The sequence below is a fragment of the Bradyrhizobium nanningense genome (assembly GCF_004114535.1).
In the GTDB taxonomy this organism is placed as follows: Bacteria; Pseudomonadota; Alphaproteobacteria; order Rhizobiales; family Xanthobacteraceae; genus Bradyrhizobium; species Bradyrhizobium nanningense.
This window is the reverse complement of record NZ_LBJC01000030.1, coordinates 57,532-115,202: the sequence shown is the minus strand read 5'-3', so window position 1 is coordinate 115,202 and position 57,671 is coordinate 57,532. Positions and strand designations below refer to the sequence as shown.

At 64.2% G+C, this 57,671-nt stretch carries 45 protein-coding genes and 1 pseudogene (2 of these 46 only partly in view); 15 read left to right on the top strand and 31 right to left on the bottom strand.

Features of this window, described 5'->3' with window-relative positions:
* The 6 genes in view from treY to XH84_RS25425 are tightly spaced (at most 11 nt apart) and all read right to left on the bottom strand, a layout consistent with a single transcriptional unit that may run on beyond the window.
* Nucleotides 1-2,021: the 5' portion of a malto-oligosyltrehalose synthase gene (gene treY, locus XH84_RS25450; protein ID WP_128920151.1), read on the bottom strand. 766 nt of this gene lie to the left of the window's left edge; the window shows 2,021 of its 2,787 coding nt (coding positions 1-2,021); it begins with the start codon at nucleotides 2,019-2,021; the stop codon falls past the left edge of the window.
* Between the two features lies 1 nt (nucleotide 2,022).
* Nucleotides 2,023-3,774: a malto-oligosyltrehalose trehalohydrolase gene (gene treZ / locus XH84_RS25445; RefSeq protein WP_128920150.1), complete on the bottom strand. Its 1,752-nt coding sequence runs from the start codon at nucleotides 3,772-3,774 to the stop codon at nucleotides 2,023-2,025.
* Nucleotides 3,771-5,849, bottom strand: coding sequence for a glycogen debranching protein GlgX (gene glgX / locus XH84_RS25440; RefSeq protein ID WP_128920149.1), 2,079 nt, complete (start codon nucleotides 5,847-5,849; stop codon nucleotides 3,771-3,773). Before glgX ends, treZ begins: the two co-directional genes overlap by 4 nt.
* A gap of 3 nt (nucleotides 5,850-5,852) precedes the next feature.
* Nucleotides 5,853-8,000: a 1,4-alpha-glucan branching protein GlgB gene (gene glgB, locus XH84_RS25435; protein WP_128920148.1), complete on the bottom strand. Its 2,148-nt coding sequence runs from the start codon at nucleotides 7,998-8,000 to the stop codon at nucleotides 5,853-5,855.
* Nucleotides 7,993-11,286 (bottom strand): maltose alpha-D-glucosyltransferase, encoded by a 3,294-nt coding sequence (treS, locus tag XH84_RS25430; protein ID WP_128920147.1) that lies wholly within the window; start codon nucleotides 11,284-11,286, stop codon nucleotides 7,993-7,995. The genes glgB and treS overlap by 8 nt, the downstream gene beginning before the upstream one ends.
* A gap of 11 nt (nucleotides 11,287-11,297) precedes the next feature.
* Nucleotides 11,298-13,244 carry a maltotransferase domain-containing protein gene (locus tag XH84_RS25425; RefSeq protein WP_128920146.1) on the bottom strand — a complete coding sequence of 649 codons (1,947 nt, stop codon included), beginning with the start codon at nucleotides 13,242-13,244 and terminating at the stop codon, nucleotides 11,298-11,300.
* A gap of 205 nt (nucleotides 13,245-13,449) precedes the next feature.
* Between XH84_RS25425 and malQ the strand changes: the two genes are divergently transcribed.
* Together malQ and XH84_RS25415 are read left to right on the top strand one after the other, a co-directional pair.
* Complete coding sequence (gene malQ / locus XH84_RS25420) at nucleotides 13,450-15,411, top strand: 4-alpha-glucanotransferase (protein WP_128920145.1); 1,962 nt, start codon at nucleotides 13,450-13,452, stop codon at nucleotides 15,409-15,411.
* A 30-nt stretch (nucleotides 15,412-15,441) separates the two neighbouring features.
* A complete protein-coding gene (locus XH84_RS25415; RefSeq protein ID WP_128920144.1) occupies nucleotides 15,442-17,244 on the top strand; it encodes a glycoside hydrolase family 15 protein in 1,803 nt (600 codons plus the stop codon).
* 202 nt (nucleotides 17,245-17,446) lie between these two features.
* Here XH84_RS25415 and XH84_RS25405 read toward each other — a convergent pair whose 3' ends face one another.
* The 6 genes from XH84_RS25405 to XH84_RS25380 are packed head-to-tail and all read right to left on the bottom strand — an operon-like array spanning nucleotide 17,447 to nucleotide 24,947.
* Nucleotides 17,447-18,259: an HAD family hydrolase gene (locus XH84_RS25405; RefSeq protein WP_128920143.1), complete on the bottom strand. Its 813-nt coding sequence runs from the start codon at nucleotides 18,257-18,259 to the stop codon at nucleotides 17,447-17,449.
* Between the two features lie 22 nt (nucleotides 18,260-18,281).
* Nucleotides 18,282-18,812 (bottom strand): gluconokinase, encoded by a 531-nt coding sequence (locus XH84_RS25400; RefSeq protein WP_128920142.1) that lies wholly within the window; start codon nucleotides 18,810-18,812, stop codon nucleotides 18,282-18,284.
* Nucleotides 18,799-19,548 (bottom strand): 6-phosphogluconolactonase, encoded by a 750-nt coding sequence (pgl, locus tag XH84_RS25395; protein WP_164936366.1) that lies wholly within the window; start codon nucleotides 19,546-19,548, stop codon nucleotides 18,799-18,801. The genes XH84_RS25400 and pgl overlap by 14 nt, the downstream gene beginning before the upstream one ends.
* The gene (zwf, locus tag XH84_RS25390) at nucleotides 19,548-21,059 is read right to left on the bottom strand and encodes a glucose-6-phosphate dehydrogenase (protein WP_128920140.1); all 1,512 of its coding nucleotides are present in this window, start codon (nucleotides 21,057-21,059) and stop codon (nucleotides 19,548-19,550) included. Before zwf ends, pgl begins: the two co-directional genes overlap by 1 nt.
* Nucleotides 21,060-21,086: 27 nt before the next feature.
* On the bottom strand, nucleotides 21,087-22,085 hold the full coding sequence (gnd, locus tag XH84_RS25385) for a phosphogluconate dehydrogenase (NAD(+)-dependent, decarboxylating) (protein WP_128920139.1): 999 nt from the start codon (nucleotides 22,083-22,085) through the stop codon (nucleotides 21,087-21,089).
* Between the two features lie 12 nt (nucleotides 22,086-22,097).
* Nucleotides 22,098-24,947: a bifunctional transaldolase/phosoglucose isomerase gene (locus XH84_RS25380; protein ID WP_128920138.1), complete on the bottom strand. Its 2,850-nt coding sequence runs from the start codon at nucleotides 24,945-24,947 to the stop codon at nucleotides 22,098-22,100.
* Between the two features lie 217 nt (nucleotides 24,948-25,164).
* Here XH84_RS25380 and XH84_RS41940 point away from each other — a divergent pair.
* The 4 genes and pseudogenes from XH84_RS41940 to XH84_RS25360 form a co-directional block, all read left to right on the top strand.
* A pseudogene (locus tag XH84_RS41940) lies at nucleotides 25,165-25,426 on the top strand (hypothetical protein); the annotation flags it as partial.
* A gap of 296 nt (nucleotides 25,427-25,722) precedes the next feature.
* Nucleotides 25,723-27,666, top strand: a complete 1,944-nt coding sequence (locus XH84_RS25370; protein ID WP_128920137.1) for a PrkA family serine protein kinase — start codon at nucleotides 25,723-25,725, stop codon at nucleotides 27,664-27,666.
* A 30-nt stretch (nucleotides 27,667-27,696) separates the two neighbouring features.
* Nucleotides 27,697-28,974: a YeaH/YhbH family protein gene (locus XH84_RS25365; protein ID WP_206734143.1), complete on the top strand. Its 1,278-nt coding sequence runs from the start codon at nucleotides 27,697-27,699 to the stop codon at nucleotides 28,972-28,974.
* Complete coding sequence (locus XH84_RS25360) at nucleotides 28,971-30,509, top strand: SpoVR family protein (RefSeq protein WP_128920135.1); 1,539 nt, start codon at nucleotides 28,971-28,973, stop codon at nucleotides 30,507-30,509. The genes XH84_RS25365 and XH84_RS25360 overlap by 4 nt, the downstream gene beginning before the upstream one ends.
* Nucleotides 30,510-30,764: 255 nt before the next feature.
* Here XH84_RS25360 and XH84_RS25355 read toward each other — a convergent pair whose 3' ends face one another.
* From XH84_RS25355 to XH84_RS25330, 6 genes are all read right to left on the bottom strand, one after another.
* Nucleotides 30,765-31,208 carry a DUF1801 domain-containing protein gene (locus XH84_RS25355; RefSeq protein WP_128920134.1) on the bottom strand — a complete coding sequence of 148 codons (444 nt, stop codon included), beginning with the start codon at nucleotides 31,206-31,208 and terminating at the stop codon, nucleotides 30,765-30,767.
* Nucleotides 31,205-31,429 carry a hypothetical protein gene (locus XH84_RS25350; protein WP_164936349.1) on the bottom strand — a complete coding sequence of 75 codons (225 nt, stop codon included), beginning with the start codon at nucleotides 31,427-31,429 and terminating at the stop codon, nucleotides 31,205-31,207. The genes XH84_RS25355 and XH84_RS25350 overlap by 4 nt, the downstream gene beginning before the upstream one ends.
* Nucleotides 31,430-31,479: 50 nt before the next feature.
* A complete protein-coding gene (locus XH84_RS25345) occupies nucleotides 31,480-31,911 on the bottom strand; it encodes an SRPBCC family protein (RefSeq protein WP_128920133.1) in 432 nt (143 codons plus the stop codon).
* Nucleotides 31,908-32,231, bottom strand: coding sequence for an ArsR/SmtB family transcription factor (locus XH84_RS25340; protein ID WP_128920132.1), 324 nt, complete (start codon nucleotides 32,229-32,231; stop codon nucleotides 31,908-31,910). Before XH84_RS25340 ends, XH84_RS25345 begins: the two co-directional genes overlap by 4 nt.
* 253 nt (nucleotides 32,232-32,484) lie before the next feature.
* Nucleotides 32,485-32,934, bottom strand: a complete 450-nt coding sequence (locus XH84_RS25335; RefSeq protein WP_128920131.1) for a DsrE family protein — start codon at nucleotides 32,932-32,934, stop codon at nucleotides 32,485-32,487.
* A gap of 41 nt (nucleotides 32,935-32,975) precedes the next feature.
* On the bottom strand, nucleotides 32,976-33,599 hold the full coding sequence (locus XH84_RS25330; RefSeq protein ID WP_128920130.1) for a hypothetical protein: 624 nt from the start codon (nucleotides 33,597-33,599) through the stop codon (nucleotides 32,976-32,978).
* 201 nt (nucleotides 33,600-33,800) lie between these two features.
* Between XH84_RS25330 and XH84_RS25325 the strand changes: the two genes are divergently transcribed.
* Nucleotides 33,801-34,373 (top strand): STM3941 family protein, encoded by a 573-nt coding sequence (locus tag XH84_RS25325; protein WP_128920129.1) that lies wholly within the window; start codon nucleotides 33,801-33,803, stop codon nucleotides 34,371-34,373.
* Nucleotides 34,374-34,415: 42 nt separating this feature from the next.
* Here the strand turns inward: XH84_RS25325 and XH84_RS25320 are convergent, their stop codons facing one another.
* From XH84_RS25320 to pqqA, 10 genes are all read right to left on the bottom strand, one after another.
* A complete protein-coding gene (locus XH84_RS25320; RefSeq protein WP_128920128.1) occupies nucleotides 34,416-35,471 on the bottom strand; it encodes a 2-oxoacid:ferredoxin oxidoreductase subunit beta in 1,056 nt (351 codons plus the stop codon).
* Between the two features lie 127 nt (nucleotides 35,472-35,598).
* Nucleotides 35,599-37,446 carry a 2-oxoacid:acceptor oxidoreductase subunit alpha gene (locus XH84_RS25315; RefSeq protein WP_164936348.1) on the bottom strand — a complete coding sequence of 616 codons (1,848 nt, stop codon included), beginning with the start codon at nucleotides 37,444-37,446 and terminating at the stop codon, nucleotides 35,599-35,601.
* Nucleotides 37,416-39,215, bottom strand: a complete 1,800-nt coding sequence (locus XH84_RS25310) for an FAD-dependent oxidoreductase (protein ID WP_128920126.1) — start codon at nucleotides 39,213-39,215, stop codon at nucleotides 37,416-37,418. Before XH84_RS25310 ends, XH84_RS25315 begins: the two co-directional genes overlap by 31 nt.
* Nucleotides 39,216-39,451: 236 nt before the next feature.
* On the bottom strand, nucleotides 39,452-40,129 hold the full coding sequence (locus XH84_RS25305; protein ID WP_128920125.1) for a DUF4286 family protein: 678 nt from the start codon (nucleotides 40,127-40,129) through the stop codon (nucleotides 39,452-39,454).
* Between the two features lie 13 nt (nucleotides 40,130-40,142).
* Nucleotides 40,143-41,129, bottom strand: coding sequence for a prolyl aminopeptidase (gene pip, locus XH84_RS25300; RefSeq protein WP_128920124.1), 987 nt, complete (start codon nucleotides 41,127-41,129; stop codon nucleotides 40,143-40,145).
* The gene (pqqE, locus tag XH84_RS25295) at nucleotides 41,119-42,300 is read right to left on the bottom strand and encodes a pyrroloquinoline quinone biosynthesis protein PqqE (RefSeq protein ID WP_128920123.1); all 1,182 of its coding nucleotides are present in this window, start codon (nucleotides 42,298-42,300) and stop codon (nucleotides 41,119-41,121) included. Before pqqE ends, pip begins: the two co-directional genes overlap by 11 nt.
* The gene (gene pqqD, locus XH84_RS25290) at nucleotides 42,297-42,608 is read right to left on the bottom strand and encodes a pyrroloquinoline quinone biosynthesis peptide chaperone PqqD (protein ID WP_128920122.1); all 312 of its coding nucleotides are present in this window, start codon (nucleotides 42,606-42,608) and stop codon (nucleotides 42,297-42,299) included. The genes pqqE and pqqD overlap by 4 nt, the downstream gene beginning before the upstream one ends.
* 12 nt (nucleotides 42,609-42,620) lie before the next feature.
* Nucleotides 42,621-43,376, bottom strand: a complete 756-nt coding sequence (gene pqqC / locus XH84_RS25285) for a pyrroloquinoline-quinone synthase PqqC (RefSeq protein WP_430641959.1) — start codon at nucleotides 43,374-43,376, stop codon at nucleotides 42,621-42,623.
* A 20-nt stretch (nucleotides 43,377-43,396) separates the two neighbouring features.
* Nucleotides 43,397-44,326: a pyrroloquinoline quinone biosynthesis protein PqqB gene (pqqB, locus tag XH84_RS25280; RefSeq protein ID WP_128920120.1), complete on the bottom strand. Its 930-nt coding sequence runs from the start codon at nucleotides 44,324-44,326 to the stop codon at nucleotides 43,397-43,399.
* Nucleotides 44,327-44,457: 131 nt separating this feature from the next.
* Complete coding sequence (gene pqqA / locus XH84_RS25275; protein WP_007595659.1) at nucleotides 44,458-44,538, bottom strand: pyrroloquinoline quinone precursor peptide PqqA; 81 nt, start codon at nucleotides 44,536-44,538, stop codon at nucleotides 44,458-44,460.
* A gap of 278 nt (nucleotides 44,539-44,816) precedes the next feature.
* Here pqqA and XH84_RS25270 point away from each other — a divergent pair, with 278 nt between their 5' ends.
* The 5 genes from XH84_RS25270 to tarD all read left to right on the top strand — a co-directional run bounded on the left by XH84_RS25270 (nucleotide 44,817) and on the right by tarD (nucleotide 48,757).
* Nucleotides 44,817-45,074 (top strand): DUF6894 family protein, encoded by a 258-nt coding sequence (locus XH84_RS25270; RefSeq protein ID WP_128920119.1) that lies wholly within the window; start codon nucleotides 44,817-44,819, stop codon nucleotides 45,072-45,074.
* A 235-nt stretch (nucleotides 45,075-45,309) separates the two neighbouring features.
* On the top strand, nucleotides 45,310-46,710 hold the full coding sequence (locus tag XH84_RS25265) for an amidase family protein (protein WP_128920118.1): 1,401 nt from the start codon (nucleotides 45,310-45,312) through the stop codon (nucleotides 46,708-46,710).
* A gap of 2 nt (nucleotides 46,711-46,712) precedes the next feature.
* The gene (locus tag XH84_RS25260) at nucleotides 46,713-47,189 is read left to right on the top strand and encodes a glutathione peroxidase (RefSeq protein WP_128920117.1); all 477 of its coding nucleotides are present in this window, start codon (nucleotides 46,713-46,715) and stop codon (nucleotides 47,187-47,189) included.
* Between the two features lie 11 nt (nucleotides 47,190-47,200).
* Nucleotides 47,201-47,443 carry a DUF3297 family protein gene (locus XH84_RS25255; protein WP_164936347.1) on the top strand — a complete coding sequence of 81 codons (243 nt, stop codon included), beginning with the start codon at nucleotides 47,201-47,203 and terminating at the stop codon, nucleotides 47,441-47,443.
* Nucleotides 47,444-47,587: 144 nt separating this feature from the next.
* The gene (tarD, locus tag XH84_RS25250) at nucleotides 47,588-48,757 is read left to right on the top strand and encodes a D(-)-tartrate dehydratase (protein ID WP_128920115.1); all 1,170 of its coding nucleotides are present in this window, start codon (nucleotides 47,588-47,590) and stop codon (nucleotides 48,755-48,757) included.
* 135 nt (nucleotides 48,758-48,892) lie between these two features.
* Here the strand turns inward: tarD and XH84_RS25245 are convergent, their stop codons facing one another.
* Complete coding sequence (locus XH84_RS25245) at nucleotides 48,893-50,245, bottom strand: malonyl-CoA decarboxylase (RefSeq protein ID WP_128920114.1); 1,353 nt, start codon at nucleotides 50,243-50,245, stop codon at nucleotides 48,893-48,895.
* A gap of 51 nt (nucleotides 50,246-50,296) precedes the next feature.
* Here XH84_RS25245 and XH84_RS40025 point away from each other — a divergent pair, with 51 nt between their 5' ends.
* Entirely contained in the window at nucleotides 50,297-50,524 is a 228-nt protein-coding gene (locus XH84_RS40025) for a hypothetical protein (protein ID WP_164936346.1), read from the top strand.
* An 11-nt stretch (nucleotides 50,525-50,535) separates the two neighbouring features.
* Here the strand turns inward: XH84_RS40025 and XH84_RS25240 are convergent, their stop codons facing one another.
* Complete coding sequence (locus XH84_RS25240) at nucleotides 50,536-51,333, bottom strand: AraC family transcriptional regulator (protein WP_164936345.1); 798 nt, start codon at nucleotides 51,331-51,333, stop codon at nucleotides 50,536-50,538.
* Nucleotides 51,334-51,395: 62 nt separating this feature from the next.
* Between XH84_RS25240 and XH84_RS25235 the strand changes: the two genes are divergently transcribed.
* Nucleotides 51,396-52,568, top strand: a complete 1,173-nt coding sequence (locus XH84_RS25235) for an MFS transporter (protein ID WP_128920112.1) — start codon at nucleotides 51,396-51,398, stop codon at nucleotides 52,566-52,568.
* 405 nt (nucleotides 52,569-52,973) lie between these two features.
* On the top strand, nucleotides 52,974-55,235 hold the full coding sequence (locus XH84_RS25230) for a cation:proton antiporter domain-containing protein (RefSeq protein WP_128920111.1): 2,262 nt from the start codon (nucleotides 52,974-52,976) through the stop codon (nucleotides 55,233-55,235).
* Nucleotides 55,236-55,406: 171 nt separating this feature from the next.
* Here the strand turns inward: XH84_RS25230 and XH84_RS25225 are convergent, their stop codons facing one another.
* Nucleotides 55,407-57,671: the 3' portion of an efflux RND transporter permease subunit gene (locus XH84_RS25225; protein WP_128920110.1), read on the bottom strand. The gene runs 894 nt beyond the window's last position; the window shows 2,265 of its 3,159 coding nt (coding positions 895-3,159); its start codon lies off the right edge, out of view; the stop codon is at nucleotides 55,407-55,409.

Below are 57,671 nucleotides of genomic sequence, written 5' to 3'. Positions count from 1 at the left end.
ACGAAGCCGGCATCGATCGTCTCCACCAGCGGCCAGGCGCCGAGCAGCGCCTGATACAGCATGTATTCGAATGTCGCCGATGGCGCGCGGAAATTGCCCTGGAGCGTGAGGTGCGGCGCGTTCAATACCTTCCAGCGAGAAACCGCGCTGGTCCATTCGCCGGGAATCTCGCTGAGCGCCGCGATCCGCGCGCGGGCATCCTCGCCGCGCTTGGTGTCATGCGTGGCGGTTGCCGTCATTCCTTGCGGCCATTCCTTGGCCCGGGCCTGCATGGTCTCGTGGAAAGCGGGAACGGTGAGGCCGGTGCTGGCGGGATCGCCGCCGACCTCGTTCAGCGCGAGCAGTCGGTGGAATTGATAGAACGCGGTGTCCTCCAGCGACTTCGCCATCATCGGCCCGGTGAATTGTTGCACCTTCAGCGCAAAGCGGCGCACGCGCGGGGCGCTGTGCGGAGGGCGGCCGGGCTTGAGCAGATCCATGGTCAGGGCGTCGCGCAGGAAGTCGAAGATGCCGTCGTCCGCGGCGAACCATTCCGCGCGGGCTCGCGCGATGGTGTCGTCGATCAGCTTGCGGTCGGGGGCCGTCGGCCCGCTGTTGGTCAGATAAGTGCGGTACACCGGGAAATGCAGCACATAGAGCTCCAGCGCCTGCCGCAGGCTGTCGGCGGAGAAATCCCGGGTCGAGTAATGCCCGTTGGCGATGCGCGCGAGCAGGCGCGTCAGCACGGTGAATTCGCTGGTGAGCAGCGTCTCCAGCACGCGCCGCTTGGCGTCCTTGACGTAAGGCGCAAGCCGCGGCGGCCGGTTGCTGATCTGCCGCCAGGTCTCGTCCAGCGCCGCTAATCCCTTGGCGTCGACCAGCACCTGGGTGACGACGTTCATCCATTCATAGCCGGTGGTGCCCTGAACGCCGGCGAAGTGCGGCAGGCGTTCGTGCTCGCACAGGATCTTCTCGATCACCGTGTAGAACGGCTTGGTGTTGCCCTGCGCGTCGCGCACCAGGCGGCGCAGGCGCTGGCAATATTGCGCTGGATCGCGCAGGCCGTCGATGTGATCGAGCCGGATGCCCTGCAGCTTGCCGTTGGCGATGAGCTGCTTCACCAGTCGGTGCGTGGCCGCGAAGGTGCTCGCGTCCTCGACGCGCAGACCCGCAAGCCCGTTGACGTCGAAGAAGCGGCGATAGTTGATATCGCTGGAGGCGAGCCGCCAATGGCCGAGCTTGTAATTCTGCCGCTCGAGGAGATGATGGAGCGCCAGCGTCTGCGCGGGGCGATCCTTGTCGGCGCGATAAGCGGCAAGACCGCGTGCGATGATCTCAGCGCCACCTGCGATCTCCCTGAGCTCGGTCTTGAACGCGGGGGCTTCCTTGCGGCTGGGGCGGCGCAGTCCGGTGTAGCGCGCCACAAGCGAGAGCAGGCGTTGGCCGGCCTCCGTCTCGGCGGCATCGGCTTCCTTCACGGTCATGCGCAATATCTCGCCATAGCGCTCTGGCGCGATCGGCAAGCGATGCTCGAAATACCAGGCGGAGAAGCTGCCCTGATCCGGATCGTGGCGCAGCTCGATTTCTCCGTTCTCCAGTGCTTCGCCATAGGACTTGCCGAGGATCGGCAGCAGCACGCCGCCGCGGGCGCGGTAGGGCAGCAGGTCCCAGTCGATGTCGAAGGAGATCGCGTGCGGTGAGGCCTGGCCCCATTCGAGCACGTCGAGCCACCAGGGATTGTCGGCGAAATGCACGCCGACGTGGTTCGGCACGAAATCGATGATGAGGCCGAGATCGTGCGCCGCGAGCGAGTCGCTCAGCCGTGTGAAGCCGGCTTCGCCGCCGAGATCCGGATTGAACTGGCTGTGATCGACGGTGTCGTAGCCATGGGTCGAGCCCTTGCGCGCCTTCATCACCGGCGAAGCGTAGAGATGCGTGATCCCCAGCGCCTTGAGGTAAGGCACCACGGCGGCGGCCTTGTCGAAGTCGAAATCCGCGGTGAGCTGGAGCCGGTAGGTCGCGAGCGGAATGTCGGGAGGCATCCTAACCTCCGAGGCGCCAGACCACCGACCAGGGCGGAAGCCGGTCGCCGGTCTCGCCACCCCAGATTGGCGTCCCCGCGCTGACATTGGGCATGATCTCGTGGTCGGAGAGATTGGCGGTCAGGCGCAGCGCCGTGCCGTCGCCCAACCGCCAATGGGCGGTGAGCAGGCCGTTGTCGGCTGCCTCGGTCTCGCCGAAGCTCGCGCCCCTCAGCCGCGGCATGATCTCCTTGCGGCGGAGCGCGAGCAGTTCGCGCACCAGCGCGAGCCGTGCGTCCTGCAGCGGCGTGCGGCCGGTCCAATCGAGCACCGCTGATTGCAGCGTTGCGGGATCGAGCGGGTCGGGCACTTCATCGCCGTACTTCTCGTAGGCCCAGGCATATTCCTGCTTGCGTCCGTTGCGGACGGCGTCGGCGAGCCCGCCTTGGAAATCGCAGAAGAACGGGAAGGGCACCGTCGAGCCCCATTCCTCGCCCTGAAACAGCATAGGCACCATCGGCGCCAGCAGGGTCACCGCAAGTGCAGCTTCGATCTGCTGCGGCGATGCCAGGCTTTCGAGCCGGTCGCCGAGCGGACGGTTGCCGATCTGGTCGTGGTTTTGCAGGAAATTGACGAAGGTCGCCGGCGGCAACTGACCGCTCGGTTCGCCGCGCGGTTTCTTGCCCCAGAACTCCGAAACCTCGCCCTGGTAGACGAAGCCGGATGCCAGCGCGCGCGCTAGATCGAGGCGCGGCGTCTGATAATCCGCGTAGTATCCGGCGAGCTCGCCGGTCAGCATCACGTGCCAGACGTGGTGATAATCGTCGTTCCACTGTCCGCGGTATTTGCCGTTCGGCGGCTCCTGCGCGGCGTCGAGCAGGCTGGCGCGATTGTCGCCGTTCTCCAGCACCAGATGGACGTGGCGTCCTGTCGCCTTGGCGAGCTCGCCGGCGGCGACGCTGAGATCCTGCAGCATCGACTGCTCGCCGGGCACCGCCATGATGTGATTGGCGGCATCCAGCCGCAATCCGTCGAAACGATAGTCGCTGAGCCAGGACAGCGCATTCTCGACCGCGAACGCGCGCACCTGCGGCACGCGATAATCGATCGCGCTACCCCAGGGCGTGTGCGCATCGGTGAAGAAGGCCGGCGCATAACGGCCGAGGTAATTCCCCTCGGGGCCGAAATGATTGTAGACGACGTCGAGGAAGACCATCAGCCCGCGCAGATGCGCCTCGTCGATCAGGGTCTTCAGATCTTCCGGGCGGCCATAGGCGCTATCGGGCGCATACCACAGCACGCCGTCATAGCCCCAGCCGCGGCGTCCAGCGAAATCGGCCAGCGGCATCAGCTCCAGCGCGGTGATGCCGGTTGCGGCGAGATGATCGAGCTTGTCGATCATGGCGCGGTAAGTGCCCTTCGGCGTGAAGGTGCCGACATGGGTCTCGATCAGCACCGTCTCTTCCCAGGGGCGGCCGCGCCAATCGCGCGCCCGCCATGAAAAGGCGTCGTGATCGATCACCTCGCTCGGGCCGAACACATCCTCGGGCTGGAAAGCCGAAGCCGGATCCGGCACGTCGATCTCGTCGTCGATCCTGAACTTGTAGGGGCTGCCGGCGGAGAGGCCGGCAATGTCGGCCACATACCAGCCATCCTGCCGGCGCTGCATCGCGTGTCTTCGGTCGAGCAAGAGGTCGACACGGCGCGCGGCAGGCGCCCACAGGCGGAACGACACGCCGTCCTTCGTCGGCTTCGCCCCGAAGGATGGCCTCATAGCGCCCCCGCGAAGGCGAGCACGGAGCGCGGCGGCGCCTTGCTGTCGCTTCCGGGCGGGAAGTCGATCGTATTCAGCTTGGCATCCGTCGTGTTCAGGATCTGCTGCCAGCTCTTGTATTCGGTCATTTTGGGCAATTTGAATGCGATCTCTTCGGGGGCGGCGTTCAGTACGATAAAGATCGCGGCCCCACCCGGTTCCATCGGCCCCATCACATAGGAGAGGAATCTTCCCTCCGGGAATTTCCAGTCGTTCTCCGTCATCTCGTCGCCGGCAGGCGTCAGCCACAATGCGCCGTAGGACACACCGTCCGCGGGGCGACCGTCGAGCCAGCGATGGCTGCGAAGCTGCGAGAACCGGCGGCGGATGTCGGCGAGATGGGCGACGAAATCGACCATGTCGTCGCCCTCCTTGCCCAGGTTGTCCCAGCCGACCCAGCCAATCTCGTTGTCCTGGCAATAGGCGTTGTTGTTGCCCGACTGGGAGTTGCCGACCTCGTCGCCGGCGAGGATCAGCGGAACGCCCTGCGCCAGCATCAGGCAGGCCAGCACGTTCTTGCGAAGCTGGCGGCGCAGGCCAAGGATTTGAGGATCGTCGGTCGGCCCCTCCACACCGCAATTGTTGCTGTGGTTGTCGTTGGAGCCGTCGCGGTTGTCCTCGCCGTTGGCCTCGTTGTGCTTCTCGTTGTAGCTGAAGAGGTCGGCGAGCGTGAAGCCGTCGTGGACGGTGATGTGGTTGATGCTGGCGCGCGGCCGCCGTCCGTCGTGGTTGAACAGGTCGGACGACGCTGTCATCCGGCTGGAGATGTCGCCGATCAGGCTGCCTTCGCCGCTCCAGTAGCGGCGCATGGCGCTACGATAGCGATCATTCCATTCCGACCATTGCGAGGGGAATGCGCCGACCTGGTAGCCGCCGAGGCCGAGATCCCAGGGCTCGGCGACGAGCTTGACGGTCGCCAGCACCGGATCCTGCCGGATCGCCGTCAGGAACGAGATGCCGCGATCGAAGCCGTTGGGGCCGCGCGCCAGCGTGGTGGCGAGATCGAAGCGGAAGCCGTCGACATGGCAGACCTCGACCCAGTAGCGAAGTGAATCCATCACCATCTGCAGCACGCGCGGATGGGTCAGGTCCACCGACGAGCCGCAGCCGGTGAAGTCGTCGTAAAAGCGCGGGTTCTCGCGGTTCAGCCAGTAATAGGAGGCGTTGTCGATGCCGCGGTAGCACAGCGTCGGGCCGAGATGATTGCCCTCGGCGGTGTGATTGTAGACGACGTCCAGCATCACCTCGATGCCGGCATCGTGCAGGCGCGCCACCGTGGTGCGGAAGGAATCGAGCGCATTATCCTGGGCGTAGCGCGACTCGGGCGCGAAGAAGGATAGCGTGTTGTAGCCCCAGTAATTGGCGAGCTTCTTCTCCACCAGGATGCGGTCGTCGACGAAGCTGTGCACCGGCAGCAGCTCGACCGTGGTGACGCCAAGCTTCTTCAGATGCTCGATCACCGCCGGCGAGGACAGCCCGCCATAGGTGCCGCGCAAATTCGGCGGCACGTCGTCGCGCTTCTGCGTCAAACCCTTGACGTGAGCCTCGTAGATGATCGTGTCTTCCCATGGGATGTTGGGACGGATCTCGCGGCGGCCCCAGTTGAAGGTCTCGTCGACCACGACGGCCTTGGGCATGCCTCGCGCGTTGTCGCGCCGGTCAAAGGACAGATCCTCGCGCGGGCTCCCGGTGCGGTAGGCAAAGTGCGCATCGCTCCAGACCAGCCGTCCGGCGAGCCGCTTTGCATAGGGATCGAGCAGCAGCTTGTTGGCGTTGAAGCGATGGCCCTGCTCGGGCTCATACGGACCGTGCACGCGATAACCGTAGAGCTGCCCGGGCGAGACGTCGTTGAGATAGCCGTGCCAGACATCCTCGGTCTTTTCAGGCAGCTCGATGCGCTCGAGCTCGCGGCGGCCTTGCGCATCGAACAGGCAGAGCTCGACCTTCTGTGCGTTGGCGGAGAACAGCGCGAAATTGGTGCCGCGTCCGTCCCAGCTTGCGCCGAGGCGTGCGGGCGATCCAGCAGTCAGGCGCATGTGTCAGCTTTCCGGAACGAGGAAGATCGCGGCGAGCGGCGGAATGGTGAGGCGGAGCTCGGGCGCCTTGCCTTCAACGGCATGAACCTCGCCGATGTTCCCGACATTGCTGCCGCCATAATGGGCGGAGTCCGAATTGAACACTTCCTTCCACTTGCCGGCAAAGGGCACGCGAACGCGATAGTTGCGGTAGACGTTGGGAGAGAAGTTGATGATGACGAGACACCGCGCGTGCTCGTCAAATCCCTTGCGCAGCCAGGCGAACACGTTGCGGTTGGCGTCATCCGTGATCAGCCATTCGAAGCCGGCCTGGTCGCAGTCCATCTGGTGCAGCGCCGGCACCGCGCGATAGAGCCGGTTGAGGTCGCGGATCAGCGCCTGGATGCCGGAATGGGATTTGTATTCGAGCAGGTGCCAATCTAGCGACTGGTCGTGATTCCATTCGCTGCTCTGCGCGATTTCCGCGCCCATGAACAACAGCTTCTTGCCTGGATGGCCGAACATGAAGCTGTAATAGGCGCGCAAATTCGCAAAGCGCTGCCACTCGTCACCAGGCATGCGGCCGAGAATCGAGCGCTTGCCGTGCACGACCTCGTCATGGGACAGCGGCAGGATGAAGTTTTCCGAGAACGCGTAGTGCAAGCCGAACAGAATCTCGCCGTGATGGTATTTGCGGTGGATCGGATCCTTGCTGATGTAGTTCAGCGTGTCGTGCATCCAGCCCATGTTCCACTTGTAGCCGAAGCCGAGCCCGCCGAATTCGACCGGGCGCGAGACCTGCGGCCAGGCCGTGGACTCTTCGGCGGCCGTGGTCGCCTGCGGGAAGCGGGCGAACACCTCGGTGTTGAAGCGGCGCAGGAAGTTGATCGCCTCGATGTTTTCGCGGCCGCCATACTGGTTCGGGATCCACGCGCCGGGTGGCCGGCTGTAATCGAGATAGAGCATGGACGCGACGGCGTCGACACGCAGCCCGTCGATGGCATAGCGTTCCATCCAGAACAGCGCGTTCGACACTAGGAAGTTCGTCACTTCGGTGCGGCCGTAATTGTAGATCAGCGTGCCCCAGTCGAGGTGGCGGCCCTGGAGCGGGTTGGCGTGCTCGTACAGCGCGGTGCCGTCGAAGCTGCCGAGCCCGTGCGGATCGTCGGGGAAGTGACCCGGCACCCAATCGAGCAGCACGCCGACGCCCTCGCGGTGGCAGGCATCGACGAGGGCGGCGAAATCCTCAGGGGTCCCGAAGCGGCTGGTCGGCGCATAGAGGCCAGTCGGCTGATAACCCCACGAGCCATCGAAAGGATGCTCGCTCACGGGCAGGAATTCCAGATGGGTGAAGCCCATGTCGCGGGCGTAGGCCGGCAACTGCTCGGCCAGCTCGCGATAGGTCAGCCATTCATCGCCGTTCTTGCGCCGCCACGAGCCGAGATGGACCTCGTAGATCGACATCGGTGCCGACAGCGCGTTGATGCCATCTGGCGCCGGGTGCGGCCGCGGCAGGTGCGCCTCGTCGAACACGATCGAGGCCGTCTTCGGACGCATTTCGCTGGCGAAGGCCATCGGGTCGGATTTCAGCGGCAACAGATGGCCGTGCGGTCCAATGATCTCGAACTTATAGTGATCGCCAGCCTTGGCATGCGGGATGAACAATTCCCAATAACCGGCGCCGCGCACCCGCATGGGATGACGCCGCCCGTCCCAGAAATTGAAATCGCCGACCACGGAAACGCGCCGTGCATTCGGCGCCAGCACCACGAAGCCGATGCCGTCGATGCCCTCGAGCCGCATCGGATGGGCGCCGAGCTTGTCATAGAGCCGTTGGTGAGTGCCTTCGCCGAGCAGATAGAGGTCGAAATCGGTCAGGATCGGCGGAAAGCGGTAGGCGTCCTCGAATTCGACGACACTGTTGCCGAATTTCGCGCGCAACTGGTAGTGCTTCGAGCCGTTGGACAGGGCGCCGATGAACAGCCCGGCATCGTGCACGCGGTCGAGCGGCGCGACTTCGCCATGTTCGCCGACCGCCTCGACATTAGAGGCCTCGGGCAGAAACGCGCGCACCACGCTTTTACCACCCTCGGGATGCAGCCCGAGATAGTGGAAGGGGTCGGAATGGCGGCCCTCGATGATCGCATAGGCCTCGGCAGGCAGTTTAGGCATGGGCTTCGCTCTCGGTACTGGACAGAATGCGAAGCAGTCCGGTCAGCGGCGCATGCAGCCCCTCAGGCCGGTGGGACAGCTCGTACTCTACGTCATTGAAGGCTTGATCAAGCAGGAAGAACCGAAGCAGTCCCTTGTTGGATTGCCGATCTTCCGGCCACAGCCGCTGATCGGTCATGGCTTCGCGGTAGGCGGACAGGAAGGTTGCGGTGGCGCGCTCGCGCCATTCGCCGAGCGCGGTCGCGAGCCGGTCCTGCTCCTCGGAGGCACCCGTGAGTGCGCGATTGAGGGCGGCATTGACCGAAACATGAATCGAATGGATCAGGCCAGCGACATCACGGGCGGCAGGCGCCTTGCGCCGCTTGGCAGCCAAGGGCACACGCGGATCACCGTCGAAGTCGATGATGAAGATATCGTCCTTCACGATCAGAGTTTGCCCGAGCCGGAAGTCGCCATGATGACGGATGTTCAACCCACCAATCTCGGATGGCAAGAGCCCATTCAGATGGTCGGAGAGGAGCGCACGCGCCTCCGTGAGCCGATCGACCAGCGGCCGGTCCGCCTCCCGTAGGCCCTCGCGGCTGTCGGCCAGCCTTTCGAAAACCCGCTCGGCGCGCGCCTTGAGGTCGGATACAAGCCGCTTGACGTATGCGGAGTCGATCGGCTCCGGAGCGAGATCGGCCGGCTCTGCCGCGGCCAGAGCGACATGCAGTTCACCGAGCCGCCGGCCGATTTGCGCGACGAAGTGCAGATAAAGCGCTTGCTCCTGGGTCTCGCGCAGCGCTTCGTCGATCGGCACGACGCGTTGGTCGTCGATATAGCGATCGAGATAGCCCGTGGTCACGGTCCAGCCGTCGCCCTGGTTCTCGACATAGGCGTGCAGCACGCCGAGCGCGCTGCGCTGATCGCCCTCGACCAGCTCGACGCTGCCGAGCAGCGCCGGCGTGTTGGGGAAGCGCGCGACCTCGGTGAGATAATGGCCGATCTCGATCTCGGGGCTGACACCGCTTTCGAGACGGCGGTAGATCTTGGCGACGTACTGGTTGTCGACCAGAGCGGTGCTGTTCGACTGCTCGATCGCGCGGATGCGCTCGGGCTCCTTGATGGTGTAATCGGCGAACCGGCTGGTCGCGTTGAACTCGAGCCGCAGATTGTTCTCCTCCACGACCAAGTTCTGCGACAGGTTGCGCAGGAACAGGCCAATGAAGATCTGGTCGGTCGCGACGTCGAGCAGCGTGCCCTCGCGCGCGCCTTGGCGCACGGCGGCGAGCGCCTTCGGGTTGAAGCGCTCGCGGTCGAAGCGGACCCATTCGATCTGCATGGGCAGCACGTAGCGCGACGCGGCGTCCTGGTCCGTCCCCTCGAAGAACGCGATCCAGGGCCTGTTGTCGCCGATGTCGCAGAACGGCACGGCCGAAGTCAGCATGGTCTTGATCTGCTTGGGATTGTGCTCGGGATACCACCGCGTCCGTGACAGGAATCCCGGCAGCACGTCGCGCTCGAAGACGCCGCGCTCGCGGGCCAGCGACACCCAGTTGGAATTCACCGGCACCACCAGCGTCTCGAATTCCGGCACCGCGCGCGGCGTCACCGGCTCGGACTTGTCGCGCTCCTGAAGCTGGAACCAGTAGAAGCCGTAGGGCCCCAGCGTGATCATGTAGGGAAGTTCGCCGATCGCCGGGAAGCGGGTGCGGCCGAGCATCTCCTGCGGGATGCGGTCCTTCCAGGGCGACAAATCGAGCTCGGTGGCTTGCGCGGCGCGCGACAAATTGGCGACGCAGAGGATCACCTCGTCGCGATATTGCCGGACATAGGCGAGCACGGCGCGGTTGGCCGGGCGGATGAAGGTCATGGTGCCGCGGCCGAAGGCGAGCGTCGACTTGCGGACTGAGATCAGCCGCTTGGTGGCGCTGAGCAGCGACGACAGGCTGCGCGACTGCGCCTCCACGTTGACCGATTCGTAGCCGTAGACCGGGTCCATGATCAGCGGCGCGTAGAGCCGCGCCGGGTCGCAGCGCGAGAAGCCGCCGTTGCGGTCCGGGCTCCATTGCATCGGCGTGCGCACGCCGTTGCGGTCGCCGAGATAGATGTTGTCGCCCATCCCGATCTCGTCGCCGTAATAGATGATCGGTGTGCCGGGGAAGGACAGCAGCAGCGAGTTCATCAACTCGATCTTGCGCCGGTCATTGTCCATCAGCGGCGCAAGGCGCCTGCGGATGCCGACATTGATGCGGGCGCGGGGATCGTTGGCGTAGGTGGTCCAGAGATAGTCGCGTTCGACGTCGGTCACCATCTCCAGCGTCAGCTCGTCATGATTGCGCAGGAACAGCGCCCATTGGCAGCTCGCCGGAATGTCCGGCGTCTGACGCAAGATATCGGTGATCGGAAAGCGGTCCTCCTGTGCGATCGCCATGTAGATGCGCGGCATCAGCGGGAAGTGATAGGCCATGTGGCACTCGTCGCCACGGCCGAAATATTCCTGCACGTCCTCCGGCCATTGATTGGCCTCGGCCAGCAGCAGCTTGCCCTTGGAGTAGGAATCGAGCTCCTGGCGCAGCCGCTTGATGATCGCATGCGTCTCGGGAAGATTCTCGTTCGAGGTGCCCTCGCGTTCGCAGAGATAGGGAATGGCATCCAGCCGGAAGCCGTCGACGCCGGCGTCGAGCCAGCGCTTCATCACCTGGATGAGCGCACTAACCACACGCGGATTGTCGAAATTGAGGTCCGGCTGGTGCGAGAAGAACCGGTGCCAGTAGAACGCGCCGGCCTCGTGATCCCAGGTCCAGTTCGACTTTTCCGTGTCGGTGAAGATGATGCGCGTGCCCTGGTATCTCTGGTCGGTGTCGCTCCAGACATACCAGTTGCGGGCGCTCGAGCCGGGATGGCTGCGGCGCGCGCGCTTGAACCATTTGTGCTGGTCCGAGGTGTGGTTGACGACGAGCTCGGTGATGACGCGCAAGCCCCGCTTCTGCGCTTCCTGGATGAAGCGCTTGAAGTCCTTCATGGTCCCGAAATCGGGATTGACGGAGCCGTAGTCGGCGATGTCGTAGCCGTCGTCGCGGCCGGGCGAGGGATAGAACGGCAACAGCCACAGCGCGGTGACGCCGAGCTCCTGCAGATAGGGCAGCTTCTCGGTCAGTCCGGCGAAGTCGCCGATGCCGTCATTGTTGCTGTCGGCGAAAGCCTTGACGTGCAGCTGATAGATGATGGCGTCCTTGTACCAGAGCTCGTCCACGATCTCGGCAGCCTCGGCCTTCTTGGTGTCCACGGAAGATAGAACGTTCATGGCGTGCCCCTTTACGCCAGGCAGCGGAACAAGAGCGCCGGATCGCGGTCGGGGTCGATACGCAACCTGATCCCGCCCCATTCGATGCGGGACTGTTCGCCGGTGAGGAGATCTTCGAGTGTCGTCACATGGTGTCGCTGCCCGCCGGCGTCAACGGTGACGTCGCCGAGCGGCAGCCAGCATTCGCGCCACTTGCCCGAGACTGCGATCACGACGACAACGGTGTTGGCGGGCTCAGCCGCCTCCTTGACGAAGGCAATGGTCTCGCTGTCTTCGACACCCAGAAACCGCAAATTCGCCGTTTGCTGGAGCGCGGCATTGTCGTTGCGGATGCGGTTGAGTTCGGCAATGTAGGACTTGATGTTGCCGGGCTGGTCCCAGTCGCGCTGCTTGATCTGGTACTTCTCGGAATCGAGATATTCCTCGCGGCCGGGCACCGCCGCGTGTTCGAGTAGCTCGAACCCGCTGTAAACGCCGTAGCTGCCCGACAACGTCGCCGCCAGCGCAACGCGCGACTTGAACGCCCAGGCTTCTCCGCTCTGGAGATGATAGGGCAGCAGGTCGGGCGTGTTGACGAACAGGTTCGGACGATAGAAGTCGCGCTCGGGATAGCGCGTCAGCTCGCCGAGATATTGCTCCAGCTCCCATTTCGAGGTGCGCCAGGCGAAATAGGTGAAGGACTGCGCAAAGCCGAGCTTGGCGAGGCCCTTCATCAGCTTTGGCCGCGCAAACGTCTTGGAGAACAGAATCACTTGCGGATGCCGGCGGCGGATGTCGCGGATCAGCCAGTCCCAGAAGGCAAGCGGTGCGGTGTCGTGATTGTCGATGGCGAATATGGTGACGCCCTGATCGATCCAGAACAGCATGGCGTCGCGAAAGGCGTTCCACAGGCCGGTGCGGTCGACCGAGGCGAAATCGGGAATCACGATGTCCGAATAGGGGCCCTCCGCCGTCCGCACCGAGCGGTCCGGCCGCCATTTGAACCATTCCGGATGCTGCGTCAGCCAGGGATGGTCCGGCGAGCATTGCACGGCGAAGTCGAGCGCGAGCTCGAGGTCGTACTCGAGACAGGTCGCGACCAGGGCGCGAAAGTCCTCGATGGTGCCGAGCTCGGGATGCAGCGCATCGTGGCCGCCCTCGGCGGCTCCGATCGCGTAGGGCGAGCCGGGTTCGCCTTCGGTTGCCGCCGGCGCATTGTTGCGGCCTTTGCGGCGGCTGCGGCCGATCGGGTGGATCGGTGTGAAATAGAGCACGTCAAACCCCATCGCCGCGATGTCGGGCACGCGCGCGATGCAGTCGCGGAGCGTGCCGTGCCGGCCGGGGATCCGGCTCTGGCTGCGCGGCATCAACTGGTACCAGGCGCCAAACCGCGCTCTGTCGCGGTCGACGGTCAGCGGGAAGGATTGTGAGCGGGTCAGGTCGGGCCGGGACTGACTCTCGGCCATGGCATCGCCGAGCTCGGTCGCAAGCAGCGAGGTGACATCGCCGGTTTGAAGATAATCCTCGCATTGTCTGACAATGATTGCCGCGGCGGCCTGCCGCGCCCCATGCGCCTTGGTCAGGAGGCCGGCACCCTCGATGGCGTCGAGGCTGACATCGGCGCCGGTTCGCTGCTTGCGCGCGACCCCGTGGGACCAAGTGGCGAACTCGTCGGTCCAGGCCTCGATCGCATAGACATATTGGCCGGGCTCCGCGGGCGTGAAAGCGCCGGACCAGCGGTCATTGCTGTGATGGATCATCGGCTCACGCCGCCAGTCCCGGTCCTGCTCGGGACGCCAGAGCAGCGCGGCCCCGACCACGGCGTCGCCATCGCGGTAAACATCGGCCCACACCTCGACGCGGTCGCCTGCGATCCGCTTCACGGCGAAGCGGCCGCAATCGATCGCGGGATAGACGTCTTCGATGAGGAAAGCGCTGCCGGCTGCGGCACTTTCGACAGTTTGAATTGTCTTGTTCACGGTGATGCCATTGACAAGAAAGCAGGGGCCCGTTTCCCTTGTCGGGAACCTACGCTTGATACCTATATAGAAAGCCGTTTGTGTGTCATTAGTTCCCCCTGGGAACGGCAGGCAGGGTTTGTGAGTTGACCCAGACTAACGTCCTCCGCTGCCTCATTAAAATCGATGCCCCCGGCAAAAGGGTGGCCTGCAAGCTGCGTGCCGTATGGATCTCTTAGCCCAAGCCCGGATCAAGGGCGTTCAATCCGAATTCATTGACGCGCTCGGAAAGCTGCGGGTCACCGACCCCGTGGCCCTGAAGTCCATCCTCGACGCCCTGCCGGAGAAGCGGGTTTACCGCTTCGTCAACGGGCCGATTGTGGTTCGCGCGCTCGGACATCCGCGCACGGAATTGGCGGCCATCGGCGCGCCGCCGCTGCAATGGAAATTGATCGCAAACGGCAAAAGGATCGCCCAAGGCGAGACACGCGAGCCCGTGATCGCCTGGCCTGCCGGCCTGCCGCTCGGTTATCACCGGTTGACGCTGACCGATGCGGAAGGTGTGACGGAAGAGGTGCCGATGATCGTGGCGCCCGAGCGGGCCTTCGGCGGCGATTTCGACCGCGGCTGGCTGCTCGCGGTGCAGCTCTACAGCGTCCGTTCGGACCGCAATTGGGGCATCGGCGACTTCACCGACCTCGCCGATCTTGTCCGGCTCGCCAAGCAACTCGGGGCCGACGGCGTCGGGCTCAATCCGCTGCACGTTCTGTTCGACGATCACCCGTCCGATTGCAGTCCGTATTCGCCGAACAGCCGGCTGTTCCTCAATCCGCTCTATATCGACGTCGAGGCCATTCCCGAATTCTCGGCCGATCTCGTGCCCGACGCGGCCGCGACCGCCGCCCGTCTGCGGGAAGGAGATCGCGTGCATTACGCCGACATGGCGGCGTTGAAATGGCTGGCCTTGCGCGCCGCGTTCAACAGCTTCGTGAGGAGCGCGAGCGAAGCGCGCCGCAAGGCGTTCGACAGCTTCCGCGCCGCCCGCGCACCGTTGTTGTCGCGCTTTGCCTGCTTCGAGGTGCTGCGCCATCGCTTCGCCGCGCCGTGGTGGGAATGGCCGGCGGAATGGCGGCAACCGGACGAGGCCAAGTGCGCCGAGCTGCGCAATGGACCCAACAAGCGCGAGGTCGAATTCGTCGAATTCGCGCAATGGACGGCGGACAGCCAGCTGCATGCCGCCAAGGAGCTCGCCGGCCAGCTCGGCATGCGGGTCGGGCTCTATCTCGACGTCGCCGTCGGCGTGCAGTCCAACGGCTTCGATGCCTGGAACGAGCAGATGGCGATCTCCCGCCATCTCGCCGTCGGCGCGCCGCCCGACGTGCTCAACACCATCGGCCAGGACTGGGGTCTTGCGGGCTTCAATGCCGGCGGCCTGGAAGCGCAATCCTTCGTGCCATTCGCCGACATGCTCGCGGCCTCGATGCGCCACGCCGGCGCGATCAGGCTCGATCACGTGCTCGGCCTGAAGCGGCTCTATCTGGTGCCGCGCGGCTTCAAGCCGGACAACGGCGCCTATGTGCAGATGCCGTTCGAGGCGCTGCTCGGCGTCGTGGCACGCGAGAGCGCGGCCCACAAATGCATCGTGATCGGCGAGGACCTCGGCACCGTGCCGGAAGGCTTCCGTGAGATGATGCAGGATTTCGGCATCTGGTCCTATCTCGTCATGATGTTCGAGCGGGACGAAGCCGGCCATTTCCGCAACGTCGATCATTACCGGCCCAATGCGCTGGTCACGCTGAACACGCATGATCTGTCGACCTATGCCGGCTGGCGCTCCTTCGGCGACCTCAAGATGAAGCGCTCGCTCGGGCTCGACCCCGGCGAGAACGATCAGGCGCGCTGGGATGCGCTCGGCCGGCTCGACGAGATTTTGCGCCAGAACGGCATCAAGGCCAACGACCTCTATTCGGTGCTCGCCTTCCTGTCCCGCACGCCGTCGCGATTGCTCGCGGTGTCGATGGAGGATCTGCTCGGCGTGATCGACCAGCCCAACATTCCCGGCACGATCGATGAGCATCCAAACTGGCGCCAGCGTCTTCCCGTCGCGCTCGACAAGATCGCCGCCAAGGTTGACCTCACGGCCTTGCGAGCGGCAACGCGGGAACGTTCATTGAACGGCGGGAGTTGATCGGCCGGGGCATCTCAGGCTCGCACGACATTGTCTCAGAGGATCGAGGACTATGCGCTGATCGGCGATTGCGAGACCGCTGCGCTGGTGGGGCGCAACGGCTCGATCGATTGGCTGTGCTGGCCGGCCTTCGATTCCGACGCCTGCTTTGCCGCCATCCTCGGCACCAACAAGAACGGGCGCTGGCTGATCGCTCCTAGCGAGGACGTCACGAAGACATCGCGACGTTATCTCGGCGACACCCTCATCCTCGAAACGCGTTTCGAGACGAAGGGCGGCACGATTGCGCTGATCGACTTCATGCCGCCGCGCGGCAAGGCGTCCGACATCGTGCGGCTGGTGCGCGGCATCAAGGGCACGGTGAAGATGCGGATGGAGCTCGTGATCCGCTTCGGCTTCGGCACCGACATTCCCTGGGTGCGGCGCATCGACCATTCCCTGATGGCAATCGCCGGCCAGGACATGACGGTGCTGCGCACGCCGGTGAAGACCCGCGGCGAGGATCTTACCACGGTCTCCGACTTCGAGGTGAGGGAAGGCGAGACCGTACCCTTCGTGCTGACCTATGGTCCCTCGCATCTGCCGCCGCCCAAGCCGATCGATCCGGAAATTGCGCTCAAGCAGACCGAGACATTCTGGCTGGATTGGTGCCGCCATTGCACCCGCGACGGGGACTATCACGACCTCATCATGCGTTCACTGATCACGCTGAAGGCGCTGACGTTCGGCCCTACCGGTGGCATCGTCGCGGCGCCCACCACCTCATTGCCGGAGAGGCTCGGCGGCAGCAGGAATTGGGACTACCGCTTCTGCTGGCTGCGCGATGCCACCTTCACGCTGCTGGCGCTGATGAATTCGGGCTACACCGAGGAAGCCCTGGCGTGGCACAATTGGCTGCTGCGCGCCGCCGCCGGCTCACCGGCGAACATGCAGATCATGTACGGCATCTGGGGCCAGCGGCGGCTGTTGGAATGGGAGGCCGGCTGGCTCGACGGCTATGAAGGCGCCAAGCCGGTTCGCGTCGGCAATGCCGCGCATGCGCAGCTTCAGCTCGACGTCTATGGCGAATTGATCGACGCCTTCCATCAGTCGCGCATGGCCAAGCTCAAGCTCGACGATGAAACGACATGGGCGCTGGAATGCGCCGTGCTCAACCATCTCGCCGAGGTCTGGGACCGGCCCGATCACGGCATCTGGGAGCGCCGCGGCCAGCCCAAGCACTACGTCTTCTCCAAGGTGATGACCTGGGTCGCCTTCGACCGCGGCATCAAGAGCGCCGAGACCTTCGGCTTCAAGGCGCCGCTGTTGCACTGGCGTACCTTGCGTGAGGCGATTCATCGCGATGTCTGCAACAGGGGATTTGACGCCGAGGAAAATGCCTTTGTCGAATCCTATGGCTCGAAACTGCTCGATGCCAGCGTGCTGCTGCTGCCGGCCGTCGGTTTTCTGCCGCCACAAGATCCGCGTATTCGCGGTACCATCGCGGCGGTCGAGACACGCCTGATGCGCGACGGCTTCGTGCTGAGGCACGATCCGCGCGAATTGCCCGCGGGGCAGCAGCCGCTCGAAGGCGCGTTCCTGGCCTGCACATTGTGGCTGGCCGATGCCCACGTGCTGTCGGGCGATCTCGACAAGGCGCAACGCTTGCTCGACCGTGTGGCCGGCATCGCGAACGACGTCGGTCTGCTGGCCGAGGAATACGATACAGTCGCCCGGCGCCAGACCGGAAATTTCCCGCAGGCGCTGACCCACATCGCGCTGATCAACACCGCGCACAATCTGTCGGCGGCAAGGCAGAAGAGCGAGAAGCCGGCGATGCAGCGGTCGAAGTAGTCAACATGGCTAGTCGCGACTGTATCCAGAGCGGAGGTGCGCCCCCTCCCCCGCTTGCGGCGGAGGGTTGGGGAGAGGGTGTCTCCGCGCAGGGATTGTTGATAATAACTGAGGACGTCCCTGCGCGACGAGAGCTCTCACCCGCCGCTGCGCGGCGACCTCTCCCGCAAGCGAGAGAGGTTAAGAGAGCCCGCGGCCCAGCTCAGCCCACCCCATTTCGCTTCAGGATCATCTCCATCGCCTCGGCAAAACCGTCCTGCTCATTGGTCGCGGTGACGTGAGTGGCCTGGTCCTTGACGTTGTCGGCGGCGTTGCCCATGGCGATCGAGACACCGCTGACGGCGAACATCGAAAGGTCGTTCTGCATGTCGCCGATGGTGGCGATGGCACTGGTCGCAATGTCGAGGCGCTTGGCCATCGCCTCGACGAACGTGCCCTTGTTGAAGCCCGGCGGGGTGATGTCGAGATAATAGGTCTGCGAACGCACCGCAGTGGCTTCGCTGCCGAGCGCCTGCTGCATCGCCTTTTCGCAAGCCTCGAGGCGGGCGGCGTCGGCGCTGGCGCCGACGATCTTGCAGGCGCTTGCGAGGTAGGGCGAGAAATCCGTCACGATGGCCGGGTCGGATCGGATCGTGTGCTGCTCATGCGCGACGTATCTTCCGCTTGGGTTGTCGATCAGCCATTTGTCGGCGGTGAAGAGCCAGATGTCGGCGCCGAACGCGCGAAGGATCTGCAAGGACTGCTCGGCCGCGCTCGCGGGGATCAGATGCTGCTCGACCGGCCGCATCTCGGGGTCGACGATCGAGGAGCCGTTGAACGGACCGACGGGAAGCCAGAGCGCCAGCGGCTCGATCAAGAAGCGCATGCCGATCGCGGGACGGCTGGACGTGATGGTGAAGCCGATGCCGGCCTTGTGCAGCCGCTGCACGGCAGTTCTGGCACGCTCGGTCAGGGTTTTGTCCTTGGTCAGCAGCGTGCCGTCGACGTCGGACACCACGAGTGAGATTTGCGTCATGACAGGACCTAACGTTTTTGCCTCAGCGCTTCGCCCCGCCGAGCTTCAGCTGCCGCACGATGCCGTCCACGATCGCCTCGACGGTTTCGTCGATCGAAACGGTGATGACGTGCTCTCCCGCCTCCGGCGGCTCCAGCGTGTCGAACTGGCTCGTCAGCAGCCCGGGCGGCATGAAATGGCCTTTGCGGTGAGCGAGCCGCTCGGCGATCAACTCCTTGGTGCCTTTCAGGAAGACGAAGCGGACATCGTCGCGCCCGCGCAGCAGTACGTCACGATAGGTGTGCTTCAGCGCCGAGCAGGCGATGATGATGTGCTCGCCACGACCGCAGACGCGCCCGATCTCGTCGGCGATGGCGTTGAGCCAGGGCCAGCGGTCCTCGTCGGTGAGCGGATGGCCGGTCCGCATCTTCGCGACATTGCTGGCGGGATGAAAGCTGTCGCCGTCCTCGAAGCGCCAGCCGAGCCGCTGGCCGAGGGCTTCCGCGATCGTGCTCTTACCCGACCCCGACACGCCCATCACGATCAATCCACAAGGTGCTTCAACGCCCGCCACGAATGCCCTCCGGAAGCGCGGCTTGGTCTACCAGCCAGACGGTCTCACCCTTCGAGCGCGCGCGTAACGCCGGCAGAGTCTCGCCATTGAGGAGGCGCGTCAAGATCGGTTGCTTGTCGTGCCCGGCGATCTCGAACAGCATTTCGCGGCAGGACGCCAAAGCGGGCAGGGTGAGCGAGACCCGCGGCACGAAAGGCGCGACATTGGCCTTGGGCACTCCAACGACCCAGCGCTCGGTCTCCTCGATCTCCGGGAAGCCGGGAAACAGCGAAGCGGTGTGGCCGTCCGGTCCCGCGCCCATCAGGACCATGTCGAACAGCGGTCGCGACGGATCGAGGCTTTCAGAGCCGTAGAAGGCATGCAGCTCGCGCGCATAGGCTTCGGCGCTCTCCTCGGGAGTTTCAGTCCCGGTCGGAATCGGGTGAATGTGGCTCGAGGCTGCATTGCCATCGAGAAACGTCGCGCGCGCGACCGCCATGTTGTTGAGGGGATCGCTCTCGGGGACAAAGCGCTCGTCGCCGATGAACCAGTGCACGCGCTCCCACGGAATCCTGCCGCGCCAAGCCTCGCTGCCGAGCAATTGATAGAGCTTCTTCGGGCTGGAGCCGCCGGTGAGGCAGATCGCGATGCGGCCTGGATTGGCCGCGATCCGTGCCATCACCCGTTCGGCCGCGGCCCGCGCCAGAGCTTCGGCGTCGGCCTCGACGATCAGCTTCGGCTGGCCCGCCACGGCCATCACGAAAACTTCCGCCAGCTTCGCCCGTCGCGCCGCAGCAGCTCGTCGGCGCATTTCGGGCCGTCGCTGCCGGCTTCATAGGTCTCGATGCCGTTGGTGCCCGCGCCTTTCCAGGCGTCCAGGAACGGCTGCACCGCCTGCCATCCGGCCTCGATGCCATCTGCGCGCTGGAACAGGATGTTGTCGCCGATCATGCAGTCGTAGATCAACGTTTCATAGCCGGTCGAGGGATCGGCCCGGAAATAGTCGCCGTAGCGAAACTTCATCTCGACACCGTCGATGGTGACGCTCGGCCCCGGGATCTTGGCGTTGAACTGAAGCTCGATGGTCTCGGTCGGCGCGATGCCGATGGTCAGGAAGTTCTGCGACAGGCGGTCGATCGTCGTGCCCGAGAACATCGAGAGCGGGGCCTGCTTGAACTTGATCGCAACTTCCGTGCGCTTGTGGGCCAGCGCCTTGCCGGTGCGTAAGTAGAACGGCACGCCGGCCCAGCGCCAATTGTCGATCATGAGTTTCAGTGCGACGTAAGTCTCGGTGGTGCTGCCGGGCTTGACGTCCTCGGTCTTGCGATAGTCCGGGATCTCCTCATCGCCGATGTGCCCCGCGAGATATTGCGCGCGCACCGAATTCCTTAAGGCTTCCTCCAGGCTCGGCTGCTGAATCGAGGTGAGCACTTCGGCCTTCTCGGAGCGCACGGAATGCGCATCGAAACGCGCCGGCGGCTCCATCGCGACCAGCGACATCAGCTGGAATAGATGGTTCGGCACCATGTCGCGCAGCGCGCCGGTCGCATCGTAGAAGCCGCCACGATGTCCGACGCCGAGCTTCTCCTCCACCGTGATCTGGATGTGGTCGATGTGGTTGCGATTCCAGATCGGCTCGAACATGCCGTTGGCAAAGCGCAGCACCAGGATGTTCTGCACCGTCTCCTTGCCGAGATAGTGATCGATCCGGTAGACTTGGTGCTCGTCCATGATCTTCAAGAGCTCGGCGTTCAGCGCGCGCGCCGTGACGAGATCGGTGCCGAACGGCTTTTCGATCACCAGCCGGCGCCAGACGCCGTTCTCCTTCATCATGCCGGTGCGCCCGAGCTCGCGCGCGGTCGGTGCGAACGCGGCTGGCGGGGTCGCCAGATAAAACAGGCGATTGCCGCCGGTGCCTTGCGCGCATTCCAGCGAATCCAGATGCTCGCGCAGGCGATCGAACGAGGGCGGGTCCTTTGCGTCGGCTTCGACGAAGGTCACGCATTCCAGCAGCTTCTTGGCGATGTCGTCGTCCACGGGCCGCGTCGCGAACTGGCGCAAGCCCTTCATCAGGCTGTCGCGCAGCTCATTATCCGATTGGCCCTTGCGGGCCACGCCGACGACGCAAAATTTTTCCGGCAGCAAATGCTCGGCAGCGAGATTGTAGAGCGACGGCATCACGAGGCGGTGAGTAAGATCACCGGTGACACCAAAAATGACGAAGGCGCAATTTTCCGGCTTGGGCTTGGCTTGCGGGTCTTTTGTCACGAACGGTTGGCCTTCGCTTGTTACGTCTTACTTTGGCTTCGAAGCATCCGGCTGCTTCGGCTCCTTGTGGCCGCCGAACCCCGCACGCATCGCCGAGAGAATTTTTTCGGCGAAGGTGTGTTCCTTGCGGGAACGGAAACGTGTGTAGAGCGCGGCGGTCAGGACCTCGGCCGGTACGGCCTCGTCGATCGCGGCATTCACGGTCCAGCGTCCTTCGCCGGAATCCTCGACGAAGCCGGAATATTCCGACAGCTGCGGGCTGTCGGCGAGCGCGGTCGAGGTGAGGTCGAGCAGCCATGACGGGATCACGCTGCCGCGTCGCCACACTTCCGCGATGTCGGCGAGATCGAAATCGTAGCGATGATCCGCCGGCAGGGCCTCGATGTTGGCGTTCTTGAGGATGTCGAACCCTTCGGCATAGGCCTGCATCAGGCCGTATTCGATGCCGTTGTGGATCATCTTGACGAAGTGGCCGGCGCCGACGGGGCCGGCATGGATGTAGCCCTGCTCAATGCGGGGATCGCGGCCCTCGCGTCCCTCCGTGCGCGGAATGTCGCCGGCGCCGGGGGCGAGCGCGGCGAAGATCGGATCGAGCCGGTCGACCACCTGCTTCTCGCCACCGATCATCATGCAATAGCCGCGGTCGAGGCCCCAGACGCCGCCTGAGGTGCCGACGTCGACATAGTGGATGCCGCGGGCCTTCAGCGCTTTGCCGCGGCGGACGTCGTCCTGCCAGAAGGTGTTGCCGCCGTCGATGATGACGTCGCCTTCCTGCATCACGCCGGCGATCGTGTCGATCGTCGTCTCGGTGATGTGGCCGGCCGGCAGCATCACCCAGGCGGTGCGCGGCCGCTCGAGTTTCGAGATGAAGTCCTCGAGCGTCGCGGAGCCGACCGCGCCGTCGGCGGCAAGGCCAGCTACGGCCTTGGCGTCCTTGTCGTAGACCACGGTGGAATGTCCCTGGCGCATCAGGCGGCGAACGATGTTGCCGCCCATCCGGCCGAGGCCGATCATGCCGAGTTGCATTGGCAATCTTCCTTAGTTCAGCGCGTCGTTGAGCGCCGCGTTGAGTGCAGCAAGACCCTTCTTGAGCCCGCCCTTCAGGTGCACGCGCAGGGCGCGCCGGCCGCGTTCGGTGAGCACGTCGAAATCGCCGCGCGCCTGTGCCGCCTTGATCACGCCGAAGCTGGCCTTCTGGCCCGGCACCTTGAGGTCCTTGGCATCGTCGGCGGTGATCTGGAGGAACACGCCGCTGTCGGGGCCGCCCTTGTAGGCCTGTCCGGTCGAGTGCAGGAAGCGCGGACCGAACTCGGCGCAGGTCGCAACATGCCGTTTCTCGCGCACCTCGAGCCGCATGGCCTGGAATGCATCGATCGTCGCCTTGTCGCGCGCGATGTAGCCGAGCAGGGCGACATAGTCGCCATGGCCCGACCGGGAGAGATGGGCCTTGAGCCAGGAGGTGAGGTCGCCGTTGGCGCCGGCGGCGCGCAACGCCGTGGCGTTGGCCTCGTCAGTGTAGAGATCGGCCTCGTCGGTGCTGACAACCGGTTGCTCTTTGGGCAGCGCGCCGGTCTTCTCGAACGAGGCCGTCAGCTCGCGGGTCTTGATCTTGGCCGCCTCCACGTCCGGCTGGTCGAACGGGTTGATGCCGAGGATGGAGCCCGCCACAGCGGTTGCCATCTCGAAGCGGAAGAATTCCTGGCCGAGATGGTCGATCGACTTCATGACGATGCGCACCACGGGATGGCCGGCAGCCTCGATCGCGGCGAGCTTGGAATCGTGGGCGGCGTCGGCCTCGCCTTCGATGCGGATGTCGATAAAGAACCGGTCGTTGCCGTAGACCGAGGGATCGCCCAGCGGCTCGCCCTCGATCGGGATCAGGCCCTTGCCTTCCTTACCCGTCGATTCCGCGATGAGCTGTTCGGCCCAGGCGCCGAAATCGGCAATCTTCTCCGACGCCAGGATCGTCACCTTGTCGCGGCCTTCGAGGCCGGCGAGCCCCATGGCAAGGCCGAGCTGCACGCCGGGGTTTTCGCTCGGCGGCACGTCCGGCCCGCAGGAGCGGGCCATGGAGAGCGCATGCTTGACGAAGGTCTTGACGTCGATGCCGGCGGTTGCCGCCGGCACTAGGCCGAACGGCGACAGCACCGAATAGCGGCCGCCGATCGATGGTTCGCCATGGAAGATGCGGGCGTAATGGAGGCTCTTGGCCGCCTTCTCCAGCGACGAGCCGGGATCGGTCACCGCGATGAAGCGGTGGCCGGTCTTCACCTTCGCACCGACCGCCTTGGCAACCTGCTCATGGAAATAGTCCTTCATCGCGTTCGGCTCGGTGGTGCCGCCGGACTTGCTCGAGACGATGAACACTGTGCTCGCGATGTCGATCTTCGCCTCCATTGCGCGCACCTGCGCCGGATCGGTGGAATCCAGCACATGCAGCTTCGGGAAGCCGGGCTTCTTCCCGAACGTCTCGGCCAGCACCTCGGGGCCGAGGCTCGATCCGCCCATGCCGAGCACGACGGCGTCGGAGAATTTCTGGCCCTTCACGCGGCCGGCATAATCCTCGTAATCGGCAATGTCGGCCTTGGTCGCGCTGTCCAGCCAGCCGAGCCATTTGTCCTCGTCGGCACCGGTCCAGACCGACTTGTCGCGCCGCCACAGCCTGCGGATCTTGGCGGACGCCCGCCATTCCTCGGTGCTCTTGGCCACCGCCTTGCCGAGGCCGGCGCCGAGCGAGAGAAGCTGCCGATCCAGCGCGGGTGCGAGCACGGTGGCGCGCTTGTGGGCGACGGCGCCGTAGAGCTTGTCGGCGGCGTCGGCGAACAGCTTGACGCCGTCCTTGACGAGGTCCTCGGTGATGGCGTCGAGCGAGATGCCGGAGCGCTCCATCTCTTCCAGCACACGGCGAGCGTCGTCGACGTTCTCCTCCAGGCTGTCCCGCAGCTTGCCGTGGTCGCGGAACGCCTCCAGCGTCGCCGGCGGCATCGTATTGATGGTGTCGGGGCCGATCAGCTCCTCGACATAGAGGACGTCGCTGTAATCCTTGTTCTTGGTGCCGGTCGAGGCCCACAGCATGCGCTGCGGCTTGGCGCCCTTGGCGGCGAGCTTGTCCCAGCGGGGACCCGAGAACAGGCGCTTGTAGTCCTGGTAGGCAACCTTGGCGTTGGCGACCGCGACCTTGCCTTTCAGCGCGGCGAGCCGCTCCTTTTCGGATGGGTCGTTGGCGCGGGCGATCTTTTCGTCGAGCTGCTTGTCGACCACGGAATCGATGCGGCTGACGAAGAAGCTCGCCACGCTCGCGACATGCGAGGGGTCGTCGCCGCCGGCGACGTATTTTTCGAGACCGGCGATGTAGGCTTCCGCCACCTGGAGGTAGACCGCCCTGGAGAACAGCAGCGTGATGTTGATGCTGATGCCGTCACCGATCAGCGTCTCGATAGCCGGCAGGCCTTCCGGCGTCGCCGGCACCTTCACCATCAGGTTCTTGCGACCAACATCCTTCCAGAGCCGCCGTGCTTCAGTGATCGTGCCTGATGTGTCCATGGCGAGATAGGGCGAGACCTCCAGGCTGACATAGCCGTCGCCTCCCTTGAGACGGTCATAGACCGGGCGGAGCACGTCGGCGGCATTCTGGATGTCCTCGACCGCGACGGCCTCGAACAAATCGGCCACGGTCCGGTCGCCGCGCTTCAGCGCCTTGCCGATCGGAGCATCGTATTCGTCCGAGCTGCCGATCGCCTTCTCGAAGATCGAGGGATTGGAGGTGACGCCCTTGACGCCGTCGGTGTCGATCAGCCGCTTCAGGTCGCCCTTGGCGATGAAGCCGCGGGCCAGGAAGTCCAGCCAGACGGCTTGTCCGTGCTTTTCCAGTTCTTTGACGGGATTCATGATGCTTATTTATCTCCAAGCCTGCGGGCGAGGGGTTTCCGCGCCGGTCCTGCCGCGCTATCCTCTAGCGTACATGCACCCGGGAGGGAACCAATCAAGGGTACAGGCGTCATACCCTCCAGTGTAACTCCGTCGCGATCATGGCGATCCGGGCGGCAGTAGCGGTTGTTGCGTAGAAAGTCGTCGGCCGAATGGGATATGCCGGCGTCGTGGTGTCCGGCTGATCTGGATGCTCCCCACCGCGCGGGGCCCGGTGGTCGTCGTCAATCCCTTCGGCATCCGCGATCCCCGCATCGGCGATGAATTTCTGCCGTGGGATTCGGTTGCGGGAATTTCCGCTGAAGAGTGCGGACTTGCAGCAGCACCTGCGTGCTTGCCGCGACGCGCACGCGACCAGCACGCCGCGCACCGCATTGCAGCAGGAAGATGAACGCGACCCCCAACGCGGCGCTCGAGGCTTCGCCGTACAAGCGTCATAAGATCGCCGCTCCCGGATCGCTATGCTGCAACGCCGGATGAACGCATCTCCGGTAATGCCCGGATGTTGCGACCAAGTGACATTTCCTGGAAATGAGCCAATATAGACAGAGATTCGCACAAATTACAGGCATGTGCCTGTTCGTAACTCAACGAGTGCCTACGTTGTGCGTTGCGTCGTGTCGGCACCAGGGTGTCCAATGATGGTCATGTGCTCACGCTGATTCGAACGGCCTGAGGAACGGTCCGGTAACTGCTTTCGTTTCAGCTTGTAGCGGAACTCACGCGGAGAGGGATCATGTACAACGATTCTCTATTCAACGCTTTCGCTCGGTCGTTCGAGGCGAGAAGCCAGCACGACATGTCGATGGCGGAATATCTGGAATCGTGTCGAAGCGATCCCATGAAATACGCGAACGCGGCCGAACGACTGCTAGCAGCGATCGGTGAACCTCAGACGATTGACACGGCCAAGGACCCACGCCTTGGCCGTATTTTTTTGAACCGCACGATCCGGACCTATCCGGCCTTCGCCGGCTTCTACGGCATGGAAGAAACCATCGAGCGAATCGTTGGTTTCTTCCGTCATGCGGCGCAGGGCCTGGAGGAGCGCAAGCAGATCCTCTACCTGCTCGGACCGGTCGGCGGCGGCAAGTCTTCGCTCGCCGAGCGGCTGAAGTCGCTGATGGAAGTGCATCCGATCTACGTGCTCAAGGCCGGCGATGAACTCTCGCCCGTGTTCGAAAGCCCGCTCAGTCTGTTCGATCCAGATAACCTCGGACCGATGCTGGAAGAGAAGTACGGCATTCCGCGCCGGCGTCTCACCGGGCTGATGAGCCCGTGGTGCTACAAGCGGCTCGAAGCCTTCGGCGGCGATATCTCTCAATTCCGCGTCGCCAAGATTCAGCCGTCGCGGCTGCGCCAGATCGCAGTCTCCAAGACCGAACCCGGTGACGAGAACAACCAGGATATCTCCTCGCTGGTCGGCAAGGTCGACATCCGCAAGCTCGAGACCTACGCGCAGAACGATCCCGACGCCTACAGCTATTCCGGCGGCCTCAACCGCGCCAACCAGGGCGTGCTCGAGTTCGTCGAGATGTTCAAGGCGCCGATCAAGATGCTGCACCCGCTGCTGACCGCGACGCAGGAAGGCAATTACATCGGCACCGAGAACATCGGGGCGATCCCGTTCACCGGCGTGATCCTGGCGCACTCCAACGAAGCCGAGTGGGCGAGCTTCAAGGCGAACAAGAACAACGAAGCCTTCATCGACCGCATCTGCGTGATCAAGGTGCCGTACTGCCTGCGCGTCACCGAAGAGCAGAAGATCTACGAGAAGCTGATCCAGGGCTCCGAGCTCGCCTCGGCGCCTTGCGCGCCCTCGACGCTGGAGACGCTGGCGCGGTTCTCGGTGATGTCGCGCCTGCGCAAGCACGAGAACTCGACCCTGTTCGGCAAGATGCGGGTCTACGACGGCGAGAGCCTGAAGGAATCCGACCCGAAGGCGCGCAGCGTCCAGGAATATCGCGATGCCGCCGGCGTCGACGAAGGCATGGACGGCGTCTCCACCCGCTTCGCCTTCAAGATCCTGGCTGCGACCTTCAACCACGATCCGCAGGAGGTCGCCGCCGACGCCGTGCATCTGATGTACGCGCTGGAGCAGGCGATCCGCCGTGAGCAACTTCCGGAGGAGACCGAGAAACGTTATCTCGAATTCATCAAGGCGGATCTCGCGCCGCGCTATGCCGAGTTCATCGGCAACGAGATCCAGAAGGCCTATCTGGAATCCTACTCGGATTACGGCCAGAACCTGTTCGATCGCTACGTCGACTATGCCGACGCCTGGATCGAGGACCAGGACTTCAAGGATCCCGACACCGGCCAGCTGCTCGATCGCGAGCTTTTGAACCAGGAGCTGACGAAAATCGAGAAGCCGGCCGGCATCGCCAACCCCAAGGACTTCCGCAACGAGGTCGTCAAATTCTCGTTACGGTCGCGGGCCCAGAATGGTGGCAAAAATCCGACCTGGACCTCCTACGAGAAGATTCGCGACGTGATCGAAAAGAGGATATTCTCGCAAGTCGAGGATCTGCTTCCGGTCATCTCCTTCGGGTCGAAGAAGGACGGCGAGACGGAGAAGAAGCACGGCGAGTTCGTCGCACGCATGGTGGAGCGTGGCTACACCGAGCGTCAGGTTCGCCGGCTCGTCGAATGGTATATGCGCGTGAAGCAGGCCGGTTGAGGCGGATGGGAGGCGAATGGTAAAGTGCCCATTCACATTATTGACAGGCGCCTGAATCCAGGCGGCAAGAGTCTTGAGAACCGCCAGCGGTTCTTGCGTCGGGCCAAATCCCTGGTGCAGGGCGCCGTCAAGAAGACCTCGCAGGAACGCGACATCAAGGACGTCCTGGAGGGCGGCGAGGTCACGATCCCGCTCGACGGCATGCACGAGCCGCGCTTTCGCCGCGAAGGCGGGACGCGCGACATGGTGCTGCCCGGCAACAAGAAGTTCGTCGAGGGCGACTATCTCCAGCGCTCCGGCCAGGGCAGCGCCAAGGATTCCGGCCCGGGCGAAGGCGACAGCGAGGACGCGTTCCGCTTCGTGCTCTCCCGCGACGAATTCGTCGATCTGTTCCTGGACGATCTCGAGCTGCCTGATCTCGCCAAGCGCAAGATCGCGCAGACCGAGAGCGAGGGCATCCAGCGCGCCGGCTACACCACCTCGGGCTCGCCCGCCAACATCTCGGTGAGCCGGACGGTGAAGCTCGCGCTGGCGCGCCGCATCGCGCTCAAGCGTCCCCGCAAGGAGGAGATCGAAGAGCTGGAAGCTGCGGTCGCCGCCTGCACCGACGAGGACGAGCGTGAGGTGCTGCTCGCCCAGCTCGAAAAGCTCAAGGCGAAGTCCAAGCGCATTCCCTTCATCGACCCGCTCGACATCCGCTACCGTCGCTTCGAGACGGTGCCGCGGCCGGTGGCGCAGGCGGTGATGTTCTGCCTGATGGACGTCTCGGGCTCGATGTCCGAGCACATGAAGGATCTCGCCAAGCGCTTCTACATGCTGCTCTACGTGTTCCTGAAGCGCCGCTACAAGCACGTCGAGATCGTCTTCATCCGCCACACCGACCGCGCCGAGGAGGTCGACGAGCAGACTTTCTTCTACGGCCCGGCCTCGGGCGGCACGCTGGTCTCCAGCGCGCTCCAGGCGATGCACGAGATCGTGCGCGAGCGCTTCAATCCGTCGGACTGGAATATCTACGCCGCGCAGGCCTCCGATGGCGACAATTCCTATTCCGACGGCGAACTGACGGGCATCCTGCTGACCGACAAGATCCTGCCGATCTGCCAGTTCTTTGCCTATCTCGAGGTCGGGGAGTCCGGCGGCAGCGCCTTCGATCTCTCCGACTCCTCGCTCTGGACACTCTATGAGCGCCTGCGCAACAGCGGCGCACCGCTCTCGATGCGCAAGGTCTCGGAACGCAGCGAGATCTTTCCGGTGTTCCACGATTTGTTTCAGCGTCGCGAAACTGCCCAGGAGAAAGCCGCTCCATGACGGAACGATTGTTCGAAGGCGCGGATTGGGATTTCCACACCTTGCAGCGCATCACCGATGCCTGCGAGGAGGTGGCGCTGAAGGATCTCGGGCTCGACGTCTATCCGAACCAGATCGAGGTGATCACTGCCGAGCAGATGCTGGATGCGTATTCGTCGGTCGGCATGCCGCTGTTCTACAAGCACTGGTCGTTCGGCAAGCATTTCGCGTTCCACGAGGCCTCTTACCGCAAGGGCCTGATGGGGCTCGCCTATGAGATCGTGATCAACTCCTCGCCCTGCATCTCCTATCTGATGGAGGAGAACACGGCGACGATGCAGACCCTGGTGATCGCGCACGCCGCCTTCGGCCACAACCACTTCTTCAAGAACAATTATCTGTTCAAGCAGTGGACCGACGCCGACGGTATCCTGGATTATCTCGACTTCGCCAAGAACTACGTCATGCAATGCGAGGAGCGCTACGGCCGCATCGAGGTCGAGCGCACGCTGGATGCCGCGCACGCGCTGATGTCGCACGGCATCGATCGCTATCCCGGCAAGAAGAAGCTCGATCTGCGCGCCGAGGAGAAGCGGGCAGGGCGCCGCCGCCAGCACGAGGAAGAGGTCTTCAACGACCTCTGGCGCACCGTGCCCAAGGGGGCATCGAAGAGCCGGTCTGCGCTCAGCATCGAACGCCGCCGCAAGCTGCTCGGGCTGCCGCAGGAGAATTTGCTCTACTTCCTGGAGAAGAGCGCGCCGCGCCTGGCGCCGTGGCAGCGCGAGCTGCTCCGCATCGTCCGCCACATCGCGCAATATTTCTACCCGCAGAGCCAGACCAAGGTGATGAACGAGGGGACGGCGACCTACGTCCATTATCGCATCATGACCCAGCTGCATCAGCAGGGCCGCATCACCGACGGCAACTTCCTCGAATTCCTGGGCTCGCACACCAATGTGGTGTTTCAGCCCGAGTTCGACGATCCGCGCTTCTCCGGCTTCAACCCCTACGCGCTCGGCTTTGCCGTGATGCAGGACATCGAGCGTATCGTCACCCGGCCGGGGGACGAGGACCGCGAATGGTTCCCCGACATCGCCGGTAAGAATGACGTGATGGGCGTGCTGCGCGACGTCTGGGCCAATTATCGCGATGAAAGCTTCATCGCGCAGTTCCTGAGTCCCAAATTGATGCGGCACTTCCGCATGTTCCACCTGCACGACGATCCCGAGGAGCGCGCTGGCATCCGGGTTGACGCCATCCACGACGACCGCGGCTTCCGCCGAGTCCGCCGCGAACTGGCACGGCAGCATGATGTCGGCTACATCGACGCCAATATCGAGGTGGTCGACGTCGATCTCTCCGGCGACCGCCGCCTGATCCTGCATCACCACGTCATCAAGGGCTCGCAGCTCAACGAGACCGATGCCAAGCGAGTGCTGCAGCACCTCGCCGATCTCTGGACCTACGACGTCGCGCTGATCGAGGTCGACGCCAACGACAAGGTCCTGCGCGAATACGTCGTGAGCCCGCGCCCGATCCCGGCCGCTGTGGCGTGAGGCTGTCGTCTACGCTTGGCCCATGATGTGTGAGCCTCAGTTCGCGCTCCGATGAAGGTGCGCCCCCTCCCCACTTGCGGGGGAGGGCTGGGTGAGGGTGTCTCCGCAGTGGGACTCCCCCAGAGGAGAGAGCCCTCTGCCGGCGCGCGGGACGATGCTTTGCATCGCCCGAAACGCGCCGACCTCTCCCGCAAGCGGGAGAGGTTGCAGCCAGCCGCGGTTGGCAAAAGTGATCAACGTGAACGCCTGGCGCTTCTATCCCGATCGCTTCGCCGGCTTCTTCTTCGCCTTGCTCGCATTCAGCTCCACCGCCGCGCGGATCAGCGCCTTCAACGCCTTCTCGTCGATCTTTTCGCCCTCGCGAATATCGATCGCGCGTCGCACGTTGCCGTCGAGGCTGGAATTGAACAGGCCTGAGGGGTCATCGAGTGCCGCGCCCTTGGCAAAGGTCAGCTTCACCACTTCCTTGTAGGTCTCGCCGGTGCAGATGATGCCGTCGTGCTCCCAGACGGGAACGCCGCGCCATTTCCACTCCTCGACGACATCGGGATCGGCCTGCTTGATCAGGGCGCGGATCCGCGCAAGCATCTGGCCGCGCCAGTCGGCGAGTTCCTTGATCCTGCCGTCGATCAGTTTCGAGGCTGAAGCCGCGCCCGTTTCCTTCGCGCTGCTCGTCTTCGCCGCCACCGCCTTCTTCACGACCTGGCCTCACCGCGCGCGTCACGACGCTGGCCGAGATAAGGCAGTGCGAACAGATAGAGCCCGGTCGCGAGCAGTGGGATCAGCGGCACGAGCGCCAGAAAACCGATCCAGACGGCCTGGAGCTGCATGGTCATGGCGACGATATTGGCGATCACCGCGAGGGTGAAGGCGATGGATAGCCAGCGATGGATCTGCCGAATCCACATATTCCCGTTCAATGAAACCTCCCTTGAACTCATCGGATAATTGTCAGGCTGCGGCGGGGAATCTAGCCCGCCCGCGCCAGCACCTCGTCCAGCTTGTTGAAGAACTGCTTCCAGCCGGCATGTGCGCCGCCAAAAGCCTGCTTCTGCGTCGGGCTGAAGCCCGCCTGCTCGACGCGCAGATGCGTGCCCGCGCTGGTCGGCGTGAGCGTGAAGGTCACGACGCTTCTGAGGTCGAAGGCCGCGTCCTCATGCGAGAAATTCCAGGTGTAGGCGAGCGTCTTCTGCGGCTCGATGGTGAGCACCTCGCAGTCCAGCACGCCGCCCCATTCGCCGCGCAGATTGAAGCGATGGCCGACGGATGGCTTGAAGTCATTCTTCATCAGCCATTCCTCGATCAGATGCGGCTGCGTCAGCGCGCGCCAGAGCCGCTCGGCGGGAAAAGCAAATTCGCGCTCGACGATGACGGAGCGCGTCTGGCTCGAGGTCTCAGTCATTGGTCCATCCTCTTCAGGAGATCGTCGAGTGCGTCGAACCGCCTCTGCCAGAAGGACGCCATCTGGCTGGTCCAGTCGATCAGCGGATCGAGCGCGCCGGGCTGCGCGCTGTAATGGGTCTGGCGTCCCTCATGGCGGTCGCGCACGAGGCCGGCCTGCTTCAGCGCGCCGAGATGCTTGGAGACCGCCGGCTGCGAAACGCCGGATCGCACCGTCAGCGCCCCGACCGTCTGCTCGCCCTCACGGCACAGCCGCTCGAAGATCGCCCGCCTCGTGGGGTCGGCGAGCGTCCTGAACAGGAGATCGGGGGCGGGCGACATGGGAAATCCATAACCTGGGAGTTATGGGTTAATTCATAACCACAGAGTTATGGGTAAGTCAAGCGGCTGCAGGGACGTGGGACGAGGCGCGCACCCTCCGCCGTCATTGCGAGGAGCTCGCTACAAAATTGCGTAGCAATTTTGTGCTGATGCGGCGAAGCAATCCAGATTTGGACTGCCTCCGCGGAGGGATTCTGGATTGCTTCGCTGCGCTCGCAATGACGGCCAAGAAGGTGTGCCTCGAACGCTGCCGCTACGGCCGCAAGTACAAATACCCCTGCGACTGCAGCTCGGCCAAACGAACCACGCCGCCCTTCTCCGCGCTGACGAAGCCCGGCAGCAGCTCCTTCAGCGTGACGTTCTGGGCCTTCATCGTGTTGCCGCAAGCGGCGAGCTCGACGCCGTCCTTGGAGAATTCGCCGATCCGCTTGCTGATGTCGGGGTTGGCCTGCGCCGAGCGAAACGCCTTCAACGCCGGTCCGTGGATCACCAGCGCGAGCGTGACATGCTCGGGACCGCCGACCCCCTCGATATGGTTCTGGATGTTGCCGAGCACGAAATTGACCCTCCCGGCGTCGCTGAGATGGTAGACCACTTTCAGCTTGTTGCCCGTGCCCGCGTCCGTTGCGGCTTTCGCGCTGGAGGCGCCGAGCGCTGCGCCCAGGGTCGACATGGCGGTCCACAAGATGTTGCGGCGGTTCATGGCGGATCTCCTCGACTAAGCCTGAATTCGCCCGAGACATATCATTTGTGACGCAGCGCGGCGAGCTCCTTGCGGTCGGTCACAAGCGAGGCGCAGTCGCTGGTGTCGGTGCGGTCGAGCCGGAAGATCTTATCGTCGGCGCCAGCCACCAGCGCATGCTCGGCCTCGTCGTCCGGCCTGTTGTTCTGCCAGACCCTGATTTGTTGAAGCCGAACGATGGCGGCCTTGTTGTCCTTGGACAGCGCCACTTCGATCCCGCCGCCTTCGTAGTCGACACCACAGCCCATGCGGACTTCGTCGCCCTGGCTGAGAAGCACCGCGTGGCTGCCGCACGAGCCGCTGGAGTCGAAATCCCCGCTGCGATGGCGATAGCGGAAGCCCATGCGGAAGGAATTGTGGAGCTGCTTGTCTTCCTCGTCGGTCTCCGCCGAGATCAGCAGCTTCATCGAGCCCGCCTTCTGCCTGGGATGGCGCGCCAGATGTTCGGCGTCGTAGCGGCGGACGAAGCAGGCATAGGCCTTGTCGCCGGGCGCCCCCGCATAGATCCGGGCCGTGAAGGCGTCAGCTTCGGCTTTGGTGGTCTCCCGGACCTTGTCGGCCTCATCGGCATGGGCGACGCCGACAAAGGCGGCAAGGGCGAGCGGCAGGAAAAGAGCAAGCTTCATGATCGCACCGGGCGTTTGAACCGTCGTCCCCCACGAGAAGGGCGGCCGACTGCCGGTTAGTCGCAGGCGGCGAACGGCGCGTTCAAGCGCTCCCAGCCGCTCGCCTTGCCGGCAGCCTCGCGCCAGGTTCCAGCCTTAACAGTTTAGAAGGATGAGGGTCGGTAAACCTCCGGTTGCTGCAGACGACTGGTGGCGGTCAAAATGTCCGTAAGTCAGAGCTTGCCCAACCTTGCGATTGGCTATTCCGTGCCGCGGCTATTGAAGATGCTGGCCGCCGGCCTGCTGCTGACGCTTCTGTGCGCCGCGGTCGCTTTCAATTGGTTTCACGTCAAGACCCTCTCCGCGTTTCAGATCGCTGCTAGCTATCTCGGTGTCGTGCTGTTTGGGTTCGTGACCTGCAGGACGTTCTGGAGGCTAGTCTCAACCAGGCAGCCGGTCCTTTTCATCACCCGCGTCGGTCTTCGCGACACCCGCATTGCCGATGACACCATCTCCTGGAGATCCGTGCGGGACATATCGGTTTGGCAGTATCGCAGTCACATGATCGTGGTGCTCAAGCTCGACCCGCTTGTCGCCGACCGCTTCGACGTTGGTCTTCTGAAGCGCATCGTATCGATCATGAACAAAGCGGTCGGCGCCGAGGGCGTGCTCGTCAATCCCGGCGGCCTGACGATGGACGGCGAAACGCTGCTCGAGACCTGCAAGCAATATTGGAAGGCCGGCCGTTTGGCATATACGGCCCATCCCGCGACGGAGCCCGAGCCTGTCAGCTAAGGCGTCCCAGCGTCGGCCGATGCCCTCCTGATACTGTGCGCCTCACCGCAGGCTGGCGTTGATCTCGTCCAGCACCGCCGAGCCCGGGCACAGCGTATCCGCCTCCAGCGAGTTGAGCGGGGTCTCGACCGTGTTGAGGTGCTCGTGCAGGTCTTCCGCATCGGGGTCGACGTACAGAAGCCCGGTGACGATCTGCCCCTTGGCGGCGTGCCTTGCGAGGAAGGTCTGGGCTCCCAGCCGATCATGCGGATCGTAATCGGCGTCGATCTTGCGCAAGGCGATCTTGCTGCCGTCATGCTGCTCGACCACCTGCACCGTGCCGGGGGCATAGTCGACCGCGATGGGATCGCGACCGACCAGGACGTCGAGCCGGTTCACGGCGTCGTTGTGCTCGCGGACATAGTCAAAGCTCTTGGTTGAGCCGGCGTGGTTGTTGAAGGCGATGCAGGGGCTGATGACGTCGATGAAGGACGCGCCCTTGTGGCGGATCGCAGCCGCGATCAGCGGCACCAGCTGGGTCTTGTCGCCGGAGAACGAGCGCGCGACGAAGGTGGCGCCGAGTTGCAGCGCGATCGCGACGAGGTCGATGGCGTTGTCGGTGTTGGTGACGCCCTTCTTGGACTTCGAGCCGCGGTCGGCGGTCGCCGAGAACTGGCCCTTGGTCAGGCCGTAGACGCCGTTGTTCTCGACGATATAGGTCATGTTGACGCCGCGCCGGATCGAATGCGCGAACTGGCCGAAGCCGATCGAAGCGGAATCGCCGTCGCCGGAAACGCCGAGATAGATCAGGTCGCGGTTGGCGAGGTTGGCGCCGGTCAGCACGCTGGGCATGCGGCCATGCACGGAGTTGAAGCCGTGCGAATTGCCGAGGAAGTAATCCGGCGTCTTCGAGGAACAGCCGATGCCGGAGATCTTCGCCACCCGGTGCGGCTCGATCGACAGCTCGTAACAGGCCTCGATGATCGAAGCCGTGATCGAGTCGTGACCGCAGCCGGCGCACAGCGTCGAGATCTTGCCCTCGTAGTCGCGGTGCGTGTAGCCGAGCTCGTTCTTCTTCAGCCCGGGATGATGGAATTTCGGTTTTGCGATGTAAGTCATGCGAGCACCTGCGATGCCAAGCCCGTCATGGCCGGGCTTGACCCGGCCATCCTCGTCTTGGTGGCGGAGAAGAAAGGCGTGGATGCCCGCGACAAGCGCGGGCATGACGGAGAGAGTGGCGCGCAACTCATGACACGGCCTTGCGGAGCGGGGTCACCTTGAGGTGATCCTGGTGGTCGCCGATGGCTTTTGCGATGAATCGGGCGGTGATCGGCGAGCCGTCGTAATGCACGATCGGCACGAGACGCACCGGGTCGATGCCGTTCTCGTTGACGATGAGCTGGCGGAGCTGGCTGTCGCGGTTCTGCTCGACCACATAGACGAAGTCGTGCTCGGCGAGGAAGCTCGCCACGCTCGAATGGAACGGAAAGGCGCGAATACGCAGCCGGTCGAGCTGGTGCCCGCGCGCTTCCAACAGGCCGATCGCCTCGTCCATCGCCGGCGAGGTCGAGCCGAAATAGATCACGCCATATTTGGTCGGCCGTTCCGCATTGGCCTGCAGCGGCCGTGGCACCAGATCCTGCGCGGTCTCGAACTTGCGCATCAGTCGCTGCATGTTGTCGGCGTAGACCGAGCCTTCCTCGGAATAGCGCGCATAGCGGTCCCGGGACGTGCCGCGGGTAAAATAGGAGCCCTTGGTCGGGTGCGTGCCGGGATAGGTGCGGTAGGGAATGCCGTCGCCGTCGACGTCGAGATAACGGCCGAAGTCGCGGCCCTCTTCCAGCATCTCCGCGGTCATCACCTTGCCGCGGTCATATTGCTTCGCATCGTCCCACTTCAGCGGGCGGCAGAGCCGGTGGTTCATGCCGATGTCGAGATCGAGCATCAGGAAGATCGTGGTCTGCAGCCGCTCGGCGAGATCGAAGGCGGCGGCCGCGAACTCGAACGCTTCGGCCGGGTCTTCCGGGAACAGCAGCACATGCTTGGTGTCGCCATGCGAGGCATAGGCGCAGGCGATGATGTCGCATTGCTGGGTGCGGGTCGGCATGCCCGTCGAGGGGCCGGCGCGCTGGATGTTCATGATCACCGCCGGGATCTCCGCGAAATAGGAGAGGCCGATGAACTCGGTCATCAGGGAGATGCCGGGGCCTGAAGTCGCAGTGAAGGCACGCGCGCCGTTCCAGGACGCGCCGATGACGATGCCGATCGAGGCCAGCTCGTCCTCGCCCTGCACGATCGCGTATTTGGCCTTGCCGGTCTCAGGGTCGTGCCGGTACTTCTTGCAATGGGCGGTGAAGGCTTCGGCCACCGACGAGGACGGCGTGATCGGATACCAGGCGCAAACAGTGGCGCCGCCATAGACGGCACCGAGCGCGGCGGCGCTGTTGCCTTCGATGAAGATGCGGTCGCCGACCTTGTCGGACTTCTTCACCCGCAGCCCTATCGGGCATTTCAGGTTCTGCAGCGCCCAGTCGCGGCCGAGATGCAGCGCGTGGACGTTGGAGGACAAGAGCTTCTCCTTGCCCTTGTACTGCTCACCGATCAGCTGCTCGATCAGCTTGGGGTCCATGTCGAGCAGGGCCGAGAGCGCGCCCAAATAGATGATGTTCTTGAACAGCTGGCGCTGGCGCGGATCGGTGTAGGTCGAGTTGGTGATGGCGGTTAAGGGGACGCCGATCACGGTGATGTCGTCGCGGAATTTGGTCGACGGCATCGGCTTGGTGGAATCGTAGAACAGATAGCCGCCGGGCTCGATGCCGGCGACGTCCTTGTCCCAGGTCTGCGGGTTCATCGCCACCATCATGTCGACCCCGCCGCGGGCGCCGAGATGGCCGTCTTCCGTCACCCGCACCTCGTACCAGGTCGGCAGGCCCTGGATGTTGGAGGGGAAGATGTTGCGGGGGGAGACCGGAACGCCGTGGCGCAGGATCGCGCGCGCGAACATCTCGTTGGCGCTGGCCGAGCCCGAGCCGTTGACGTTGGCGAAGCGGACGACGAAGTCGTTTACGCTGCTGATCGGCTTTTTGTCGGGCATGTCGAACCTGCGTAAGTCATCTCGATGAAATATTTCTGCATGTCCCACGCGCCTGTGGGACAACGCTCGGCGCACAGCCCGCAATGCAGGCAGACGTCCTCGTCCTTGACCATCACGCGCCCGGTCTTGAGATCCGAAGAGACGTAGAGATCCTGGTCCGGATGCGCCGAGGGCGCCTTCAGGCGCTGGCGCAAATCGCTTTCCTCGCCGTTACCGGTGAAGGTGATGCAATCCATCGGACAAATGTCGGCGCAGGCATCGCACTCGATGCAGAGCGAGGTCGAGAATACGGTCTGCACGTCGCAGTTCAGGCAGCGCTCGGCTTCGCCCAAGGCCAGCTTGACGTCGTAACCGAGCTCGACCTCGGCACGGATGTCCTTCAGCGCAATCACCTTGTCGCGATGCGGCACCTTGTAGCGCTTGTCGTTGGAGATGTCGTTGTCATAGCTCCATTCGTGGATACCCATCTTCTGCGACGAGACGTGCACTTCAGGCAGCGGGCGCTCGGTAATGTCCTCGCCCGAGAGCATCTTGTGGATCGACAGCGCGGCGTCATGGCCGTGCGAGACCGCCCAGATGATGTTCTTGGGGCCGAACGCGGCGTCGCCGCCGAAGAAGACTTTTGGGTTGGTCGAGACGAAGGTCTTGGGATCGACCTTGGGCATGTGCCATTTGTCGAACTCGATGCCGCAATCCTGCTCGATCCACGGGAAGGCGTTCTCCTGGCCGACCGCGACCAGCACGTCGTCGCATGCGATGGTCTGGTCCGGCTCACCCGAGGGAACGAGGTTGCGGCGTCCCTTGGCATCGTACTCGGCCTTCACCTTCTGGAAGGTGATGCCGGTGAGCTTGCCATTGTCATGGATGAAGGCCACGGGGACCAGGAAATTGAGGATCGGAATGTCCTCGTGGAGCGCATCCTCTTTCTCCCAGGGCGAGGCCTTCATTTCCTCGAAGCCGGAGCGGACGACAACTTTCACCTCTTCGCCACCGAGCCGGCGCGCGGTGCGGCAGCAATCCATTGCGGTGTTGCCGCCGCCAAGCACGATCACGCGCTTGCCGATCTTGTCGGTATGACCGAACGAGACCGAGGCCAGCCATTCGATGCCGATATGGATGTGGCTTGCTGCTGCTTTCCGGCCGGGGATGTCGAGCTCGCGGCCGCGCGGTGCGCCCGAGCCGACGAAGATCGCGTCGTATTTCTCCGCGAGCAGCGCCTTCATGCTCTCGATCCGGTGACCGCCTTTGAACTCGACGCCGAGGCCCAGGATGTAGCCGGTCTCCTCGTCGATGACGGAATTGGGCAGGCGGAATTTCGGGATCTGCGTGCGCATCATGCCGCCGGCTTCGGGATCGGCATCGAACACCGTGCAGTGATAGCCGAGCGGTGCCAGATCGCGCGCCACCGTCAGCGAGGCCGGACCGCCGCCGACGAAGGCGACGCGCTTGCCGTTCTTCGGCGGGGGCTTCGGCAAGCGCTGCTTGATGTCGTCCTTGAAGTCGGCCGCAACGCGCTTGAGGCGGCAGATCGCGACGGGTGTTTCCTCGACGCGTCCGCGTCGGCACGCCGGCTCGCATGGACGATCGCAGGTGCGTCCCAATATTCCGGGAAACACGTTCGATTTCCAATTGATCATGTAGGCGTCGCTATAGCGGCCTTGCGCGATCAGTCGGATGTATTCGGGAACCGGGGTGTGCGCAGGACAGGCCCATTGGCAATCGACCACTTTGTGAAAGTAGTCGGGGGCCGCAATATCGGTTGGTTTCATTCCTACCCTGTCCGCGCGGGCTCAAAGACCCGGCGGCCTCTTCTGAGCTTGGCGAACGCTTAACGCGCGTCGATCTGGTTTCTGAATGACGTCATTGGGTTAGCTTATTAGAACGGCTCCGAAGTACAACGGCAAATTTTCGCGCTTCCCCTCTTTCATAGGAGCCAAGCGCGCACAGCATTAACGGCGGCGCGTGATGTGCGTGCGGTGCAGCATTCGCGATGGATATGAGCGCGTCAGCTGCGCGCGATGTCGCTCTTCGCGAGATCCCACATCAGGCAGTAGGTCCCGACGGAGACGGGGAGCGGGAAGGGCGCGGCAGCGGGGCCGGTGAAGCGCTCGGCGATCACGGCCGAGACCGCGCCGACATGCGCGCCGTCGATCAGCACGAACCAGTCGCGCGCACCTTCGTTACGCGCCGCCGGTATTTCCGCCGTTGTGCCCGACAATTCCGGCTCGCTCTCCAGAAGGTGCATGGAGATGATGCCATCGTGCCTGTCAGGCGCCAGTTTGTCTTGCAGCGCATCACGCCATGCCCCCGCATTGTCCGCCCTCGGCCGCAGCCGCACCACGCCCAGGGCTACCCCGCGTCCGGTGCCGTTGCTGACGGTGATCCGCGCGACGACGCGGAGCATGTCCTTGAAGCGCGCCATGGTCCGCCGCGACCAGTCGGTCGGGTTCGCGAGCCGCGCCTTGTAGGCGGGGCTGTCGAGCACCTCTAACGTCGCGGTCGAGTAAAGGCAGAGGTATTTGGGATTGGCGGCATGCGCGACATAGCGCCGTGCTTCCAGGAAACCCTCGATTGCGACGCGCTCTTCCAGATGTTCGCAATCGTACCAGCGATTGAAATCGGCTTCATCTGAAGCGTCGATATTCATCGACGTCAGCAGCATGCCCTTCCCGGCGAGCGGCATTCTTCTTGTCCTCTCATCGCCCGATCTTCGATGCGAGGTCGGCGATCGACTTCATGACCGCGTCCCTCACGCCGGCATCATAAAGCGAATGGCCGGCTTCTTCCACGATGCGAAGCTCGGAACTGGGCCAAACTTTCGCGAGCGCGTGGGATGTCTCGGGAGGACACAACAGATCGTAGCGGCCCTGCACGATAATGCCGGGAATCCTTTCGAGCCGACCCGCGTTCCGCAACAGCTGGTCTTCGCTCATGAAGGAGTTGTTGACGAAATAATGCGCCTCCATGAACGGCGTCGCCGGCAGCGTGCGCCAGACGTTCAGCGAGGCGAGGTCGAGCCGCGCCTTGGCCGCCTTGTGCTCGGATAACGCGCGCTCGGTGTCGTGCCAGGCCCGCGCCGCAGGTCCGTGCATAGCCGGATCGGCATCGAGGATGCGGCGCCAATAGGCGTCCACCGGCTGCGCCTGCTCTTCGGGCGGCAGCACGCTCAGAAAATCCTCGCAGAGAGCGGGGTAGAATTGCCGCAGTCGGACCGTGAACGCCGTCTCGACCTCGGCCCGCGTGCCGAGGAACGTCGCGCGCAGTGCAAGACCGGAGACGCGATCGGGATGCGCCTGCGCATAAGCCAGCGCCAGTGTCGCGCCCCAGGAGCCGCCGACCAGCATCCAGCGTTCAAAGCCGAACTTTTCGCGGATTGTCTCCATGTCCGCGATCAGATCGGCCGTGGTGTTGTGCTCGCGCGAGCCCTTGGGCCGGCTGCGGCCGCAGCCGCGCTGGTCGAACAGCACCGCGCAGAAACGGTCGGGGTCGAACAGTCGGCGATGGTCCGGCTGGCAGCCGCTGCCGGGCCCGCCGTGCAGATAGATCGCGGGGATGCCGTCGCTGCGGCCGACGCTCTCGACGTAGAGCTCATGGCCGTCGCCGACGTCGAGCATTTCGGAGGTCAGCGGCGCAAAGGGATCGGCGCGCCTTGCCGCTGTGCCTGCGTCGGCGTCAGGTCCCATTCTCGGATTCCAGGGTGCCGCCGGCGAAATTGCGGTAGAGGAAGCGGCTGGTCTCGCCCTCGGCCTCGCGCTCGGCCTGCTTGAAGATGGTCTCGTGCAGCGGCGACAGCGCGCAGGCCGGATCGGTGTTGGCGGCGTCCCCGGTCAGCGCAAAGGCCTGGCAGCGGCAGCCGCCGAAATCGATCTCGCGGAATTCGCAAGACTTACACGGCTCCTTCATCCAGCCCGTGCCGCGATAGCGGTTGAAGGCCTCCGAGTTCTGCCAGATCCAGGCGATCGAATGGTTGGAGCGCACGGATTCGAACTCAAGCCCGGTGATGCTCTCGGCGGCGTGGCAGGGCAGCACCTTGCCGGCGGGCGAGATGTTGAAGAACTGCCGGCCCCAGCCGCCCATGCATTTCTTCGGCCGCAGCGCGTAATAATCGGGAACGACGTAGTCGATGGCAAGCGTGCCCTTGAGCCGCTCCCGCGCCTCCTCAACGATGGCCGTGCACTCGTCGAGCTGCGCCACCGTCGGCATCAGTGCGGCGCGGTTCTTCAGGGCCCAGCCGTAATATTGTACATTGGCCACCTCGAGCCGGTCGGCGTCGAGATCGACAGCCATCTGGACGATGTCAGGGAGCTGATGCAGGTTCTGCCGATGCATCACCGCATTCACGGTGAGCGGCAAATCGAGCTCGCGCGTCCATTTCGCCACTTCGAGCTTCTTGCGATGCCCGCCTTTGTAGCCGGCGACGCGGTCGGAGAGGCCTTCTTCGATGCCCTGGAAAGAGATCTGCACATGGCAGAGCCCGGCGTCGGCAAGCTCGCTGAGCTTGTCGCGCGTCAGCAGCACGGCCGAGGTGATGAGATTGGTGTAAAGGCCGACGTCGCTCGCGTGCTTCACCAGCTCGACGAGATCTTTCCGCGCCGTCGGCTCGCCGCCGGAGAAATGGACCTGGAGCACGCCGATCTCGGCGAGCTCGCCCAAGACCTTCTTCCATTCCTCGGTGGTCAGTTCCTTGCCCGAGCGGTCGAGCTCGACCGGGTTGGAGCAATAGGGGCATTGCAGCGGGCAGCGATGCGTGATCTCGAGCAGCACCGCGAGCGGAATGCCGAAGGTCTCGGCCGTCGAACGCTGCTTCTCCAGCACGGCGAGGCTGTCGCTGGGTGGGATGGTCACGTCGCTCATGACGTCTTCTCCCTGATCTCGGTCAGAAAGCCCTTGTCGGCGAGGTCCTGCAGCATGACGATGACGTCGGCCAGGATCGCGTCGCGGGGGGCCGCGTATTTTGCCGCGAGCTGATCGGACACGTCGCCGACGCTGCGCTTGCCGTCGCAAAGCTGCAGCACCTCGACCGCGATCTCGTCCGGGGCCAGCACGCGTTCCGGCGCCAGGATCACCCAGACCTTGCGGGTCTCGTCATATTTCAGCTTGGCATGCCGCGGCAGCACGGGGCGGCTCGCCTCGCTGACGCTGATGTTCCGCGGCCCGGCCATCGCTACTCCTCTTCAGCCCGCTTTGGGCACGAACGCGCCCGGCGGAATATTGCCCTCGACATAGGCGTGCTGGAGCGCGTCCAGCTGCACCCACAGCACGTTGGTCTTGAAGATCAGCGCGTTGCATACCTGGGCGCGCTGCTCCGGCGTCGTGGCATGCCTCTTGACATAGTCGAGCGCGAAATTGGCATCGCGCGGCGCCTGCGTGAGGCGGCGCTTGAAGTAGCTCATGGTATCAGGGTTGACGAAATCGTAATGCTGCAGCATGCCGGCGATGCGCTCTTCGTGGATGCTCGGCGCAAACAGCTCGGTCAGCGAGGAGGCGATCGCCTCCAGCGGGCTTTTTTCGCGACAATAGTGCACGTAAGCCTCGACCGCGAAGCGCGTCGCCGGCAAAATGCCTTCGGTGGATTCCACGTAGGCCGTGTCGAGGCCAAGGCCTTCGGTCAGCTTGATCCAGCGCTCGATGCCGCCTTCCGCACCGACATCGCCGTCATGGTCCTCGATGCGGTGGCGCCATTCCAGGCGCGTGGCGCGGTCGCGGAAGCGCGAGATCACCACCGCGTCCTTGATCGGAATCGTGCTCTGGTAATAGTAGCGGTTCAGTGCCCAGGCCTGCACCTGGCCCTTGTTCAGCTTGCCGCCGTGCAGCAGCTTATGGAACGGATGCAGGCTGTGATAGCGCGTCGCCCCGATATGGCGCAGCGTTGCCTCGAGCTCCTCGGCCGAGTTGAGCCTGATATCCCTGCCGATCGAGAGCGCAGTCATTCCAGTCATGGATGCGGCATTCACAGCACGATCTCCGTTCCGTCTGCGGGAATCTGCCATCCCGCTTGTTCAGCAGTCTTGCGTTCAGCCGAGGCAGGCAGCAGCGCCGGGTTCGAGTTGTTGATATGCAGAAATATCTTCCTGTCGATATTGAGGTCGGCCAGCTGCGCGATGGCGCCGTCGTCGCCGGACATGGCGACATGCCCCATGCTCTTGCCGGTCTTGTGGCCGAGGCCGCACTTGATCATCTCGTCGTCCGTCCAGACCGTGCCGTCGAAGAACACCAGCGAAGCGCCGTCGATCTCGGCCTTGAGCGCGTCGGTCACCTCGGCGCAGGCTGCGAGGAAATAGAAGCACTTGCCGGTCGCCTTGTCGGTGATCTTCAGGCCCAGCGTGTCGCCGTCGCCGCTGTCGCCGCCGGGATGCGCCTTGCCTTCCAGATACCAGGCCGACTTGCCCGGGACCGCGAAGGGCAGCACTTCCAGCCCGGAGCGTGCGCCATCGGTGAGGCGCGGCTCGAATGGCTCATTGATGCCGATCGGCTGGCGCCGGACGTGCTTCTCGTTCAGCACGTTGAAGATGCTGTTGCTGGCAAGGATCGCCAGCACTTTCTCATGCGCATAGATCGTGAACGGCGAGCTCTCGCGCATCGAGAGCAGGCCCGCCACCGCATCCACTTCGCTGTTGGTCAGGATCACGCCCGCAATCGGCGTATGGCGCAAGGCGCCTGCCTTGGGGTGCAGTTGCGGCGTGGCATTCAATTGCTGGCGCAGGTCGGGAGAGGCGTTGATCAGGAACCAATGCTCGCCGTCGCCGCTAAAGGCGACCGAGGCCTGTGTCCGGTGCAGCTCATCCCCGCCGTTGCGGGCGGCCCGGCAACCCTCGCAGCCGCAATTCCACTGGGGAACTCCGCCGCCGGCTGCGGCGCCCAGGACGACGACGCGAAGCATGATCCGTCTCCTGGAAAGGAACACGCGCGGTGGATCTCAGGCCGACGCAGATGCCGACACAGATTCTTTCTTTCGGAAACGCGTCGTGACCGAAAGATCCACCGCCGCAGAACGCGAAATCGCCGACCGGCTTACTTGCGGGTGGCGCTCACATACATGTTGATTTCCATGCCACAGGGCACTTCGACGATCTTCGGGGCTTTCCATGCCATTTTTGGCTCTCCATTTTTGCGAATTCGGACGTATCCGCCCACCCGCTAAGTTAATGCGAGTGGAGAAGTTCGCTAGTGAAATTTTCCCGGACCTAGGTAGTAGGTCGGTGGAATTGCTGCACTGCAAAGAGGGCGTGTTGCGGCCATAAATGCGGCCGTAAAGATGCGCAATGGACATAGGCAAAAACCGCCGATAGGTCGTGATCCCTGTCGGGATAAACGAGTTGTGAGTTTAGAACGGCTTCCAATCATCTACAGGCGACCCCATTGGATCAGGCATGCCCAGATATTTCTTCAACACCCGTATCGGCGACGAACTGATTGTGGATCCTGACGGAGAGGACCTGCGCAATCCTGATCGCGCCTGGGAGGTCGCCCGCCAGATGATCCTGGAGGTGGTGAAGTCGGAAGGCACCCAGCGGGCCCTGCTCGCGGCGGTGATCGAGGTGACCGACGCCGAAGGCGAGGTCGTGCTGGAGTTTCCCTTCACCGAGGCGCTGCTGGACCTGCCGGATCCGTCCGCGACGCGGCATTAGCCCTATCTGGCTCCCCGTCATTGCGAGGAGCTCGCGACAAAATTGCGTAGCAATTTTGCGCTGATGCGACGAAGCAATCCAGAGCGCCTCGGCGGAGGGATTCTGGATTGCTTCGCTTCGCTCGCAATGACAACGGATGCAGCAATCCAAGCCTCTCCGCCTTTCGCCTCTGCGAAATCCGCATGGCTTTGCCGCGTTCCCGGCGCTAAAACACGCCGGATACACGGAGCAAACCATGCAAGATCTCTGGCGCCTGTCGGCCGCCGACCTCGCCGCCCTCGTCAAGTCCAAGAAAGTGTCCGCCCGGGAGGCCGCCAAGGCCGGTCTCGCCCGGCTCGATGCCGTCAATCCCAAGCTCAATGCCGTGATCGACCACCGGCCGGACGACGTGCTCAAGCAGGCCGATGCCGTCGATGCCGCGATCGCGCGAGGAGAGGACCTAGGGGTGCTCGCCGGCGTGCCCGTCACCATCAAGGCCAATGTCGACCAGGAAGGCTTTGCCACCACCAACGGTCTGAAGCTCCAGCGCGAATTGATCGCGCGCGAGGACAATCCGGTGGTTGCCAATTTCCGTAAAGCGGGCGCCATCCTGCTCGGCCGCACCAATTGCCCGGCCTTCTCCTATCGCTGGTTCACCACCAATCTTATCCACGGCGATACCAAGAACCCGCGCGATGCCTCGCTGACGCCGGGCGGCTCGTCCGGCGGCGCCGGTTCCGCGGTCGCGGCCGGCATCGGCCACGTCGCCCACGGCACCGACATCGCCGGCTCGATCCGCTATCCCGCCTATGCCTGCGGCGTGCACGGCCTGCGCCCGACGCTCGGCCGCATCCCCGCCTTCAATCCCGCGCTGCCGGAGCGCCCGATCGGGCCGCAGATCATGGCGGTGTCGGGCCCGTTGGCACGCACCGTCAACGATCTCAGGATCGCGCTCGAAGCGATGGCGGCGCGCGACATCCGTGATCCCTGGTTCGTGCCGGTGCCGCTCGAAGGCCCCGCACGGGACAAGCGCGCCGCGCTCTGCCTCAATCCGGGCGGCCTTGCCACCACGCCGGAGGTGAAAGCGGCGGTGAGCGATGCCGGCAAGCGGCTAGAGCGCGCTGGCTGGACCGTCGATGTGATCGAGGATACGCCGCCGATGCGCGAGGCGGTCGAGTGGCAGATCAAGCTGTGGCTCGGCGACGGCTATGAAGCGCAGCTCGAGGCGGCCGAGCGCGAGGGCGATCCCGGCGCGCTGGCCTGCCTGCGCGGCAACCGCGCCAGGGTGACGCCGATGGACCAGGCCAATTACGCCAAGGCGCTGACCCGCAGAGCCGCGCTGACCCGTGATTGGATGCTGTTCTTCGAGAAATATGCGGTGCTGCTGACGCCGGTCTCGGGCGAGCTGCCGTTCCCGGATCATCTCGACTGCAAGGACGATGAATCCTTCAAGCGGGTCTGGGAAGCCCAGCTGCCGCAGATCGCCATCCCCTTCATGGGCTTGCCGGGCCTCGTGGTCTCCACTGGTCTGGTCGGCAAGGCGCCGGTCGGCGTGCACGTCGTGTCCGGCCGCTATCGCGAGGATCTCTGCCTGCGCGCAGGCGAGGCGATCGAGGCGGGCGGCGTGCCGCCGTCGCCGATCGATCCCGTGGGCTAGCGATGTCCGTCATCTACGACTTCAAGGCCAATTCGCTGGCCGGCGAGGAGGTCGCCCTGCGCCGCTTCGAAGGGCAGGTGCTGCTGATCGTCAACACCGCGAGCAAATGCGGCTTCACGCCGCAATATCGCGGCCTGGAGGATCTTCATCGCGATCTGTCTCCGCGCGGCTTCTCCGTGCTCGGCTTTCCCTGCAACCAGTTCGGCGCGCAGGAGCCGGGGCAGGCGAGCGAGATCCAGGCGTTCTGCTCGACCAATTACGACGTCACCTTTCCGCTGTTCGAGAAGATCGACGTCAACGGCGCAAATGCGCACCCTCTGTATGAGTACCTGAAACGCCAGCAATCGGGCCTGTTAGGAGCCTCCATCAAATGGAATTTCACCAAATTCCTGGTGGACCGTGAGGGCAAGGTGGTCGCGCGCTACGCGCCGACCGCACGGCCCGAAGGATTGCGGCATCAAATCGAAACACTGTTGTGAGCGAGACAATCATGAGCGACGAATTTCCCGACCGCCTGTCGGTCGATCCGAACAGCCCTTATTACAACGCGGACGTTCTGGCGCGCGACGTCGGCATCCGCTTCAAGGGCATCGAGAAGACCAATGTCGAGGAATACTGCATAAGCGAAGGCTGGGTCCGCGTCACCGCCGGCAACGCCAAGGACCGCCACGGCAACCCGCTGACCATCAAGGTGCACGGTCCGGTCGAGCCGTATTTCAGGGATAAGAAGTGACGGCGAAGCCGTCATCGCAATGATGGGGCGCGACGCGTCCAAGTGCATCTCCGTCACCCTGAGGTGCTCGCCTCTTCGGCGAGCCTCGAAGGATGACGGGGAAACAGTCTCACGAACTTCACTCGACAATCGAAAGCCGCCCTCATGTCCGTCCGCATCGTCGACGTCCGCGAAATCACCAAACCGATCTCATCGCCGATCCGCAACGCCTATATCGACTTCACCAAGATGACGACCAGCCTCGTTGCCGTCGTCACCGACGTGGTGCGCGACGGCAAGCGCGTCGTCGGCTACGGCTTCAACTCGAACGGCCGCTACGGCCAGGGCGGCCTGATCCGCGAGCGCTTTGCCTCGCGTATTCTCGAAGCCGCTCCGAAGTCGTTGCTCAATGAAGCCGGCGACAATCTCGACCCAGATAAGGTCTGGGCCGTGATGATGACCAACGAGAAGCCGGGCGGCCATGGCGAGCGCTCGGTCGCGGTCGGCACCATCGACATGGCGGTGTGGGATGCGGTGGCCAAGATCGCCGGCAAGCCGCTGTTCCGTTTGCTCGCCGAACGGCACGGTGTCGCCGCCAATCCACGCGTCTTCGTCTACGCTGCCGGCGGCTATTATTATCCCGGTAAGGGCTTGTCGATGCTGCGCGGCGAGATGCGCAGCTATCTCGATCGCGGCTACAATGTCGTGAAGATGAAGATCGGCGGTGCTGATATCGACGAGGACCGCAAGCGCATCGAGGCCGTGCTGGAAGAGATCGGCAAGGACGCGCAACTCGCCGTCGATGCCAACGGCCGCTTCAATCTCGAGACCGGCATCGCCTATGCCAAGATGCTGCGGGACTATCCTCTGTTCTGGTACGAGGAGGTCGGCGATCCCCTCGACTACGCGCTGCAGGCCGCGCTGGCCGAATTCTATCCCGGTCCGATGGCTACGGGCGAAAACCTGTTCAGCCATCAGGACGCCCGCAATCTGATCCGCTACGGCGGTATGCGCCCGGACCGCGACTGGCTGCAATTCGACTGCGCGCTGTCCTACGGCTTGTGCGAATACCAGCGTACGATCGAGGTGCTGAAGACCCACGGCTGGTCTCCCAGCCGCTGCATCCCGCACGGCGGTCACCAGATGTCGCTCAACATCGCCGCCGGCCTAGGACTCGGCGGCAATGAGAGCTACCCCGATCTGTTCCAGCCCTATGGCGGCTTCCCGGATGGTGTCCGCGTCGAGAACGGCCACATCACCATGCCCGATCTCCCGGGCATCGGCTTCGAGGGCAAGTCCGATCTCTACAAGGAAATGAAGGCGCTGGCGGAGTAGCCCGACGGCCGCTCCACACTCCGTCATTGCGAGCGAACCGAAGCAATCCAGAGTCTTTCCGTTGCACTTTCCGCGGAGGCAGTCTGGATTGCTTCGCTACGCTCGCAATGACGATGTGGCGCGAGCGAAGTCTCCCTACGACAACCGCATATCCAGCAGCCGCCGCCCTTCGTTCTTGAGCAGCTTCTTCACCGCGCTGGACGCCACGACCTCGCCGTCATTGGCATACGCCTCGTGGTTCTTCTCGATGTCGTCGAGGCGGTAGAGGTAGTTGACCATCACGCCGGCGGATTCGCGCAGGCCCTTCGGCGAGAGGTCGCCCAGCCAGTTGATGCGTTCGAGCCGGGCGCCGTTGCCGAGATGGAAGCGGGCGACGGAATCGATCAGTTTGCCCTTCGGCGTGCGCGCCTTGAGGAAGTAGTGCGCGGCGAGCGGTTCGATCACGCCGCGCAGCAGCGCCGTCGTCTCGGGGCTTTCGAACCATTCGGGATCGTCGAGGCGTTTCAGCACCTCGCGGTCCTCGTCGGAGAGCGGCAGGTCCTTGTCCTGCTTCACCCATTGCATGAAGCCGGGCACCGGCGACAGCGTCACGAATGTGTCGAGCTTCGGCGTTTCGCGGCGCAGCTCCTCGACCACCTGCTTGATCAGGAAGCTGCCGAAGGAGATGCCTCCCAAGCCGCGCTGCGTGTTGGAGATCGAATAGAATACTGCGGTGCGCGCGCGCTCGATCGGCAGATGCTGGCGGTCGACCGCGAGCAGCGGCGCGATCGCGCCCGGGATCGTCTCGGTCAGCGCCACCTCGACGAAGATCAGGGGCTCGTCCACCATCGCGGGGTGGAAGAAGGCGTAGCAGCGGCGGTCGACCGGATCGAGGCGGCGGCGCAGATCGTCCCAGTCAGAGATCTCGTGCACGGCCTCGTAACGGATGATCTTTTCGAGGATGTTGGCCGGGGTCGACCAGTCGATCCTGCGCAGCACGAGAAACCCTCTATTGAACCACGAAGAAAGAAGATGCGAGACGTCGCGATCGAGCGCGGCAAGATCGGTGTGCCCGTTCATCATGCCGAGCAGATCGGCGCGCATGTTGACGAGGTCGCCGGTGCCGCCCGGCGCGCGGTTGAGCCTTCGGATCAGCTCCTGGCGCCGCGGCTCCGAGGCGAAATGCAGCGCGCTTGCGTCCTCGTCGCTGGGCGCGGCGCGCCATGTCTCGATCGCCTTGGCCAGGCGCTCCCGGTCCGGGCCGAAATCGCGCACCAGTCCGTCGAAGAAGGCGCGGCGTCCCGCCGCATCCAGCTCCCGGTAGATGTCGAGCACCTCGCGCGCGATGGCGATGCCCGATGCTTCGCCCCGGCCCGAGAGCAGCGCATCGCACAGATCGAGCAGCCCATCGGCATCCCTTCTGGTGCCGGCGGACTCGCCGCGACGAAGCAGCGTGCGGCCGCGCTCGGAGATGGTGGCGAGCAGGTCGGAGAAGAAGGCGTTGGCCATCGGGGCTTTCGTGTCAGGTTTGTGCGTTGCGGAAGCTTACACGGGATTTGGGTGGAAGCCGATCACAATCAAGCAGGGGAATGCGGCAACTTTAGTCGGGCGATGCGTTTGGGGAATGACGGCATGCCGGGTGGAGGCGGTGCGTTCGCATACGACGGTTTAGGCCACTCCAGTTTCCACATCGTCATGGCCGGGCTTGTCCCGGCCATCCACGCCTTGCCACGCGGCAAGAAGAACGTGGATGCCCGGGACAAGCCCGGGCATGACGACTTGTTGTGAATGTTGGCAGCCTACTTCCCCGCAAACTCCGTCGGCGTGCGCCCCGTCACCTGCCGGAACGCCGCCGAGAAAGCCGGCACGCTGGCATAGCCGAGCTGGGTCGCGAGCTGCTTCACCGAGACATTCCCATCCGTGGACAACCGCTGGATCGCCGCGGCGATCCGTGCGCGCTGGCACCAGCTCTTGAAGCTCAGCTGCGTCTCCGTCGAGAACAGCCGCGATAGCGTGCGCGCGGAGGTTCCAACTGCGCGCGCCAGCGTGTCGATGTCGTGCAGGCCGGTGGGATCGTCGAGCACGATCATCGCCGCGCGGCGGCAGCGTGGCTCATGCGGCAGCGGCACGAAGGTCGTGGAATCCTCGGCCTGGTGCAATTCCAGCAGGACCAGGCGCACCAAGAGCTCGGTCCGTTCCTCGGTGTTGCGCGCGTCGAACAGCGCGAGGATCGCCTGGTTGAGCAACGGCGACACCCGCACCACGAATTCCCGGGTCAATCCCGCATAGCGCTTTTCGCGCTTCAGCCAGGGCAGGTCGAAATACAGCGTGCGCATCTCGATGTCGGCGAGGAGGTCGAGGGCGTGATCGAGCCCGGCCGGGACCCACACGGCCCGGTCCGGCGGCACCAGCCAGCGTCCACCGGGCGTCGTCACCTGCATGGTGCCGCGTGCCGCATAGATCAGCTGCGCCTCGCGGTGCAGGTGCGGATCAATCCGCATGCCCTTGGGATAGTCGCGGGCAACCAGATGCACGCCGGCGGGCGAGCGGTGGTTGCTGCGGACCTCCCGCAGGATTGGCGTTTCCAAGACAGTCATTGGCAGCATCCCGTCATGGGGAGGACATATAACTCATTTCGCAGCAGGAGAGGATTCGGGAAATGAACAGCCCCAGCCGGGTGATCAGTTTCGTCAACGCAGGCCATTTCATCGACCATTATTCGATGCTGATCTTCGCCGCCGCCGTCATCATCATGGGCCCGGCGCTCGGCATGGCCTATTCGGAACTCTTGCCTTACGCGACGCCCGGCTTCGTGGCCTTCGGCGCCGGCTCGCTGCTGACAGGCTGGCTCGGCGACCGCTGGAGCCGCCGCCATATGATGCTGATCTTCTTCGTCGGCATCGGGGCGTCCATGATCTCAGTCGGCCTCGTGCAGACCCCGGCGCAGCTCGGTGCCGCGCTGCTGGCGATCGGCATTTTTGCCTCGATCTATCATCCCGTCGGCACTGCCATGATCGTGTCCTATGCCGACCGGCTCGGCCGCGAGATGGGCATCAACGGCGTCTGGGGCAATCTCGGCGTGGCTTCCTCGGCGCTGGTCACCGGCGTGCTCGGCCAATATTTCGGCTGGCGCTTTGCCTTCATCGTTCCCGGCGTGGTCACGATCCTGATCGGCATCGCCTTTGCGATGCTGGTCGTGCACGAGGGCCGCAAGGGCGCCAAGCAGGCGGCGGCGCAGGCGCGGGTGGCAAAACAGGACATGTGGCGCGTGGTGCTGTCGCTGCTGATCGTCGTGATCGCAATCTCGACGACGTTCAACGCCGTCACCGTGGCGCTGCCAAAGCTGTTTGCGGAGCGGCTGGCGGATTTGACGAAAAGCCCGGCGCTGCTCGGGGTCATCGCCGCCTGCGTCTACGTATTCGGCGCGATGACGCAGTACACGATCGGCCGGCTGCTCGATCGTTATTCGCTGAAGACGGTGGCGCTGCCGCTGTCCTTCATGCTGGCGCCGTTCCTGTATCTGGCCGCCAGCCTGAACAATCTGCCGCTGATCCTGGTCTCGATCGGCATCGTCATGGGCGCGTTCGGCCAAGTCACGGTGAACGACGCCATGGTCGGCAAATACACCAGCGAGGAATGGCGCTCGCGCGCCTATGCCGTGCGCTATTTCATCGGCTTCACCGCAGCCGGTGCCTCGGTCGGCCTGGTCGCCTGGCTCTACGAGCAGGGCGGCTTCGTCACCATGCTGCACGCCTTCGCCGGCCTCTGCCTGCTCGCGATCGCGGCGGCGATCATCCTGCCGCGCGAGATCCGGACGCCGCAGGCGGCGTGAGCTCTCGTGTCCCGGACAAGCGCAGCGAAGCGGAGCGCAGAGCCGGGACCCAGACGCCACGAATTCCCGTGCCGCATGGACCCCGGCTCTGCAGCGCACCGCCTGACCGGACGATGCTTCGCATCGCCGGGGAGACGCTGCGCTGCGTCCGGGGTACGAGCGGGGCGCGGGCCCCAGTTTCTCTCCCCTGTCATTGCGAGGAGCCCTTGCGACGAAGCAATCCAGGCTGCCTCCGCGGATGGACTCTGGATTGTTTCGCTGCGCTCGCAATGACGAGGAAACTGGCGGGCATTGTTATCGACCTTTGTCGTCACCGCCCGCTGCGCGCATATGGAACCCGCTCCACCTCCCGCGGGTTCTATCCCCATGGCCCCGAAGCCGGGGTGAAGGGGGAAAGACACCTGCATGCCATCGCGCCTGCTCCGATCGTTCGGCCTTGTCCCCGCGGCGCTTGTCCTCACCACCATTGCGGCCGGTGCTGAAACGGGCAAATCGGCAGGTCCCTCCGAATTCCTGCTGGTGGCGCAGATCGTGCTGCTGATCGCGGTCGGCCGCGGCCTCGGCGAGATCATGCAGCGGATCGGCCAGCCCTCCGTGATCGGCGAATTGCTCGCCGGCATCATGCTCGGGCCGTCGTTGTTCGGCTGGATCTGGCCGGAGGCGCAGCACGCGATCTTCCCCAAATCGCCCGAGCAGAAGGCGATGATCGACGGCATCGCGCAAGTGGGCATCCTGCTCCTTTTGCTGCTGACCGGCATGGAGACCGATCTCAAGCTGGTTCGGAAGGTCGGCAAGGCCGCGATCGCGATCTCGATCGCCGGCATCCTCGTGCCCTTTGCCTGCGGCTTTGCGCTCGGCGAGTTCCTGCCCGATGCGCTGCTGCCCAATCCACAACAGCGCCTGGTGGCTTCGCTGTTCATGGGCACAGCGCTGTCGATCTCCTCGGTGAAGATCGTCGCCGTGGTCGTGCGCGAGATGAACTTCATGCGCCGCAATGTCGGGCAGATCATCGTCGCGACCGCCGTCATCGACGACACCATCGGCTGGATCATCATCGCCGTCATCTTCAGCCTGGCCTCGCAAGGGGCGCCGGATTTCGCCTCAGTGGCGAAGGCATTGCTGGGGACGCTCGCCTTCCTCGCCGTCAGCTTCACGATCGGCCGCCGCCTGGTGTTTCAGCTCATCCGCTGGGCCAACGACAACCTCGTCAGCGCCGCAGCTGTTATCACGGTGATCCTGCTGCTGATGGGCATGATGGCGATGATCACGCATGCCATCGGCGTTCACACCGTTCTCGGCGCCTTCGTCGCCGGCATCCTGGTCGGGGAATCCCCGATCCTGACGCGGCAGATCGACGAGCGCCTGCGCGGGTTGATCTCCAGCTTCTTCATGCCGGTGTTCTTCGGCCTTGCCGGCCTTGCCGCCGATCTCTCGGTGCTCCGAGATCCCAATCTCCTGATGCTCACCGGCCTCCTGGTCGCGATCGCCAGCGTCGGCAAATTCGGCGGCGCCTTCGTCGGCGGCACTGTTGGCGGTCTCAGCACGCGGGAGTCGCTGGCGCTCGCGAGCGGCATGAACGCGCGCGGCTCGACCGAAGTCATCATCGCGACCATCGGCCTGTCCATCGGCGTGCTGAGCCAGAACCTGTTCACGATGATCGTGACCATGGCGATCGTGACCACGATGGCGATGCCGCCGATGCTGCGCGCGGCGCTGGCGAGACTCCCGATGAACAAGGAGGAGAAGGATCGGCTGGAGCGGGAGGAATTCGAGAAGCGCGGCTTCCTCGCCAATCTCGAGCGGCCTTTGCTGGCGGTGGACGAAAGCGTCAATGCCACCTTTGCCGCCCACCTCGCGGGCCTAATCGCTGGCATGCGCGGCCTGCCGATCACGGTGCTGCATATCGGCACAAACGCGAAGGAGCAGGAGAAGGGTCGCGACGAGGAGGAGAGCCATGAAGCCGTGGTGAAGAAGGCGGCCGTGTCCGCCAGCAGCGAGGGCGAGGCCGGCAGCGTCGACGTCGTCACCCGGGCGCGCCGTGCGGAACTCGGCGAGACCATCACCGACGAGGCGCGCAAGGGTTTCGATCTGCTGGTCGTCGGTATCGACAAGGTTTCCGCGACCAAGGATCGCTTCGACCGCAAGATCGAGGACATTGCCGCGACGTTTGAGGGGCCGCTCGCGATCGCCGCGGCCAAGGGCAAGCACCTGAAGCAGCCGATGCCCGAGGCCCTCAACATCCTCGTTCCGGTCTCCGGCAGCGGCATCTCCAAGCGCGGCGCCGAGGTCGCGGTCGCGCTGGCGCAGGCCGGATCAGGCTCGCTCCGGGTGATCTATGTCGCGACCACACGCGACAAGGGTGCGCAGCGCGGCGCCTCCCGCGGCCTCAGCCAGGAGGCGGGCATCCTGAAGGACGCCAGCGATCTCGCCGCCCGCTACGAGGTCGACATCACCACGACGCTGCGGGTGAACCGGGCGCCGGAGACCGCGATACTGCGCGAGATCGACACTACCGACGTCGATCTCGTCGTCATGGGCGTCGACCGCATCCAGGCCGATCATCTCTCCTTCGGCGGCGTCGCCGACGCCGTGCTGCGGCAGTCGAAGGTCTCGGTGCTGCTGGTGTCGAGCGGCGAGGCCCGGCAGGCGCCGGCGGAGAAGGCTTAGACGACGGTGCGCTCCCTCTCCCGCTTGCGGGAGAGGGCTGGGGAGAGGGTGTCTCCACATCGGGACACTCCCCCAGAGGAGAGAGCCCTCACCCGGCGCTACGCGCCGACCTCTCCCGCAAGCGGGAGAGGTTACACCGAGAACGCCGCGCCGCTGATCCTACCGACACTCTCAAGGCTTCACCTCCGCCACCGCCTTCACCTTCGGCGCTTTCTTCGATGCCCGCCAGTTCTCGAAGCGCTGCACCACCACGAAGAAGGCCGGCACGAACAGCACCGCGAGGCAGGTCGAGGCCAGCATGCCCGAGAAGACCGTGATGCCGATCGACTTGCGGGCGCTGGCGCCGGCGCCGGTGGCGAGCACCAGGGGAACCACGCCGAGGATGAAGGCGAACGAGGTCATCAGGATCGGCCGGAAGCGGGCGCGCGCCGCTTCGATCGCGGATTCCAGGATCGGCTTGCCGTCGCGGCCATGCAGCTCGAGCCCGACCTCGACGATCAGGATGGCGTTCTTGGCCGACAGCGCGATCAGCAGGATCAGGCCGATCTGGCAATAGAGGTTGTTGTCGATCTTGAGCCCGGAGAGGATCAGCATCGGCCCGAGCAGCGACAGCGGCACGGCGAGGATCACCGAGATCGGCGCGTACCAGCTCTCATACTGGCCGGCGAGCACGAGATAGACCAGCAGCATGGCGAGGCCGAACACCCAGTAGATCTGGTTACTGACCGCCTTCTCCTGATACGACATCGCGGTCCATTCGTAGCCGGTGCCGGGCGGCAGCGTCTTGTCGGCGATCTCCTCCATCAGCTTCAGCGACTGGCCGGAGGAATAGCCCTGCGCCGGCAGGCCGATGACGGTCGAGGAGGGATAGAGGTTGTAGAGGCTGATCAGCGACGGCCCCGTCGCCGGCGTGATCTTGGCGACGGTGCCGATCGGGATCATGTCGCCGTTGGAGTTGCGCACCTGCATGTTGGCGATGTCGCGCTCGGTGAGGCGGAAGGCCGGATCGGCTTGCGTATAGACCTGGAACACGCGGCCGAATTTGTTGAACTGGTTGACGTAGGACGAGCCGAGATAGGTCGACAGCGCCGAGAATACCTGATCCGTCGTCACATGCAGTGTCTGGGTCTTGATCCGGTCGATCTCGACGTTGAATTGCGGCACAGAGGAACGGAACGATGACTGCACGCGCTGTAGCGCGCTCTGGCTCTGGCCGTTCGAGACCATCGCGCCGGTGATGGCCTGCAGCTTGGCGAAATCGCTGTTGCCGTCGCGCAGCTCGACCTGCATCGAAAAGCCCGCGGCGTTGCCGATGCCCTGGATCGGCGGCGGCGGCAGCACGATGGTGCGGGCCTCCATGATGGTCGCGAGCTTGTCGTTGAGGCCATAGACCAGCGAGCGCAGATCCTCGCCGGGCCCTTTACGCGCCTCCCAATCCTTCAGGATGATGTAGGCGACCCCGGCATTGGCAAGGCTGGCGCTGTTGTCGAGCGCGGAGATGCCGGCAATGGTGATGACCTGCTGGACGCCGGGCGTCTCCTTGATGATCTCGCTGGCCCTGTCGAGCACCTTCTGGGTCCGCTCCAGCGCGGCGCCGTCCGGCAGCTGGATCGCGGCGATCAGATAACCCTGGTCCTCGATCGGCAGGAAGCCGGTTGGCACGCGCGACAGGCCGTAGCCGCTGGCTCCGATGACCAGCAGCGCGAACGCGACCGAGACGGTGGCGTGCTTGACGAGGAAGGTGATCAGCCTTGTGTAACCGCGCTCGACGCGGTCATAGACCGCGTTGAAGCCGCGGTAGAAGAAGTTGCGCTGCTCCGGCGGCACCGTCGGCCGCAGCCACAGCGCGCATTGCGTCGGCTTCAACGTCGCCGCGTTGATGGCGGACAGAAGCGCCGTCGTCGCGATCACCAGCGCGAATTGCGAATAGATCCGTCCGGTGAGACCGGCCAGGAACGAGGCCGGCAGGAACACCGAGATCAGCACCAGCGTGATGCCGACGATCGGCGCGAACAGCTGGTCCATCGCCTTGATCGCGGCGTCGTGGCCGTTCATGCCCCGCTCGATGTTGTGCGCGGCGCCTTCCACCACCACGATGGCGTCGTCGACCACGATGCCGATCGCGAGCACGATCGCGAACAGTGTCGACATGTTGATGGTGAAGCCGAGCGCCGCCATTGCGGCGAAGGCACCGATAATGGTGACGGGCACGGTGGTTGCCGGCACCAGCATCGCGCGCCAGTCCTGCAGGAACACGAGGATCACGACCAGCACCAGAAGGCCGGCCTCGATCAGCGTCATGTAGACCTCGTGCACAGAGGCCTCGACGAATTTGGTGGTGTCGAACGGCGTATCGTATTTGATGCCTTCCGGAAACCGCTTGGCAAGATCGGCCATCTTCTTCTCGACCGCCTGCTCGACCTGGAGCGCGTTGGC

What these genes read in the sequence shown, in the direction of transcription:
- malQ (WP_128920145.1), top strand. Translation starts at nt 13,450, where the DNA reads ATGGATCTCTTAGCCCAAGCCCGGATCAAGGGCGTTCAATCCGAATTC.
- XH84_RS25335 (WP_128920131.1), bottom strand. Translation starts at nt 32,934, where the DNA reads ATGAACCGCCGCAACATCTTGTGGACCGCCATGTCGACCCTGGGCGCA.
- pgl (WP_164936366.1), bottom strand. Translation starts at nt 19,548, where the DNA reads ATGGCCGTGGCGGGCCAGCCGAAGCTGATCGTCGAGGCCGACGCCGAA.
- XH84_RS25315 (WP_164936348.1), bottom strand. Translation starts at nt 37,446, where the DNA reads ATGCCCGACAAAAAGCCGATCAGCAGCGTAAACGACTTCGTCGTCCGC.
- pqqD (WP_128920122.1), bottom strand. Translation starts at nt 42,608, where the DNA reads ATGGCCGGGCCGCGGAACATCAGCGTCAGCGAGGCGAGCCGCCCCGTG.
- XH84_RS25325 (WP_128920129.1), top strand. Translation starts at nt 33,801, where the DNA reads ATGTCCGTAAGTCAGAGCTTGCCCAACCTTGCGATTGGCTATTCCGTG.
- XH84_RS25320 (WP_128920128.1), bottom strand. Translation starts at nt 35,471, where the DNA reads ATGACTTACATCGCAAAACCGAAATTCCATCATCCCGGGCTGAAGAAG.
- pqqC (WP_430641959.1), bottom strand. Translation starts at nt 43,376, where the DNA reads ATGACTGCGCTCTCGATCGGCAGGGATATCAGGCTCAACTCGGCCGAG.
- XH84_RS25230 (WP_128920111.1), top strand. Translation starts at nt 52,974, where the DNA reads ATGCCATCGCGCCTGCTCCGATCGTTCGGCCTTGTCCCCGCGGCGCTT.
- XH84_RS25380 (WP_128920138.1), bottom strand. Translation starts at nt 24,947, where the DNA reads ATGAATCCCGTCAAAGAACTGGAAAAGCACGGACAAGCCGTCTGGCTG.
- pqqA (WP_007595659.1), bottom strand. Translation starts at nt 44,538, where the DNA reads ATGGCATGGAAAGCCCCGAAGATCGTCGAAGTGCCCTGTGGCATGGAA.
- XH84_RS25305 (WP_128920125.1), bottom strand. Translation starts at nt 40,129, where the DNA reads ATGCCGCTCGCCGGGAAGGGCATGCTGCTGACGTCGATGAATATCGAC.
- gnd (WP_128920139.1), bottom strand. Translation starts at nt 22,085, where the DNA reads ATGCAACTCGGCATGATCGGCCTCGGCCGGATGGGCGGCAACATCGTT.
- pqqB (WP_128920120.1), bottom strand. Translation starts at nt 44,326, where the DNA reads ATGCTTCGCGTCGTCGTCCTGGGCGCCGCAGCCGGCGGCGGAGTTCCC.
- XH84_RS25310 (WP_128920126.1), bottom strand. Translation starts at nt 39,215, where the DNA reads ATGAAACCAACCGATATTGCGGCCCCCGACTACTTTCACAAAGTGGTC.
- glgX (WP_128920149.1), bottom strand. Translation starts at nt 5,849, where the DNA reads ATGCGCCTGACTGCTGGATCGCCCGCACGCCTCGGCGCAAGCTGGGAC.
- treZ (WP_128920150.1), bottom strand. Translation starts at nt 3,774, where the DNA reads ATGAGGCCATCCTTCGGGGCGAAGCCGACGAAGGACGGCGTGTCGTTC.
- XH84_RS25360 (WP_128920135.1), top strand. Translation starts at nt 28,971, where the DNA reads ATGACGGAACGATTGTTCGAAGGCGCGGATTGGGATTTCCACACCTTG.
- XH84_RS25345 (WP_128920133.1), bottom strand. Translation starts at nt 31,911, where the DNA reads ATGACTGAGACCTCGAGCCAGACGCGCTCCGTCATCGTCGAGCGCGAA.
- pqqE (WP_128920123.1), bottom strand. Translation starts at nt 42,300, where the DNA reads ATGAGCGACGTGACCATCCCACCCAGCGACAGCCTCGCCGTGCTGGAG.
- XH84_RS25405 (WP_128920143.1), bottom strand. Translation starts at nt 18,259, where the DNA reads ATGACGCAAATCTCACTCGTGGTGTCCGACGTCGACGGCACGCTGCTG.
- XH84_RS25260 (WP_128920117.1), top strand. Translation starts at nt 46,713, where the DNA reads ATGTCCGTCATCTACGACTTCAAGGCCAATTCGCTGGCCGGCGAGGAG.
- XH84_RS25370 (WP_128920137.1), top strand. Translation starts at nt 25,723, where the DNA reads ATGTACAACGATTCTCTATTCAACGCTTTCGCTCGGTCGTTCGAGGCG.
- XH84_RS25265 (WP_128920118.1), top strand. Translation starts at nt 45,310, where the DNA reads ATGCAAGATCTCTGGCGCCTGTCGGCCGCCGACCTCGCCGCCCTCGTC.
- XH84_RS25245 (WP_128920114.1), bottom strand. Translation starts at nt 50,245, where the DNA reads ATGGCCAACGCCTTCTTCTCCGACCTGCTCGCCACCATCTCCGAGCGC.
- XH84_RS25330 (WP_128920130.1), bottom strand. Translation starts at nt 33,599, where the DNA reads ATGAAGCTTGCTCTTTTCCTGCCGCTCGCCCTTGCCGCCTTTGTCGGC.
- tarD (WP_128920115.1), top strand. Translation starts at nt 47,588, where the DNA reads ATGTCCGTCCGCATCGTCGACGTCCGCGAAATCACCAAACCGATCTCA.
- treS (WP_128920147.1), bottom strand. Translation starts at nt 11,286, where the DNA reads ATGAACGTTCTATCTTCCGTGGACACCAAGAAGGCCGAGGCTGCCGAG.
- glgB (WP_128920148.1), bottom strand. Translation starts at nt 8,000, where the DNA reads ATGCCTAAACTGCCTGCCGAGGCCTATGCGATCATCGAGGGCCGCCAT.
- pip (WP_128920124.1), bottom strand. Translation starts at nt 41,129, where the DNA reads ATGGGACCTGACGCCGACGCAGGCACAGCGGCAAGGCGCGCCGATCCC.
- XH84_RS25340 (WP_128920132.1), bottom strand. Translation starts at nt 32,231, where the DNA reads ATGTCGCCCGCCCCCGATCTCCTGTTCAGGACGCTCGCCGACCCCACG.
- XH84_RS25240 (WP_164936345.1), bottom strand. Translation starts at nt 51,333, where the DNA reads ATGACTGTCTTGGAAACGCCAATCCTGCGGGAGGTCCGCAGCAACCAC.
- XH84_RS25270 (WP_128920119.1), top strand. Translation starts at nt 44,817, where the DNA reads ATGCCCAGATATTTCTTCAACACCCGTATCGGCGACGAACTGATTGTG.
- XH84_RS25255 (WP_164936347.1), top strand. Translation starts at nt 47,201, where the DNA reads ATGAGCGACGAATTTCCCGACCGCCTGTCGGTCGATCCGAACAGCCCT.
- XH84_RS25235 (WP_128920112.1), top strand. Translation starts at nt 51,396, where the DNA reads ATGAACAGCCCCAGCCGGGTGATCAGTTTCGTCAACGCAGGCCATTTC.